The following is a 40622-nucleotide window of genomic DNA, read 5'->3' on the forward strand; positions in this document are numbered from 1 at the left end:
AACTCCAAGTCGTTTGGATATAGCTCGATGACTGCAAACTCGCTTAACCTTGCTTGCAGCTCTCTTTCGTGACCAACTGATCGGCCATTAATTGACCACGCGTGTTGCGCATTTGGATGCGGTAGCTGATCCCAACATCCAGATTCGAACGGATGTCTTTGTTAGCACAGAAGCTACTGACCGCGCTTTGCAGTACTTGCTCGGTCGGTTTGGCATTATTGGCATCCGTGTTGTACACCATCATTAGCTCAACAGTACTGCCTTTGGCGGTAGCACGGAGAATATTCAGTGGGCCAAACTCCAATGGTAACTCGGTCGAGAGTAAGCTGGCGCGGTTACCCGCCAATAGCTCAAGGTTACGCTGTTTTTCTGCTGAGCCAGAGCTGCAACCGACGAGAAGGAGAGTCGAGGCGATAACGCTGCTCAGGACGATTTTTTTCATATCAGAATACTTTTTTGAAAGGTTTAACAATGACGTTGGCATAAACACCCGCGGCGACATAAGGATCGGCATCCGCCCAAGCTTGTGCTTCAACTAAGGAGGCGAACTCCGCGATCACGGTAGAGCCAGTAAAGCCTGCTTGTCCCGGATTTTCGGAATCGATGGCTGGCATAGGGCCTGCTGTGAGCAGACGGCCTTCATATTGCAGTTGTTGTAAACGCTCCAGATGTTTTGGGCGCACGCTCAGACGTTTTTCTAATGAGTTCTCGACATCCTGCGCAAAAATCACATACCACATAACACTTTAATCCTTATCAACTGACCAAAAGCAAAGTCAATACTCTACGCAACTCGCTTGTGAAACACAGCCTATCAAGATGATTTCTGTGATCCATTGCTGAGGCTTATTGCTCTGGGGCGGCCATTTGCATCAATCGCCACATAGTTAAAGGTGGCTTCACACACTTGAAAACGTTCGCCGACCCCCTCTTCTTTGACCGGCTTAACCCACACTTCGAGATTGATCGACATCGATGTGCGGCCAATCTTGGTGCATTCGCCGTAGCAACATACCACGTCACCGACTTTGACAGGTTTTTTAAAAGTGATACTGGAAACAGAAACAGTCACGATGCGTCCACAGGAGATCTCTTTAGCGAGAATACCGCCCGCTAAGTCGAGTTGAGACATGATCCAGCCGCCAAAAATATCGCCATTTGCATTCGTATCGGCAGGCATTGCGAGTGTGCGCAGCAGAAGCTGGCCTTTAGGTGAATTTACGGTTTGATTCATTTGGGGATCCACAGCAAACAAAACAGCGACCGAATACGGTCGCTGTGGATTAGGGGGCGGATTATAACCACAAATTCGTCACTGGATCATCCATTTATGCCCAGCCAATCTCCTTCCTGCTTGAAGTGCCAAATCGTTTGGGTATGCCATCAGGACAATTTATTGGTTCTTCTGTTTGGGTTCATGGGGAAGGTGTTTGTAGATGTAGCCTCCCGTGAGCAGAGTAAACACTAAGGTTGCCGCCAACAGACCAAATACCTTGAAATTGACCCAGACATCAAGCGGTAGGTGGTAGGCAACATAAAGATTGAGTGCAGCGCAGCCGCTGAAAAACATCACCCATGCCCAGTTAATGGTTGACCATACTGCATCCGGCAAGGTGAGCTCTTTACCGAGCATCCCTTTGATCGCAGGTTTACCCATGATCTGGCTGATGGTTAGACCGAGCGCAAAAACCACATACACAATCGTCACTTTCCATTTGATGAAGTTATCGTCATGCAGGGCTAAGGTCATGCCACCAAACAGAGCAACCATCACGAATGTGATGAGCTGCATTTTCTCCACTTTTTTGTACATAGCATAAGTGACAATCACTTGAACTGTCGTGGCGGCGATCAGCGCCCCTGTTGCTACGTAGATGTCATAAAACTTATATAAAGCGAAAAAAATGATCAGTGGAATAAAGTCGAGCAGTTGTTTCATTTTGGGTACGTCCAGTCAAATGAGTGGCGACAGTGTAGCGAAACTCTTTGGCAAGAAAAACTGTTAAGCGATGTTTGGATTCTCTACAGAGGCAAGCGCCGGTCGCTTAAGTCATGCTCAAGGCTGTAATGATTTGAAGTCAGGAGGGAGGCGGAGATAAACAAAGGATGGCTTTCGCCATCCTCATCTGTAACACATGACGAAGATAAGTGCACTTACCTGAGCCATCAGACTAGTTCGAAAAGTCATGTAATTCGTGAAGGTAGCCTTCGCTTCTTAGGGCTTCGAGGGTTGACGCTAATTCATCATCGGACATGGTTAAACAGCTGGATTTACCCGTCATGCCATACAAGGTCTGCTGATAATCAAGCGCAGAGTAATAGCCCATACGATCTTCCAACAATTCACGCATTCCTATGTGAATAAGGTCGTAGCAGTGGTGACGTTGTAATTCCATAATCAAACTCCTTGATTGCTGTTTGGAAAGTGGAGGCGACCCCAACGTTCATTTTTACTCAAACAGTCACTTCTATCCAAAAAGTCACTTCCATTTCCAAAGTCACTTCTATTCAAAAAGTAGCATCTACCTAAAAAAGTAACTACCTAAAAAAGTAACTATCTAAAAAAGTAACCTATACCCCAAAATAGCTAAGCAAAACCGATGCCACAATCATGACATTTCAAGGTTCACTTTTAATGGCAACAAGGCTTGATAGGCCTGCATCACTGGCTCTGGGATAGGTTGCGTGATTTGAAAACCCAGCGCTGGATAATCTCGGATGCGTTCAAAATCGCCCAGCATGGCATTGAGCACAAAATCACTGGTGAGTTCTGAAGTCAAATAGTCAAAAAAACTGCCTGCGGGTGAGCTGACCTGCACACTTTCGACCGATTCTGGCCACTGTTGCATAAATGTCGCATAAGCGCGACGTTCCATATAAGGTTTTTGCACCAATAAGATGCGTTTGGCAGGCCAAGCTTGTTGCACCAATAGCTGATGGCTGAAATGTAGATTTTCACCACTATTGGTCGATTGTGTCTCAAGCAAAATCGCGTGTTCAGGGACACCAGCATCTTTAGCGATTGCGGCAAAAGTCTCCGCCTCACTGTGGTTAAATACCCCTTGAGTAAAACGGCCAAAGCCACCCGAAAACAGTACATAAGGGGCAAGGCCTTGGTGGTAGAGTTTTGCCGCATGTTCTGCCACACGGACATCGTTACTGCCGAGCACCAAAATCAGATCCGCAACGTCGGGTTGTTGGTGCAACTGCAAGTAATCCCAAAGGGTTTCAATCTGTTGATACAAGCGTTTACTCATAACCGTGCACAGCCTCTAAGGTGTGAGAGAAATGAAAACGGTAACCAGCTGCCAATAATTTGTCGCACACAATCCGTTTCTCCTCTTTATCACATAGCGGTGGCAGAGGCAGGTCGCTTGCTACTGCGTCGAGTGCGGCCTGATAAAACTCCGCTTTACTGACCGTGTTGGGGGTTGTGGCGTTGATAATCGAGTAGGGGAGCTGCTCTAGTGAAAAATGAGCGATACCAATCGCGTCATACAGATGCAGCATATTGGCTGGCGCGAGTCGGCTGACTTGTGCCATTTTGCTGACAAAGCGTGATGGGTGGCGTTTAGGCCCTATCAGGCCACTGCAACGCAGAATGGTGTAATCCATACCTGAGGTGATCACATGCTGTTCGGCTTTGAGTAAGATGCGCGCTTTCGCATCAAAAGCGGAATTATCCAGTGCTAATGCCAAAGAGGCGTCTTGTTCATTCATCGCTTTGGCGATATCGGGATACACAGAGGTTGAACTGATCATCACCAGTTTTTGAATATTGGCCTGTTTGGCATGCTGCACCAAGTTTTGCCAATGTTTGGCATAGTGCTCGCCAGCGCCTTGACGAAAACCGGGAGGAAAGCAGCCAATGACGGTATCGCATTGCCGCTCAAGCAAAGCATCGCTTAAGCCATCGGGTTGATCTAATTGGCAAACAAAACTCTCAATACCTTGATCTTCAAGAGTTTTAACAGCCTGTGGGGTAGTGCGTGTCGCATACACAATATGGCCTTGTTGCTTAAGCCATTGTGCCAGTGGCAAACCTAGCCATCCTGCACCTATCACGACAACTCTTTTCATCAGTTCATCCTTTATCTAAGAGCGAATGAGGTGGCTACCGTAACACAGTTGGAATCAAGGGAGAAAGGCAATGAGCGCAGTAAAGCGCTCATTCAAAACAGGATTACGCGTTCAGTACACGCAGTACCCGGTCAGCGTGTTCGGCAATCTCGATGCCTTCATCGGTGAGGTAACCACCATCAGGTTGAGTACATAAGCCTTTGTTATACAGACGAACCACAGCGGCTTGTACCGCTTCAGACGCATCGTGGTGCACTTTGATGCCAGTCGCTGCGCTGCTCAAATCAAATTGCAGCAGTAAATTAAGCTCATCGATGTGTTGTTGAGTGAATTTCATGGCTATTACCTTTTTAAGCTGTTGTTGCGGCAACAATAGGCTGCGCAGCATCAACACGCAATCTTGTGCTCGCAGAACTGTTAGCTTGACCCGATCTGGTGTTTTTTTCAGCGCAAAATGAGGGAAATGTTTTGAACAACAGCACAAAAGTCACTGCGAGAGGAGTGAAGCTCAAGGTGACCACCGAACGCGAGAGTTGAGGTGAATAGACGGAGAAAATCGCGCTGTGACTCCAAGTAGGACGGGTATCTAAACATTTTTCGTGAACATGACAAATAGCCCTTGAACTCAAGGGGAAATAGAGCGATTATCCGCCACCTCTTCTGTTGTGTGTCAAAATGTAACAAGCTCATGGAACATAACCAATTCGATTCTCTTCTCCCACCCCAGATGGCTGAACGTGCCGCCATTACGGGTGAAGGTAAAGCTAAAAAAGCGGCGTACAAATCTTTCCTGTTGGCGATTTCTGCTGGCATCCAAATCGGTATTGCCTTTGTTTTTTATACCGTAGTCACGACTGGTGCTCACGATATGCCTTACGGGGTGACTAAGCTGCTCGGCGGCTTAGCTTTTAGCTTAGGTTTAATCCTAGTCGTCATTACTGGCGGTGAGCTGTTTACCAGTTCAGTGTTGATTTTGGTGGCGAAAGCGAGTGGTAAAATTTCGTGGAAAGAGCTGGTTCGCAACTGGACGGTGGTCTACTTCGGTAACTTATGTGGTTCGATTATCTTAGTGTTTATCATGCTCGCCACCCGTCAGTTTATGGAAGATGGTGGTCAGCTTGGCTTAAATGCGATGGCGATTTCCCAGCACAAATTGCATCACACCTTCTTGCAAGCTTTCGCGCTTGGATTGATGTGTAACATCCTAGTTTGTTTGGCGGTTTGGATGACCTTTAGTGCCCGCTCGTTAACCGATAAAGTGATGGTCTTGATCCTGCCGGTGGCCATGTTTGTCTCTTCCGGTTTTGAGCACTGTATTGCCAATATGTTCCAAGTACCGATGGCGATTGGGATTAAGTATTTTGCGCCAGAGAGTTTTTGGGCAATGACAGGAGCGAATATCGCTCAGTACGCAGATCTCAACTTTGTTAACTTCATCGTCAATAACCTCATTCCAGTGACCTTAGGCAATATTGTTGGTGGCGGTGTGTTTGTTGGCATGTGGTACTGGCTGATCTATCTAAAAGATTAATCCTGACAACCATCAGCGCCTCCCCAATACTCCACAATCCCTGAGTGTTACTCGGGGATTTTTACCTGTTTTTCCTTGCACTCATGGGGTTATCGTCGTGGTGCAATCGCTTTTCGACACCAGTAGCCTTATCCACATTTTCTGTGGATAACTCAGAGCAAACGCCGTGTGTAACCTTATCGAATGGAATTCTGTGAGGAGCGGTGCGCATTTCTTGTGCAATCTGCCTACTTTTGGGGCGCAGCAATGCCAATATTTCCTTCTCACCTGAAACTGTAGCGGTGTTGGCTAGTGTCGTTCACTCCAATCGTTCTCTATCGCCAACCTGCAACTCCAAGTAGTTTGGGTATAGATATTTACGGTTTGTCATTATTTGAATGGTGAAACGAAAAATATGCCTTGGCTAAAATAGGCTGTTTGTTTTTATTTTGTTTTAAATTCACAAAATAAAAACAATATTAATTTGTCATAACCGTTCATAATTTTTCATCTCATTTTTTAATCAGACACAACTCCGTTCTAACTCAAAAAAGTGTTGATTAACAAGGGTTGGGCGATGGTTTTAGATTGAACCCTATTAAATGTATGGTCTAACATTCGCCTTAATTAAATTTGATTTGTCGCCGCTCTGAAAAATAAGAGTGGCGGAAATTTCAGCAAATAAAGTAGGCAAATGTATGAGTGATGTTAATAAAGTCGAAAGCGGTGAAAAACGCTCTCTGGAGTGGAAGTCATTCCTCTTCATCACTGTGGTTCTTTTTCCCATCTTAAGCGTGGCTTTCGTGGGTGGATATGGATTCATTGTGTGGATGCTGCAGATGTTCGTGTTTGGTCCTCCAGGTCTGCACGGCGGTTTCTAACCACCTCCATTTCTACTGTTGAATGACTTAGCTAAGAGAAGAAAGCATGAAATCGTTAATTTTAAAAATGTGGCGCACCATGACGCGTCCCGCGGTACACATTAGCTTGGGGGTATTGACTCTCGGTGGCTTTATCGCTGGGGTAATTTTCTGGGGCGGCTTTAACACTGCTTTGGAAGCGACCAACACGGAAGAGTTCTGTATCAGTTGTCACACCATGCGTGACAACGTGTACCAAGAGCTGCAAACCACAGTGCACTGGAAAAACCACTCTGGCGTACGTGCTACTTGTCCTGATTGCCACGTCCCTCATGAGTGGACGGCGAAAATCGCGCGTAAGATGCAAGCTTCGAAAGAAGTGTTCGCGCAAATTTTTGGTGATTTAGATACACCAGAAAAGTTTGAAGAGCGTCGAATTGAATTGGCAAAACACGAGTGGGATCGCTTCGCAGCCAACAAATCCCTTGAGTGTAAAAACTGTCACAACTATGAATCGATGGATTTTGAGCAAATGTCTGCAACGGCGCGCATCCAAATGAAGCAAGCGGCAGAGCGCGATCAAAGCTGTATCGATTGCCACAAGGGGATTGCCCACAACTTACCGAAAAACATGGAGAGCTCAAGCGGCTTGATTGGTGAGCTAGAAGGGATGGCATCCAACACCAAATACTCCAATGGTGAAACCTTAGTCAGCGTGCGTTTCCTCCCTGTGTATGAAGATGATCAAGCCAAAGTGGAAGCGGGTCTACTCAACCCTGCTTCTGAAGTGAAAGTGCTGACTGAAAAAGGCGACATGATGCAAGTGGAGATCAACGGCTGGCGTAAATCGAAAGGTTTTGGCCGTGTGATCCAAGAAGATTTCGGCATGAACATCGCGGTGGCGTCGCTACTGAAAGAGGCCGCCATGTCGGATGCGATTGTGACCACGGGTGAGCAGAAAGTCGATGACATGACGGGTCTACCTTGGGAGCAAGTCAGCGCGAAAGTGTGGATGAAAAAAGAAGCCATGCTGAACGATATCAACCCAGTTTGGGAAAAAGCGCGTGAAGCTTACAAGACCAACTGTTCTGTCTGTCACACCCAACCGGATGAAGCGCACTTTGATGCCAACACTTGGCCTGGCATGTTCGACGGTATGTTGGCATTCGTCAACTTCGATACCGACAGTGAAGCACTGGTACTCAAGTATCTGCAAAAACACTCTTCAGATTTCGCTGAAGGCCATCACTAAGCAACGTCATACGGAGTCATAACATGGCGATTACACGAAGAAGTTTTCTGAAAGGTGTCGCAACCACCAGTGCGGCGTCGATCATTGGTCCAAGCCTACTGACCTCAGTTTCTGCCCAAGCGGCAGAAACCACGGGAACTTGGAAAGTCTCCGGTTCTCACTGGGGCGCATTCCGCGCCCACATCTACGGCGGTAAGGTTCAAGAGTTGAAAGCGTTGGAGTTGGATACCCACCCAACGGAAATGTTGAACGGCATTCAAGGCATTCTGTACAGCCCATCTCGCGTGCGTTACCCAATGGTGCGCCTCGATTGGTTGAAAAAACACAAATACAGCGCAGAAACCCGTGGTAACAACCGTTTTATCCGTGTGACTTGGGATGAAGCGATGGATCTGTTCTACCGTGAATTAGAACGTGTGCAGAAGCAGTATGGCCCATGGGCACTGCACGCGGGTCAAACCGGTTGGAACCAAACCGGTGCTTTCCACAACTGTACCGCGATGATGCAACGCGCTGTGGGTATGCATGGTAACTACATCACCAAAGTCGGGGATTACTCGACCGGTGCTGGCCAAACCATCATGCCTTACGTACTGGGTTCTACCGAAGTTTACGCGCAAGGTACCTCTTGGAGCGAGATTTTAGACAACTCAGACAACATCATTCTGTGGGCAAACGATCCGGTGAAAAACCTGCAAGTGGGTTGGAACTGTGAAACGCACCAGTCTTTCGGCTATCTTGATCAACTGAAAGAGAAAGTCGCAAAAGGCGAGATCAACGTGGTTTCCGTTGACCCAGTGAAAAACAAAACGCAGCGTTTCTTACAAAACGATCACTTGTACATCAACCCACAAACTGACGTGGCGTTTATGCTGGCGATCGCGCATGTGCTGTATACCGAAAATCTGTACGACAAGAAGTTCATTGAAACTTACTGCTTGGGATTTGAAGAGTTCATCCCTTACGTACTGGGTAAGAGCAAAGATAAGGTTGAGAAAACGCCTGAGTGGGCAGCGACAATCTGTGGCGTGAAACCAGAGGCGATTCGCGATTTCGCCCGTATGCTGGTGAATGGTCGTACTCAGCTGCTGTTCGGTTGGTGTATCCAACGTCAAGAGCACGGTGAGCAGCCGTACTGGATGGGCGCGGTACTGGCGGCGATGATTGGTCAAATCGGTCTGCCGGGTGGTGGTATCTCTTATGGCCACCATTACTCTGGTATCGGCGTACCTTCAACGGGGTTTGCGGGTCCTGGCGGTTTCCCGCGTAACCTAGACCAAGGTGCGAAGCCGAAGTGGGATAACAATGACTTCAACGGTTACAGCCGCACGATTCCGGTTGCTCGCTGGATTGATGCGATTCTCGAACCGGGTAAGAAGATCAACCACAACGGAAATACAGTCACGCTGCCCGGTTTCAAGATGATGGTGATTTCGGGTTGTAACCCTTGGCACCACCATCAAGACCGCAACAAAATGAAGCGTGCGTTCCAGAAACTGGAGACCGTGGTGACGATTGATTTCAGTTGGACGGCAACCTGCCGCTTCTCTGACATCGTACTGCCTGCTTGTACCCAGTGGGAACGTAACGACATCGACTCTTACGGTTCCTACTCCGGTAAAGGCCTGATTGCGATGCATCGTTTGGTTGACCCGCTGTTCCAGTCACGTACTGACTTTGAAATCATGACCGAGTTGACTCGTCGTTTTGGCCGTGAAAAAGAGTACACCCGTGGCATGGATGAGATGGAGTGGGTACGTTCACTGTATGACGAGTGTAAGAAAGCCAACGAAGGCAAGTTTGCTATGCCGGAATTCGATGAGTTCTGGGAAAAAGGCTTCCTTGATTTTGGTACAGGCACACCTTGGGTTCGTCATGCGGATTTCCGCAAAGATCCTGAAATCAATGCATTGGGTACGCCTTCTGGTTTTATCGAAATTACGTCACGTAAGATCGGTCGCTACGGTTATGAACACTGCCAAGAACACCCAATGTGGTTTGAGAAAACCGAACGTTCACACGGGGGGCCGGGCTCTGACAAATATCCGTTCTGGTTGCAATCATGCCACCCAGATAAGCGTCTGCACTCACAAATGTGTGAAGCCGAAGCATTCCGCGCGACTTACGCAGTGCAGGGGCGTGAGCCAGTGTACATCAACCCTGTGGATGCGAAAGCCAAAGGCATTAAAGATGGCGATCTGGTGCGCGTGTTCAACGACCGTGGTCAGCTATTGGCGGGAGCGGTGCTGAGTGACAGCTATCCACGTGGCGTGATCCGCATTGAAGAGGGGGCTTGGTATGGCCCATTGACAGAGAAAGTTGGGGCGATCTGTACTTACGGCGATCCCAATACTCTGACTCTGGATCTGGGAACGTCAGAGCTGGCGCAAGCCACTTCTGCCAATACCTGTATCGTTGATTTTGAGAAATTCCGTGGTGAAGTACCTCCTGTAACCTCATTCGGTGGCCCAATCGAAGTCATCTAGTCATCTCTTTAACGTAAAATGCGCGTTATCCCTCAAGCCAGCGTTCAACGCTGGCTTTTTTCTTCTCTTTTATCCGTAAATCCGCTTAATCTGTCGCCAAATGAACCGTTGGATACGGTTGGAACACACAAAACGTGAACCAATTAACGTCATGCGTAAGCCATTGGTCAGACACTCAGAGCAAAAAGGAGAGAATCAATGAGCCATCTCAGATTAGCGAATGGGCGAGAAATCCTAGTGCAGCAAGCGGATATTGAGCTGGAGATCGCAGGCAATGAGCTTTTTGCTCGGTATATCGGGTTACACAATCGACCTTTTGAGCGCCGTTATCCACTGTTTAGCACTTTACTGGATGTCGAATCGGATGCCCGCTTAGTGGGGGATGGCTTTCAAATGCTGTCGCAAGTCTCAGGGACGCTAAGCCATATCCAAGAAGTTGGACGATGCCCAGATAACAATCTCAGTTACCGCATCTACCCGCATGATGCGCCAAAGCGTTTTTACAATACCTTGATGATAGAGGCCGCTGGCCGCTATCTGTTGTTTGGCTTTACTTCTTGCCAGCGTTTTGCGGGCTTTTTTGAAGTGCACCGTCACCCGCAGCACTGGGTGTTAAGCGCGTTTATTGATGGAGAGGAAACCCGCCCACAAGACTGGATCACCAATCAGTTGGAATCGGTGATTTGCTTAGAAGGCGAATCCATGTCGGAGCTTTACCAAGCCTATGCCGAGGCGATTTCTCGCCACCATCCGCCAAGGCCCCATCTCAAAGATCCCGCACCAATGGGCTGGTGTTCTTGGTACGCCTATTATGCAGAGGTGACCGAGCAAGATATCAAAGAGAATGTCGCGATATTGGCGGAGCGTCACCCAGAATTGGAATGGGTGCTGCTGGATGACGGCTATCAAGCCTTTATGGGCGATTGGCTTACGCCATCCCAAAAATTCCCCAGTGGTATCGAGCAAGTGATTGCCGATATTCGCGCACAAGGTAAAAAGCCCGCTATCTGGCTTGCCCCTTTTATCGCGGAAGCGGATTCTGCGGTCTTTCGTCAGCACCCAGACTGGTTTGTGAAAAATGCCGCAGGTCAGCCACTCAAAGCCGAAGAGATCACTTATGGCGGTTGGCGTTGTACTCCTTGGTATGTGTTGGATTGCTCTCATCCTGACGTGCAAGAGCATTTGACCCAAGTGGTCAAAACCCTGCGTGAAGAGTGGGGCGTTGAACTGTTTAAGCTGGATGCCAACTACTGGGGAACGCTACAAGGCCAGCGTTTTCAATCGGGTGTTACGGGTGTAGAAGCGTATCGAATGGGGATGCAAGCCATCGCGGAAGGCGCAGGCGATGGGTGGCTACTCGGTTGTAATGCGCCGATGTGGCCTTCACTGGGTTTGGTGGATGCAATGCGTGTGTCGGATGATGTAGAGCGCAATGCCGATCGCTTTTGCCAAATTGCGCGTGAAACCTTAATGCGCAGTTGGCAGCACCGGCAACTGTGGCAAATCGATCCGGATTGCTTAACGCTCACCTCGCTGCCCAATCAAAGTGCCGATCGCGCCAGCTACGAATTCCACCGTAATTTGCTGCTTGCCAGCGGTGGTTTGCTATTGTCAGGCGACCCACTGCCGAAATTAACACCGTTTGCAAAACAGAGCCTGAAACGTTTACTCAAACGATTCCAATACAGTCAGAAGGCGGCCAAAATCACTTCCTTGAGCATGCGCCATGCCTTCTTACCGCTGACCGATAAGAATGATCTGCACTGCTTGTTTAACTTCAACGGTAAAGCTCAGGAGTTTACCTTGGTCGCCAATCATCCGGTGCAATGGTATGACTATTGGACAGGAGAGCAATTAAGCAGCGAACCTTCCAAACTGCTCATCGTTAACTTAGAGAAGGGGTTACAAAGCCGCGCCATTTTTACAGTGGGTTAATGGTTATTTGACCAGATTATTGTTTGGCTCGATGGAGAGGTTTTGGGATTGTTGCCATTTTTCAATACTCTGACTCAATTGTGGCAAGAGGTCTTTTTGAGTTTGGTGAACGTAATGATAAAGCTCCTCTTGTAAGAGAGGGTTACTCACCACTTTAAGTTTAGGGTATTGATTTTTTACCTGGAAGAAAACTGGAACGGCCGTGAGCCATATATCGACGCGTGATTTGCTGACCATTTCGGCGGCAGATTGAGCAGAGTTGACCTGATAAACTTGGCTGCCTAAATTCAGCTCTTTGGCATATTGCGTACCATTAAGAATGACAATTTTGAGATCTTTTAATGCATTAAGATCGTCGAAGAATAAGGTTTGATTGGCGGAAATAGCGACAACAGTCATTGAATAAAGCGCGGGCTCGACTTTGATAAGATTGCTGGCATTAGGCAGACCGCCAATTCGTAAATCCAACGCTTGAAAATGTCCCTCATTACTCATCCTGACGGCTCGCTCATCGGGTAGTACGACGAAGGTGGGTGATATACCGATTTGTTGGTATATCGAGGTAAGATCATCCGTTAATTTGACTAATTGATTCTGTTCTGTGAACAGTTCATTTACGTAAGTCTCACCTAAGGCGATCTCATAGGCTTTAACTTGTGAGATGCCGAGTAAGCTAAGTACAAGGATAGAAAAAAGCCTTCCAAACAAGCACATTTCACGCCCAAAACAAAACATACAAGCTCTCCTACCAGACTAGTAGTGAGTATAGTCACTGTTTAGAGTATGAGTATGGCTATCTCATCGTTCAAACAACCAAAAGTAACCGTAGCCCACTATCGCGGCGGGAATTGAGGAATAGAGCGTGGCCATTAACGCGGCTTTCGGTGCTAACGCAATGGCGGGGAATAGCGCATCACCATCGTTCGAAATCGCATTCGACAATTGGGACGAAAACGGAAGCGCGCCCGACAAGTACAGACTGGTGACGAGGATCTGCGGTCCGCAGCCGGGTAAGAGGCCAATCACAATGCCGAGTGCAGGCATCCATACGCCCCAATTCCCCCAATTCCCCCAATTTGCGCCAATTTCAAATCCCGTAAAGTGCAGGGTCAATTCGAAGGCAAGAAAGGCGATGATCACCCACGCACTTACGAAGTTGGTATCTTGCGCGGCTTTTTGCATCGGGTGTGAAGTGCGGATTTTATCGTCTTCACTCACGGTTGATTGATAATCTTCAATTTCTTGCGTGAGCGCCCACAGCAACATGCTGCTAACGGCCAGTAAAGCACCGATCCATTCGATACTCATTTCAGGCAGTGACAACACTTGGTTGATGTCGATTTGAAATGAAGAGGCAAACGCCACTAGGGATGCAGGGAGTAAAAGGTATTTCCAGAATAACCCTTGGAGATTGATCGCTTTAAAAGAGACGGCGCTAGTGGCGGAGCAGCAAGATGTCCGCAGTTTATTGCTCAGTTCAGTGAGCGCAGGACGCATAAAATCATCCCGATGCAGAGCATTGATCACTAGACCAGTGATACAACCCGTTACAACCCCAATCCCAATCACATAAAGCCCAGTCACTGGTTGGCTGGCGAGCAGCAAGAAAGCGGCATCGCCCATCGTGGCCGTTAATACCGCGACCAAAGCTCCAAAACCCACTTTGCCGCTGACAAATTGCGTAGTGACAACAATCGCCCCTCCGCAACCTGGCAAAGCACCCAGTAGAGCGGCAATCACCACTTGTAGGTTTCGCGAGCGGTGATAAGCGCTGACTAAAGCGTGTGCACCATCCAGCCAGCGAGACACCCAATGATAAATCGCTAAAGTAAAGGCCACATAAGTTGACACTGCCCAGAATGAATCCGCTAAGGTTTCGACTGTCACTGCGCGAGTATTCTCACTGACAAGCAAAGCAAAGAGAGCGATAGGCAGCAGCAGTCGCTTGTATCTGAGGTTAAACAGAGAGACAAGGACGCGATGATTTGCCATGTTTGGCCATTTTAAAGAGTTCATAGAATACCGCGCGCAATGAATGAGAATTATTATCGATAATATAGTTGAGAACTATTCGCAATTTCAAGCGAGTTGTTGGCAGAAAAAGGTTTTTTTGATTTAGCACCATGAAGAAATTATGAAATTGAGTAGAGTGCACCCTTTGTTTACGCCCGTTTGATGGCAAAGAGAAAATAGGTAACAGAATGATTTTAGTCGTTGGTCATAAAAACCCAGACAGTGACAGTATTTGTAGCGCATTAGTGGCGGCTGAGCTTTTAAAAGCGCGTGGCTTAAAAGCGAAGGCGGTACGCCAAGGTGAAATCAACCGTGAAACGCAACATATTCTGAATGTGGCAGGCGTTGAGCAACCAGAATTACGTACCAGTGTGTCGGGCGAACAAGTGTGGTTAGTGGATTACACCGATTTAGCGCAAGCACCGGATGATCTCAATCAAGCCGAAATTCTTGGGATTGTCGATCACCATCGTCTTGGTGATGTGATGACAGTGAATCCACTGGAAGCGTGGATTTGGCCTGTCGGTTGTACCAGCACTATTTTGTTCAATCTGTTCAAAATGGAAAATGCAGAAATCACACGCCCACTCGCGTTACTGATGATCTCTGCCATTTTGTCTGACACGGTTGGCTTTGCCTCACCAACCTGCACGCAAAAAGATCGTGATGCGGTGGCTGAGTTAGCGGTATTAGCGGGCATTACCGATCTGGAAGGCTTTATCAAAGCGCTACTGATTGCGAAAACTGACATTGAAGGTTTAAGTGCGGCGCAGCTGGTCGAAAAAGATCTTAAAGCTTACCCATTCAATGGCCGTGAGTTGGTGGTAGGTCAGGTTGAACTGGCTACGCTAGAGCAAGTCGTGGATATGATTGATGCCTTGGAGGCAGATCTGCAACGTCGTTGTGATGAGGAATCATTGGCTCTTGCAGCACTGATGCTGACCGACATCACTACCGCGCAAACTCGTCTGCTGTTTAAAGGAGAATGGTCAGACAAACTGGCTAAGCATGCAAAAGACGGCGTACTGATGATGGAAAATACCCTAAGCCGTAAGAAGCAAGGTTGGCCTTGGCTACAAACAGAGTTAGTGTGATTTCATACGCTGGTCTTCTTCCTACTTGAAGCAGTGGCCTTCGTTCTCCTCAATCACATAGTCTGTCTAGGCTCATAGGGATGAACTCACTTGCTGCCTGCAACGCCAAGTCGTTTGGGTATAGTTTCATCTATTCGAATTCCCACCCGTGTTATCGATGCCGGGTGGGAATGTCTAGCATTCATTTATGCTCGTCCTATACCTACACTCTTATCCCTTACCGTTTATCTAAAATTTCAATTATTTGACTTACATGTCAGTAGGTGGTTGCGTATCACCATTAATAATATTAATGCCAATTAAATTAACAAAAACACCTTGATGATAAATTTGTACTGAATGTATTGTTAATGATTTTGTCATTTTAATTTCAACGGTTAATGTTTTAGCCTTATAGATTTTTAATTGACAATTATTTAATTTAAACTTATTTCACATTGCTTTAATTAAATTTCTTTGTTTTCAAATCGATTTATTGATTATTTTGTTTTTATTGATGTGGTTTAATTATAGCGCTTTCATGTGTTAATAATCAGTGCTAGTCTATTTTTAAATATTTTCTAATTAACAAACTTGTTATTTAACTATTGTCTTAAAGACTCAATCTATCCCTATGCGTCAATGGAATGATATTTTAACTTAATGAATTTGGATGTGGGATTCTAATTAAAATATAAATAGGAATTTTCTTACTTATGAAAAAAAAGAAATCGCTTAGGCATAGCTTGATTTTTTCAGCCATGCTTCCAGTGTTGAGTATTTTACCTAATATAGCTTATGGTGCTTTGCCAGTAAGGTATTCTGCGCAAAATGTCTATTATTCTGATACTGAAAAATACGCTTGCCAAGTCTCGGTAGATACAGAGTTTCAACAAGATTATAAGATAGCCAAAGGCACCATAATCAACGTTGAAGTGATGCGATACAACGGGCAGATAAGGGGGAAAAGTCCCTACCGCTCCAAAGAGGTCTATTTTGGTGTGCTCGACGATCAGGCGGGGATACTATCATTCAAACGTGATGCAATGACCACAGGGGATAATGACCCTGATGCCCAATGTATTGTTACCAATGTGGCGTTTCCCGGTCATGTACGTAGTGAATTAGTACAACAAAGTTACGATTTGCAGTCTGGCGTTGCACTCTATGAGCAGCAAGCTGTGAAGGCTGGGCCAATTTCCAACCTGTTAATGTTGACCGATCTTCTCAGCGTGCCGTTTCTGATTAGCTTGCAGCAAGATTTGAGTGCTGACTTTGTTGATTTGCTTCCTATCTCGATTGGTGAAGAGGATTATCGACTCAAAAACACCAGTAACGTTGTAAATTATGCAATCTTTGTCAAAGAGGTTTTAGCGGGAAAAACCGGCGTAAAGGGAGCATACAATAACGGCTTGTCACGCAATTTCCTTGAAGAAAAAACCAAGGAAAATATTGAGCGATTTTTGCAAACGAGTTTGATTGAGCCTGCGATAAGGCATGGGCTTGTATCGGAAAATATTGATAGGTCACGTTTGGCAGCCTTACTGCGTCTACATATTTTGGCGGAGTTAGAGCAAGACTCGCATTTTGAATACGGTAGTGAACAGCAAATCCAAGCATCACTAGCGTTCCAATATTCCCCCAATATTACGTCAAGTATGCAATTGCTCAATAATGCAGAGTTTCTCAATGAACACTTGATACGAGAGTGGTCAAATATCGAAGATAACTATGATCAAATGTCAGAGGATTCACTCGATATCGGCTTCCCAAAGATTTATTCCAAGTCAAATTTTGGAGGGGAAGCCATTTCTGTTCGAAAATTCAAAGATCACGGTATGTATATTGGTCATGCCCTGGATGCTACGTTCAGTGATTATTACGATAATATGCTAGAGCCGTTATCTGCATACATACCTAAAGATTGGAGTCTTGGAATATCGGACTATTACTCATTTGCAGGGGAGATTCAAAATAAGAAAGTGATTGACGGGCCATTCAAGGGGAATCTACCCATGTTTTGGAATAGTGATTTTTCATTTAAGCCGTTATCGGTTGTAGCAATTCCTCCTTGGGATTTTGTTCCTCCACGTGAAAGTTTGGATCATGAGCTGAATATTCATCCGACCGATGCGTACTTACATATGCAAATTACGATGCGTTATCCTGATTTGGATGGGGTAGAGCTAGCACTGGCGGTATTTTCTTCAAACAACCCTGAGGTGAGTATTGATATTGAAGCGGGTACGATCAATAACCGAGGTGTCGAAGGGGGCTTCTTAGGTAAAAACTTCGTACAAATTGCGGCGACTGTTTATCAAAAAGAAGCGGATAATTTAGAAGATTGGGAGATGCTCAGCGTGAAAGCCGCCCTTGATGCCGTCGGTATCGACACGGTTTACACTTATGGATCGCCCAATAACATTAAATCCAGCTTACTGCATCGCTTGTCGTTAAAATTGACCGAAAAAGCTTTAGAAGCTTACATCGGCAGCGGTTTGGAGCCAGCGCTGTTTGATGAATTGCAAGAGGTTGGTTTGACCCAACTGGATGTGAAACAAGCGTTTCGTGATTTAGTCTATTCAACTTTTACTGATTCAAACTTGCCGCTTAAATTCGCTGGCAATATGAGTGACGAGCAACGAAAAGATGCGGTCGTGGATTCTTTATTGTCATGGCATAGCACCTATCAAGATCTTCAATCAGAAATCGTAGTCGTTGATGTACAGATGTCTGATTGTTCTGATGAGTATACTGAGTGTCAGCCAGGGGCTGTTGAGTATATACATATGTATCCATTAACGGATGAAATGTATACAAAATCAAGGCTTTATGGTTATGGGATTGGTCATCATGCAGTGAATGAATTATGGAAACCTTATTTGATTCATGGTCGATTGAGTCTACTTCCAGGTTATGGTTACGATGTAGATGCTAGTTGGATTCAGAAAGATAACCAAGCATTAGGTAGCCTTACTAATACAGTGCAAAATGAATGGCATAAAAACCATAATCGTTTATCGAAAAAGCTCGGTTCATTTTTAGGCGCAGTTATTGAGTCTAAAGCAAAATTGACAGGTAAATCAGAATTTACTCTAGGAAAATCAAAACAGGGTGCTGCTCGACTACATCACGGAATAAAACTGTATAAAGCACAACAGACGGTTGGTGGAAATGGGCTTGCCACAAGCGTAACTGATGCAGAGGCCAAGGCATACATCTTAACCAGTACCAATTTAGGTTATACCGTGCGCTTGCCAAGCTCTATTGCTGGTCTATTTGATATCGATAGTATTTCGTTTAGAGATCAGGATTTGGATTACAATGATTTAAGTGATGAATCCCCTCTTTTTTCTGAATTGAATCCAAGCGTTGCCCCTAAATGTACTTGGGAGAATATGGAGTCAATGTATTTTTGGTATAACTACTGTAAATCCCAGTATACGCAAGCAAGCATGAGCTATGGTTTGGATCAGGATTTGATCGCGAGTGTTATATCTAAACATATGATAGATAATCGAGATCAGTTAAAAACTACCACAACAGCATGGGATTATGCGAAAGGTGTTATGCAGGCGATTGTTCCGGTTTGGGCTACCGTGGAAGATTTTCAAAAAGGAAATTACGGTATGGGGTCGCTTGGTCTTATCTCTGATGTTGGCTTTTTCTTACCAATCGGTAAGGCGGCTTTTACAACCGGAAAAATGACCGGGAAGGTTATTTCAAAGTCATTACCGAGAAGATATAAGGTTAATTCTGCCATTAACGTCATTGAGATCGGCAGTAATAAACGTGTGGTGGGTGAGGTGTTTGATGTTGATCTGAAAGTGGCACGAAAGCAGGCTAAAGACGCGTGGTTAAGCTTACCCAAAACCATCTTTGATCAAATGAACGTGCTGCCTGTTACGGATATTGTGAAAGGTGCCAAATCCGCTTCGCTCAAAATCAAACAGCGAGTACAGAAGATTAAGCGCAAAAATACCGATCCTTATGCCCCGAAAGTCTATCAGTCTCGCGATTTTCGTATCTCATCCAAAGATCGCCCAGATTTTGATCCAGATAAAGTCGTGGGTATTCCAAGCACGGACCGCAAAGTAATCGCGAACATTGCCGACGAAGAAAACCTGGTAATTGGTATTCGATTTGTTGACCCGAATAACCGCAGTTTGTTGGAATCGGGGCTGTACAGCAGTAAGAGCTTACTGATTAAATCCAAAAGTTCGGATTGGGGACCACACGCTGGTTTTATTCCTGTGGATCAAAAATACGCGAAAGCATCCGCTCGAGCGCAGGTGGATCGCTTTAATCAATACTCAGACAATGCGATCAATAGTGGTGCCGCTGTGCCCGTACATTTGAGTATTGATGATAAGCGCTTAAAAGAGTTGCAAAGTGGTGATAATCCATTAATCCCAGAACTGGAATATAGCTCTGAGACTGGTATGTACTATGGGGTTTCCAATGGTGTCGAGCTTCACTACCGTAAAGATGAACAGGGATTGTGGAGGGTGTATGTGGTTGAGAATGGCAATACTATCGCTCCAACACCTTTGATGGTGATGGGCAATCCCACCAGTCGAAAACCGATGACGGCCGACTATGACTTGTTTAGTGTGATGACGCATATTTCGGATTACGGCGCTCCCGATATGTTCAAAATGCCGGAGCCGTGGGCGGATTGGAAAAAGTCCATCAAGGATCCTGAAAAATTAGCTCCAAAGATCAAGGAGTTGTTTGAAAACGAAGATTTGTACAACAAGGTAAATAATATGCACCTTGGGATTATTTCAGACCGAGTTATCGGCCTAAAAGACAAAATTAATGGTCGCTTAGGCAGAAGCAATGGCATGGAGTTAGTGCACCACGGTGCGGATGATGCCAACCCCGGCGCAGTGATTAATGATAACTTCCCGGCCACCTATTTTGTGCCTAAACAATATCTGAATGATGATGCTTTTGGACCCGGTCAGGGTGGATTGCGCGACTTCTTCCAAGTCGATGAGAATGGCGCCATTATTTTGCAAAATGTCGATGACTTTGCGAATTTCCATCAGTTGATGACCAATGTGCACTTTACTGGTCCGCTCAACACCAAATGGTCAGAAAACTATGCCCAATTAGCACGGAAAAATCGGTTATCCCACGCTTATTTGAATGCTCGCGAACAAGTGGATCAGCTGTTATTTGGCAATATTGATGCAGCAAAAATTGAGTTTTATCGTCCGAAACCGTTTGATGAAGCCTTGCCGAAAGGAAAAATTCCCGCGCAAAAAATTGAAATGTATCGAGTAAGAGATCAAATCACTAATATTCAGATAGCCACTAACGGGCTACATAAAGCCACCATTAAAACTTATTTTGGTGGACAATGGATAAGTCGTTTCATCCGTGTTGTGCGAGTAGGCCATTACTACTATCACGTGGTGACGGTGGAGGGTGAGAGATACCTAAGAACACCTGCTGGCGATCAATTGCTACGTATCGAGCAGGATGCTGATGGAGAATGGATTGCGCCAGATCTGCCTCTCGATTAAAACTAACTTCTGATTTAACGAAGCGCCCATGATTGGGCGCTTATTTTTACTGCCTTTTATGTTTATCGACCCTTAAAGCATGGTGTTGCCATGGATATTTTTCTTGTGCAATGGGGCAAATCCCTCGAAAATTGCGTACATAACCACATCCTGATAGGAAAAAAACATGTCCAATCCATTAACCGCAGAGCAAATGGCGCTCATCAACCAATATGACCAAGAGCAACGATTCAACTACTGCCTGAAAGAGATTGTGGCTAACCAGCAAGTGTGGATTTTAAAAGATGAACACGGCTGCGTAATGCTTAATACGGAAGAGGAAGAGTGTGTTCCGGTATGGCCGCATCGTGAATTTGCGCAAGCGTGGGCAACCGGCGAGTGGGCTGAGTGTGAGCCAGAATCGATTGGCTTGAACAAATGGTTTAGTCGCTGGACACAAGGTTTAGAGCAAGACGATTTATCCGTAGTGGTTTTTCCTAACGACAATGAAGAAGGGGTGATTTTGTTCCCTGATGAGTTTGACTTTGAACTGAAAAAGCTTGCTAACCGTCGCTAAGTTATTGTCGGCCATTTTTTGCTGGTGAAACTGAAACTAGCGCAACCATTCATACAGCGGTGAAGAACGCGCTTCTTGCACCGCATTCTCCAATACACCTTGCTGCTCGTACTGTTTGAGCTTTGCTTTGAGCAAACTTTGCAGTTGCGGTTGCCTCATGCCACTGCTTAATTCAGGTTCGTAGAGCAGCTTGAGTAAAATCACATCCAATGGGGACAGCAAATCTTCCGGCGTTTTATCGTTAAAGATCGAAGGGTAGGCGAGCTCTGAATCATTGGGTAATCCCATCACCTGAGTGATCTCCTCGACAATACACGCCAGCAGTTTGCCATGGTCACGAGCTTGATCGACCGGAATCACGACTGAAGCCGCAACAATCTCAGAGGCCGAATTGGTGGAATAATTGGCCTGACAGATTGCACCATGCATGGTTTGGGTGGCGGATTTACCCGCCAACTCTTCTAAGGCTTGTTGCCACTTTGATTGTTGGGTGAACACCCAAATCACGTTGGCCTCAGTACGGTTTGTCACCACCTGAATCGAGTGCCCAGTCACTTGGGCGAGGTGTTGTACATGATCGCGTGCTAATTGCTCATGCAGGGCTTTATCAGGCACTTGGTGATCAAAATAGATGCGTAGAGACTCACGCCATTTACTGAGTGGTTTTTCACCTGCGGAGTACTCGTTACGCAGTGCAACGTTGAGAAAAGCCCGTTCAATAAAGGCGGGATCGCGCCAATTCTGTTGACCAAAGGTACAGTGGCTAATAAGGGTGAGAAGCCCGAGCGCAATCCCTCTTTTCATCACTCAATACTTAAAGGTGGGAGCCTTGGTAAAGTGGCTCTCAATCATACGTTGGGTGATGGGATGCTGAGGATCCGCCAACACTTCGTGAGTTTCCCCCGCTTCGACCACGTCTCCTTCATGCATGACGATGATTTTGTCAGTGATGTGCTTGATCACTCCGATATGCTGGGATACATACACAAAGGAGACGCCCATCTCTTCTTGCAGTTCCAAAAACAGATTGAGGATTTGCGAGCGCATCGCCATATCCAGACCGTTCAACGCCTCATCGGCAATAATGATGGAAGGCTGTAAGATGAGCGCACGAGCCAAGCAGACACGCTGTTTTTGTCCAGTCGCCAGCATCTGCGGATAGAAGTAAGCATGCTCTGGCAGTAAACCGACACGTTGCAACGTATCTTTTACGCGGCGCATTCGCGCTTCTGGTGTCATGCTGGTATTTCGTTTCAGCGGCCCTTCCAGAATCGTCCCAATCTGTAAACGTGGATTAAGCGAGGTATTCGGGTCTTGGAAAATCATCCGGATCAATTTACAGCGCGTCGAGTAGTCTTTATGCTCTAACAACTCCCCGTTGACGCGGATCTCGCCACCGGTCGGTGCAACCATCCCCGCTAACATGCGAGCGAGAGTGGATTTTCCTGAGCCATTTTGACCAATAAAACCAATGGTTTGTCCTGCTTCAAGAGTAAAGCTGACCGGCTTTACCGCATGTTGGATCTGTTTGCGTAAAAAGCCTGAGCGAGTGACAAAGTCTTTGTGCAGATTGGTGACTTCTAACAGCGCACTCATTGTGGCGACTCCATGTTGAGCGGGAAATGGCAAGAAAATTTATGGTTTTTTACCCAGCGTGAATGAGGGACTTCAACACACTGACGCTGAGCGTAAGGGCAACGTGGCCCTAAGCGGCAGCCAATCGGTAAGTGTTGCAGTGGCGGAATTGAGCCGGGGAGAGATTGTAATTTCTGTTTGTGCGGGATCCAGTCACTAAAATCTGGCATGGCTTTCAGCAGCGCTGCGGTGTAGGGGTGCTTTGGCTCTGCCACAATTTTTGCAGTTTCCGCCGATTCCACCGATTGCCCGCAATACATAACCGTAATGCGATCCGCCCACTGAGTAATGGTGGTTAAGTCATGGCCGATGAGCAGAATCGAGGTGTTATTGACCTGATTCATGCGACTCAGCAAACGCAAAATTTGCGATTGAGTGATTGGGTCCACGTCGTTGGTGGGTTCATCTGCGATCAGCAATTTCGGTTTGGCGGCAATGGCCATCGCAATCATCACTTTCTGACACTCGCCATCCGTCAGCTCATAAGGGTAGCTGGACATGATGTCTTTGTGATCTTTGATGCCGACTTTGTGCAGCAAAGCAATCGCCTGCTTTTTCCGCCATGTGAAACGTTCCCACCAGCGTCCTTCGAAGGTGCGAAATGGGATGGACTCAATCAGTTGTCGTCCAACCTCTTCAGATGGATCAAGACAGGTGGAAGGCTCTTGGAAAATCATTGCCACATCGCGTGCGATCACGCGTCGGCGTTCACGCGGGGTGAGCTGCAACAAATCAATATTGCCAAGACGCATACGGTCAGCCGTGACGCGCCAGTTTTCTTTACAGATACCAACAATCGCTTTCGCAACCAAGCTCTTACCTGAGCCTGATTCACCCACTAAGCCACGAATTTCCCCTTCATTCATGGTCAAGCTCATACGATCAACCGCTTTCACAAGACCTTGTGGAGTATCAATCTCAATCGTCAAGTGACGAATATCAAGTAACGGCATTATTCGACTCCCGCATTGAGGGCTTGGCGTGCACCATCGCCGACCAAGTTAATCACTACCACCGTAAACATAATGGCTAAGCCGGGGAGAGTCACTGTCCAAGGGGCAATATAGATGAGCTCGACTGAATCACCGAGCATCGCTCCCCACTCTGTACTGGGTGATTGCGCACCAAGCCCTAAAAATCCGAGCGCGGTGATATCCAGAATCGCAATCGAGAGTGCCATGGTAATTTCCGCTACGATAATGGGCAGAATATTAGGGAAAATGGAATGCCAGAGCAGATAAAATTCATTTGCACCATCTAGACGGGCAGCCATGACATAATCTTTTTCCACTTCATTGTGTACTGCAACATACACGGAGCGAATAAAGCGCGGGATCAGTGCCAGACCAATCGCCAGTAAAATGTTGAACTCACCGGCGCCCAAAAAGGCCACAAAAATGATCGCCAATAGCAGTGAGGGGATAGACATCACCGTATCGAGAATATGGTTTAAGGTACTAGAAAGCAGTCCTTTGGTCATGCCAGCCAGTGCACCAATGGTTCCACCGACTAAGGTTGCAATCAGTGTAATCAGGACGGCAGCACCTATGCTAAACAGCGAACCATCAATCAGGCGAGACAAGATATCTCGCCCCAGATCATCGGTGCCAAGGAAATAATCAACGGTACCTTCGGGCTCCCAAGAAGGGGGCAGGAGCAATACGCTGGAGTGCATTTGCGGATCATAAGGTGCAATCCAAGGCGACAAAATGGTCACCAATGCAATAAACAGCAAAGACCACAAGCCAAACATGGCGAGATTATTCGCGCGAAAGCTTCGCCAGAAACGCTCAAACTGGGTTGGAATATGTTCTTCTTGATAAATACTATCGCTTAACATACCACTCTTTCCTTACCAAGGGGTTAGCTGCTGCGCCAATCAAATCAGAGAGGATATTGGCCGTTAAGACCAGAGTACCGACAACGATAACGCCTGCTTGAATCGACATGAAATCACGGTTGGCCAATGCATCCAATAACCAACGGCCGATACCCGGCCAGTTAAAGATCGATTCGGTAATAATGGCTAAGGTCAGCATGCTGGAAAGTTGAACGCCAAATTTCGGGATCATCGGCGGAATCGCATTGCGTAAAACGTGCTGAGTGACGATTTGATAGTTAGAAAAGCCTCTAATTTTGGCGGCACGGATGTAGTTTTGGTTCATTACTTCGGCAACCGAAGCGCGCATTTGGCCGATGACTTGCGTGGTCGGCGCCAGCGCCAGCACTAAGCAGGGCAGCGTTAAATGCTCTATCACACTTTGCAGCGCTTGGCTTCGGTATGGGGATTGAGACAAAAAGGCATCAATCAGGGCAAAGCCGGTAACGTGATCAATTTGATACAGCAAGTCATAGCGTCCCGCCACAGGAAATACCGGGAAATGCAGTGAAAACGCCATGATCATCATCAGCGCCAGCCAGAAAATAGGGGCAGAATATCCCGACATTGAAATGAACGAGATAATGGTGTCTAGCCATTTTCCTTGTCGCATTCCCGCCAGCGTTCCGATAGGAATTCCCACGAGCAAAGAGAGGATAAACGCGATGGTACACAGCTCAATGGTGGCCGGAAATACCACCAGTAACTCATGGATAATCGGTACCCCATTTTTATTGAGGCCAAAGTTGAATTCCATCAGTTGCACCAAATAGCTTGACCATCCTTGCCAAAAGCCGATCAGCGTCCAAGGCGAGTGCGGGTCAAATCTGGCTAAGCTGTAGCCGACCATGGTCAAGATAAGCAAGGTGATGATAAATAAATTAAATTTACGGACCGTATAGACGAACATTACTCGGCCACCCTCTCGACAGTATTAAACGGTTGGACATTAAATGGACTAATGCGAATGCCCGTTAATGATTTGCTATAAGCGGTAAACTGTATGCCGTGGGCGAGAGGAATCACCGGAAACTCCTGATTGAGGATGTTTTGCGCCTGATGATACAGATTGAGGCGATAGCGCGGTTTATTGGCTTCCAGTGCCAAGTCCAACAGAAAATCAAAATCACTGTCGCACCACATGGAGACGTTGAGACCTGCACGGTTGGAATCACAAGAGAGTAAAGGGCGTAAGAAGTTATCCGGGTCACCCGTATCTCCCGTCCAGCCACTTAAGTACAGGTCAATATTGTTGCGTATACTCAGCTCTTGGCGCTCTGAGCGATCTTCACTGATGAGGCGTAATGTCACCCCAATGTCGGCGAGATTCGCTTGGATCAGCTCTGCCGTTTTGCGCGGGCTAGGATTGTACGCTTTCGGCTCTACAGGCACTGACATGGTCAGCTCCAGACCCGTTGCAAATCCAGCCTCACGCAGCAAAGCTTGCGCGTAGTTGCGATCGTAGCGAATCTGCGCCGTATCTTGCTGATAGGCCCAAGAGGTGGGGGGCAAGATGGTAAAAGCAATGCTTCCGGTGCCGTAATAGACAGAATCTAAGATATTTTGTCGATTAATCGCGAAATTGAGTGCTTTACGCACGCGATTGTCATTTAACGCAGGATGTTGAGTGTTCACCGCGATAAAGGCCACATTCATCGCAGGTGTGGTTTGCAGCACAATATCTGGGTTCTTTTCAATCGCAGGCAGTTGGCTGGAAATCGGTGCATTGAGCACATCACATTCATTGCGCAGCAATTTGGCCAGCATGCCAGTCCCACGTTGTGAAATATCAAACACCACTTGCTCGACTTTTGCCGCACCTTCCCAATATTGGGGATGACGCTTCAAACGAATTAAATCGCGCGGATGGTATTCGGCAAGGTAAAAAGGCCCAGTACCCAGTGGAAGGTTATCCAGCTTCTCTTTTTCATCATCAATGATGAGCTGATTGGCGTATTCCAATGACAGAATCACCGCGTGGCTGGTGGCAATGTTGGATAAAAAACTGTTATCAGGCCGGCTAAGGACAAACTTTACGGTTAAGTCATCGAGCGCGCTGACATCAACCAATAGATTCTGAAAATCAATGCCTTTAAACCAAGGATATTGAGTTTGGCCTACTTTGTGGTAAGGATTGGTCGGATCAATAATGCGTCGAAAACTGAACACGACGTCATCGGCATTGAGGGGACGTGTCGGGCTAAACCAAGGAGTGGTTTGAAACGCGACATCGGGACGCAGCTTAAACACATACTCAAGTCCGGTGCTATTGACGGTCCAGCTACTGGCTAAACTGGCAACGGGTAAGTGTGTTTCGGGGTCTATCGTCAGCAAGGTGTTGTAGATCTGCGGACCGAGTGCATCAGAGGTGATATCGTTATCCGCCAACTGCGGATTAAAGGTGCTCGGTGCACTTTCACCACAGTAGACAAAGCCGCTACTGCGGATCTTGCTGTGGTCGATGTTTTCTCCGCAGCCTGCCAGCAGAGTCATGCTGCACAGCCCTAGCGTAAATCGTAATAATGCATTCATAGTGATCTGAGTCAGTCACGAGGCGTTGGCCAGAGTCTGGCAAGCCTCAAAATCCCGCTAATTTACCATTGTTTTTCAAACGAAACCAAGTGAAAAGGCGCATTTACCGCATATCACTCAACGTGAGGCGAGGCGTTTTCACTGTTCATTTGTGGGTACTTTCTCATCATGCCTCGAAATTGATGATAGCTGAGTCCCAGCAACTGCGCGGCGTGCTTTTGATTAAATTTCGCTTGCGTGAGTGCCGCTTGTAACAACTCAATATCACACTGTTGCTGCCATGCCTTGTAGTCAAGAGGCAAATGGAAGTTGCTACGAGTGGTAGTATGGCGAACGTCAAACTGCTCAGAAACATCGGTGACAATGTCACTGGATTGGAACGGGTTAAAGACTAACTGATCAATTGGTTGACTATTCAGTCCATGTTGATACACCGCGCGCTCCACCACGTTTTTCAGCTCACGCACATTGCCCGGCCAAGAGTAGGCTTGCAGTTGATGTAATGCATTGGGGCTAAAGCCAACAAAGAGTGGCACTTGTAGTTCACGGCACATGCGAATAGCAAAATGTTCGGCAAGCAGCCCAATATCTTCTGGCCGATGGCGAAGTGCGGGCAAATGAATCACGTCAAACGCCAGTCGGTCCAGTAAGTCTGCGCGAAATGTGCCTTGCTGAGCCATTTGCGGTAAATTCGCGTTGGTTGCACATACCAAGCGCACATTCGCGTTTAATACTTGGTTACCACCAACACGTTCATATTGGCCGTATTCGATCACGCGTAGCAGTTTTTCTTGCACTGAGAGTGGTGCAGTGGCCAATTCATCCAAAAACAGCGTACCGCCTTCGGCACGTTCAAAACGTCCTTGATGGCGTCCTTTGGCTCCAGTAAACGATCCTGATTCATGGCCAAACAGCTCTGAATCGATCAGCCCTTCACTGAGCGTTGAGCAGTTTAGCGACACCAGCGGTTGTTCCCAACGTTTTGATAAATAGTGCAAGCGCTGGGCGATCAACTCTTTACCCGTTCCGCGCTCGCCAATGACCAGCACAGGACGATCGATCGGCGCTAAACGTGAGACTTTGTCTAACACCGCTAAAAACGCAGGTGACTCTCCGAGCAAGCTCTGTTGCATCCTCTATTTCCTCAAAGTGGTGAAATTGACCAACTGTTGGTGAATTTCATCATAGCATGCTGAGTGAAAAAGTCGGTATATTTGTAATTGTTTGAAAAATATGGATTTAAAAGTTGGCACGTAATTTGGATTTATCTTTGCAACCAACGCACAGCATGGGGCTGCAGCGGTAATCTCAGTGTTTGGCACTGAAGGATAGGAGAAACGTCATGGGTATTTTTTCTCGTTTTGCAGACATCGTAAATTCCAACATCAGCGCGCTACTGGATAAAGCAGAAGATCCAGAAAAAATGATCCGCCTGATTATTCAGGAGATGGAAGATACGTTAGTGGAAGTGCGTACCAATTCAGCCAAAGCAATGGCAGATAAAAAAGAGCTGGCGCGTAAAGTGGAGTCGATTGAACAGCAGTTAGAGGATTGGCAGAACAAAGCGACGCTGGCGCTGACTAAACAACGTGAAGATTTGGCGCGCGCGGCACTGATCGAGAAGCAGAAACTGCAACATGTACTGAAAGGCTTGCACACAGAGCAGACGCTTGTCGAAGAAACCATTGAAAAGCTGACGGGTGAAATTGGTAAGCTCGAAACCAAAATCACTGAAACCCGTGCGAAACAGCAAGCGTTAGCGATTCGTAGCCAAGCGGCAAGTCATCGTCGCGATGTGCAGCGTCATTTGCACGCGGGTCGTACCGAAGAAGCGATGGCAAAGTTTGAGCAGTTCTCGCGTAAAGTCGATGAGCTGGAAGCAGAAGCCGATCTTTATGCACAATCAGGCCAAGCGCGCTCTTTAGAGCAAGAATTTGCTGAGCTACAAGCACAAGATGAGATTGAAAAAGAGCTCAACAAGCTTAAAGCTCAGATGAAATCAGACCAATAATTGGGAGTAGACTATGTCCTCATTTTTTATCGCTGTGCCATTGATCGTTTTTTGTATCTTTGTTGCACCGCTGTGGCTGATCCTCCACTACCGGAGTAAACGCAAAACCGGGGATGGTCTATCGGATGAGGAGCTGCAACTTCTGCGCACTCTGTCGGATAAGGCAAATCGCTTGCAAGAGCGCGTGGAAACCTTAGAGCGGATCTTGGACGATGAAACCCCAAACTGGAGAAATCGCTATGAGTAAACGCGAGCTGTACCGCGACCCATATAACGGCAAAATAGCGGGGGTTTGTGCAGGGTTAGCGAATTACTTCGGCCTAGAGGTTTGGCTGGTGCGAATTTTAGTGATCACCGCAGCCTTGCTGGGTGGGACGTTTTTAGTGCTGGTCGCTTATGTGGCCATGGCTCTGATGCTGGAGAAGCTACCGAAGCAGTACCGCGAAGATATTCGTAGTCAGCAAGCGCATACGCTGAAAAGCAAACCTTGGGCACAAGGGCAAGCACCAAAAGAGCTGTTGCACACGCTAGATCGCGATCTCAGCCAAGTCGAGAGTCGAATTCGTGGTGTGGAGGCGTATGTCACCTCCGAAGCGTTTAAGGTCAACCGCGAGTTTCGCAAACTCTAGTCACCAGCGCCAATTACAAATCGTAGTGAATAGATAGGCGCGAGTTATTATTGAGCGGTATGAAATGCCGCTCTCACTTTCGCTAATATTTGGTTAAAAATCGATGGCGCGAGTGGAGTTAACGCACTGATTCACCTATGTTTGAGCTATGTCTAAGCATAGGTAATTGGTATGAACAAAACCCTTTTGGCCTTTTCTATCTGCTCCACTTTGCTGGTGGGGTGTGGAAAAGAGCTTCCTCCCGTGCCTGAGCCCGATTCGCGGCCAGCTAAATTGACGACTGTGTCCGTAGGTAACAACACCTTTTCTCGCCAATTTCCAGCCACTACGGCGGCTGGCGATCGCGCGGTGCTCGCTTTCCGTGTACCCGGACAACTACAAACCATTGATGTTTTAGCCGGACAAGAGGTGAAGAAAGGTGAGGTACTTGCCAGACTCAACCCTGACGAATATGCGTTGTTAGAACAGCAAGCCAACGCCAATTTTCAATTAGCCGATGTGCAATTTCAGCGGGCACAGCGATTACGCCAAGACAAAGTCGTGTCCGAGCAGGATTTCGACCAAGCTCAAGCCAATCACAATTCCGCGAAAGCCACCTGGGAACAAGCCAAAGCTAATCTGCGTTATACCCAATTGATCGCCCCTTATGATGGCACCATTTCGCTGATCCCGGCAGAGCAGTATGAGTATGTCGCAGCCAAGCAAGGGGTGATGAATATTCAAACCAATCAACTGCTCAAAGTGCAGTTTCTTCTTCCCGACCATTTGCTTAATCGCTTTTCTCGCGATGGTGTAGAAGCGCATATGGTGTTTGACTCGTTCCCTAACCGCCAATATCCGCTGCAATTTCAAGAGATAGATACCGAGGCCGATTCCAAAACCCGCTCCTATAAAGTGACTATGGTGATGGAAAGACCCAATGATGTCGGCATTTTGCCGGGTATGGCGGGGCGTGTAAGCCTCATGGCTCCGAGTGGTAGCGCGACGGTGATCCCCACTTCTGCATTGTTTGCAGAGCAAGGAGGAAAATACGTATGGCGAGTCGATGAAGCAGGTCTGGTCAGTAAAGCAGCGGTCACTTTGAATGAACAACGCCAAGTGCTTACAGGTTTAAATGATGGTGACCGGATCATTATTTCCGGTGTCAGTGGCGTGACCGAGGGCATAAAAGTGCGTGAATGGGTCAAGGAGCGAGGACTGTAAGATGAAAATAATTCGTTACACCGCTTGGTTGGCTCACTTACTGTTGATCGCAGGATGCAGTGAACCCACGAAGCTTGAACGCGATACGCTACCGCGAGTAAAGGTGGCGCAGGCAGGTGAAAAAGTCAGTGATAAGCTCTTTTTTCCGGCGGTGGCCAATGCGGCTGAACGTTCTCATTTGAGTTTTCGAGTGGCAGGTGAAATCAGTAAGTTCCATGTCAAAGAGGGCGCTCGCGTTAAGCAGGGCGACATCTTGGCTGAAATTGAGCCGACCGATTACCGTTTGGCTGTCGATAATGCTCAAGCACGATTTTCCGTGATTGATAGTCAATATCGGCGTTCACAACCACTGGTCGAAAAAGGCTTATTAGCCAAATCACAGTTTGACGAAATTGCTGCGCAGCGCCAAATCGCTCGTGCTGAGCTTGAGTTGGCGAAACTTCGTCTCTCCTTCACCCAATTACGTGCACCGATGGATGGGATCATCTCGCGTATCAGCGCCGAGCAGTTTGAAAGTGTTCAGGTTGGTCAACAAATCGTCAATATTCACAATATCGATAGTGTTGAAGTCTTGATTCAACTGCCTGATCGCCTGTATGCGACCCAGCCGACGTCCAGCGAGTTGGCGAAGATAGAAACCGTGGTGCGTGTCCCAAGTGGTCAAGTTTACCCCGCACGTATCAAAGAGTTCACCACTGAGCCAGACCCTGCCACGGGGACATTTACTGTCACACTTTCTCTGCCCATGCCAGAGCAAGAACTGATCTTGGATGGCATGGCTGTTGAAGTGAGTGCCAAAGGGCAACATGTTGGGCTAAACCCACTCAACACCATCAGTGTTCCGATTGAGGCGATTTTTAATGCCGACGGTGATGAGTTAGACAAAACCGCTCAATATGTTTGGTTGCTCAACAACGACAACACGGTGAGCAAACGTCAGGTGCGGTTAGCGAAAGCGTCACGCAACCATGTTCAAGTCAGTGAAGGAATTAACGCGGGAGATCGTTTAGTGGTCGCTGGCGTTGCAAGATTGAGAGATGGAATGAAAGTACAAGTCCTTGAGGAGCGTGGCCATGAGTGAACAGAAGCAGACCCCGCCAGAAAATAATGAGAACCAAGGTGTTGCTGCTTACTTCATCAATAATCGCGTGATCAGTTGGATGGTTTCGCTGATTTTTTTGATTGGAGGGACGGCTGCATTTTTTAATTTAGGACGTTTGGAAGACCCCGCTTTTACGATTAAAGATGCCATGGTGGTGACCTCTTATCCGGGGGCAACGCCTCAGCAAGTGGAAGAGGAAGTGACTTATCCGCTGGAAAAAGCGATTCAGCAATTAACTTATGTCGATGAGGTGAATTCGATTTCGAGCCGTGGTTTATCCCAGATCACGGTAACAATGAAAAACAATTATGGCCCGGATGATTTGCCGCAAATCTGGGATGAGCTGCGGCGTAAAGTGAATGATTTAAAAGGCGCTTTACCGCCGGGGGTGAGTCCGCCTTTGGTGATCGATGATTTTGGTGATGTGTATGGCATCTTGTTGGCGGTCACTGGCGAAGGTTACAGCTACAAAGAGCTACTTGATTATGTGGATTATCTGCGCCGTGAATTGGAGTTAATTGATGGCGTCAGTAAAGTCTCAGTCAGCGGGCAGCAACAAGAGCAGGTTTTCATCGAGATCTCGATGAAACGGATCAGCACGCTGGGGATTTCGCCGCAAACCGTCTTCAATCTGCTCTCGACACAAAACTTAGTCTCGGATGCCGGAGCGATCCGGATCGGCTCTGAGTACATTCGCATTCATCCGACAGGTGAGTTTGACGATGTGGAGAAATTGGGCGACCTGATCCTGAGCGAAAGAGGCGCACAAGGGCTGATTTATCTACGCGATGTGGCCGAAGTTAAACGTGGCTACGTGGAAGTTCCAAGTAACGTTATCACCTTTAACGGCAAGCTCGCGCTTAACGTGGGGGTCTCGTTTGCTCAAGGCGTCAACGTGGTGGAGGTCGGGCAACGTTTCGATCGCCGTTTGGCCGAGCTCAAATATCAACAACCGATCGGGATTGATATTGCCGAAGTGTATAGCCAGCCCAAAGAAGTCGATAAATCGGTCAGTGGTTTTGTGGTGAGCCTTGGACAAGCGGTCGCCATCGTTATCATCGTATTACTGTTCTTTATGGGGCTGCGCTCGGGGCTGTTGATTGGTCTTATCCTGCTTTTGACTGTACTGGGCACCTTCATTTTCATGCAGTATTTCAAAATCGACCTACAGCGTATTTCATTGGGCGCGCTGGTTATCGCTTTAGGGATGTTGGTGGATAATGCGATTGTGGTGGTCGAGGGGATTTTGATTGGCACGCAGAAAGGCCGAACGCGCTTGCAAGCGGCAACGGACATTGTCACCCAAACCAAATGGCCACTGCTCGGGGCGACAGTGATTGCCGTGACTGCCTTTGCACCCATTGGCCTGTCGGAAGATGCAACGGGTGAATACTGTGGAACCTTGTTCACGGTATTGCTTATTTCGCTGATGCTGAGTTGGTTTACGGCCATTTCGCTGACGCCATTTTTTGCCGATCTGTTCTTCCGTGGTCAGAAAGCGCCAGCCAACGGTGAAGAAAGTGATCCCTACCAAGGTTTTATCTTTGTGGTCTATCGCCGATTTCTTGAGTTTTGTATGAAGCGCGCTTGGCTAACGATGGGCGTGTTGGTGCTCGGACTTGCAGCGAGTTTGTATGGCTTTACCAAAGTGAAACAAGCTTTCTTCCCATCATCGACCACCCCTATGTTTATGGTCGATGTTTGGATGCCTGAAGGGACGGACATTCGAGCGACGGATGCCATTTTATTAGAGCTGGAAAAATGGTTGTCGGCTCAAGAAAGTGTCGACAGCGTGACCACTACCGCAGGCAAAGGTCTACAACGCTTCATGCTGACTTACTCACCAGAGAAAAGTTATGCCGCTTACGGTGAGATCACCACACGGGTTACGGACTACCAACAGCTCGCTGCCTTGATGGCGCGTTTTCGGGCGCACTTAGACGCCCGCTATCCTCAGATTAACTACAAGCTGAAACAGATTGAGTTAGGGCCAGGTGGCGGAGCCAAAATTGAAGCGCGCATTGTAGGTTCAGACCCAACGGTACTGCGCAGTATCGCAGCGCAAGTGATGGATGTGATGTACGCTGACCCCGGTGCTTACAACATACGCCACGATTGGCGTGAACGCACCAAAGTGTTGGAGCCGCAGTTTAATGAAAGCCAAGCGCGTCGTTATGGGATCACCAAGGCGGATGTGGATGAGTTTTTAGCCATGTCATTCTCGGGTAAAACCATAGGGGTGTATCGGGATGGCACCACCTTGATGCCGATTGTGGCACGTTTGCCGGAAGAAGAGCGGGTGGACATTCGTAATATCGAAGGCATGAAAATCTGGAGCCCAGCACTGAGTGAATATATTCCATTGCAGCAAGTGACCCTTGGTTACGAAATGCGTTGGGAAGATCCGCTGATTGTGCGTAAAAATCGTAAGCGCATGCTGACGGTGATGGCAGACCCAGATTTGTTAGGCGAAGAAACCGCGGCCACGTTACAACAGCGTTTGCAGCCACAGATTGAAGCCATTCCTTTACCGCCGGGTTATTTCCTTGAATGGGGCGGTGAGTATGAGTCATCCGGTGATGCTAAAGCTTCTTTGTTTAAAACCATGCCATTGGGTTATTTGTTCATGTTCCTTATCACCGTATTCTTATTTAACTCGGTGAAGGAGTCGCTGATCGTTTGGCTGACAGTACCTTTGGCGGTGATCGGGGTGACGACAGGTTTGTTGGCGCTGAATACGCCGTTTGGGTTTATGGCCTTGCTCGGCTTCTTGAGTCTTTCGGGTATGTTACTCAAAAACGGCATTGTGTTACTGGATCAGATCGAAATTGAAATGCACTCTGGCAAAGATCCGTATTTGGCGGTTGTCGATGCGTCTTTGAGCCGTGTTCGCCCCGTCTGTATGGCGGCAGTCACCACCATACTCGGTATGATCCCATTGCTGCCGGATATTTTCTTCCGGCCTATGGCGGTGACCATCATGTTTGGTTTGGGCTTTGCGACCGTACTGACTCTGATTGTCGTGCCGGTACTGTATCGCTTATTCCATCATGTAAAAGTCCCACAATAGCGATAATGTCAGTGAAGGCTGATTAGAGACCTTAAAATACGTGGCTCTTTGGAGCCACGTTGCTCATTGAACGAAGAAGGATAAGCATGATGAATGCGGAACAGGGCGTATGTGCTTGGGCGATGAACCATCCCTTAGAGCGTGAATATCACGATAAAGAGTGGGGCAGAGCTGTGCATGATGATACCAAGCTATTCGAGTTTCTTACCTTGGAAGGGGCGCAAGCGGGATTAAGCTGGCTTACGGTATTGAAAAAGCGCGAAGGGTATCGCCAAGCCTTTTTAGGTTATGATTTACAGCGCCTTGCACAGTGTGATGAAAGCCATGTTGAGCAGATCATTGCCGAGTATGATGTAGTAAAGCATCGCGGCAAAATTGCTTCTGTGTTCTCGAATGCGCGAGCCGCCTTGGCGTTACAACAGGAGTTCGGCTCTTTAGACGCCGCGTTGTGGCAATTTGTCGGTGGTCAACCCAAAATCAACCGCTGGGTAAGCATGTGCGATGTCCCCGCCTCAACGGAAGAATCAAAAGCCATGAGCAGATTTCTGAAAAAGCGTGGCTTTAAGTTTGTGGGCGAAACAATTTGCTATGCCTTTATGCAAGCGTGTGGTTTGGTTGACGACCACTTAGTTGGCTGTCCCAATCACTCTCATGCAGACAAGCTCTGATTTACCAAGAGCTGGTTTGGGAAAATACGGAAAATCAAAGCAAATAGGGGCATGAAGCCCCTATTTTGATCATGGAACGAAAAACTGCTATGCATGCAGGATTTGGTTGTAGCGCGCAAAACCCGCTTCCAGATCGGCGATTAAATCTTCGACATCTTCTAACCCGATATGAACCCGGAGCAGAGTGCCGCAGAAGTGAGGATTCGCGACTGAGCGAAGAGAGGTAAAGGCTTTGGGTTCGTGGGCTAAGATCAAACTTTCAAATCCACCCCAAGAAAAGCCCATGCTGAAGTGTTGCATGCCATCGAGTAGAGCGGTTGTGGCTTCTGGATGCGTCGTTTTCAACACAAAAGAGAACAAGCCATTGCCGCCAGTAAAATCACGTTCAAAAAACTCGTGCCCCGGACAGGTTGCTAACGCAGGGTGGCGAACATGATCGACTTCTGGGCGAGTTTGCAACCACTGGGCAATCTGTAAACTGTTTTGTTCATGCTGGCGTAAACGTACATCGAGGGTGCGCAGTCCACGCATTGCCATGTACACATCGTCAGGTGAGGCATATTGTCCCATCAAATAGCTGTGTTCACGCAGTTGTGCCCAACACTTCTCATTGACGACCGCAGTACCGAGCATCACATCAGAATGACCGACAATGTATTTGGTCGCGGCTTGAATGGAAATATCGACGCCATGTTCGAAAGGTGAGAACAGTACCCCAGCCGCCCAAGTGTTATCCAACATGACAACGATGTCGTGCTCGTGAGCGATGCGAGAGAGTGTCGGAATATCCTGCACTTCCATGGTCAGTGAGCCCGGTGATTCGGTAAACAGAACCTTGGTATTGGGTTGAATCAACTCGCGGATACCTTCGCCAAGCATAGGATCATAATAGGTGGTTGATACACCGAGTTTTTTCAGGACTTTCTCACAAAAGTCACGGGTGGGTTCGTAACAGGTATCGACCATCAAGATATGGTCACCTTGCGCAACAAAAGAGAGAATCGCGTTGGTGATGGCCGCTGCGCCACAGGGGTAGAGCACGCAACCTGCGCCGCCTTCAATCTCAACCATTGCTTCTTGAAAAGCGAAGTGAGTTGTGGTGCCACGACGTCCGTAAAACAGGGTTTTGTTGGCGCGATTGATCGCCGCTTGGTTTTTTTGTGCGACCGTATCAAACACCACAGTAGAAGCGCGTTGTACTGGGGGGTTAACCACGCCAAGTGTCCATTTTTTGTTGCGTCCCGCGGTAACGAGGCGGGTCTTTTTACCTTCTGACATCTGCTGTCCTTGTCTGACTTTACAAAACGTTATTTAAACCATTATTTAAACCATGGTGCCGTGCCGGATGGCAACCCCACTCAGTGAGAAAATCACAGTAATGGGTTAAACAGATAAAATACGCGCTCTAAGAATCGGTTGTACCACGGGCGCTGCTCCCACTCGGCATAAACGACGGAATGAGACTGATCAATGTACTGCTGCTGCAGCCAATGCATCTGTTGAGTAAATTCCAGATCATCCACGGCGAGTGTAAGCTCAAAGTTAAGCCATAAGCTGCGCATATCCAGATTCACCGTCCCTACTAAACAGAACTGCTGGTCAATTACGACAGACTTAGTGTGCAACAAACCTCCATCAAACTCATGGATCTGTACGCCAGCTTCGAGCAATTCGCCGTAAAACGCTCTTGAAGCCCATTGCACCATGAGCGAGTCGTTCTTTTTTGGAATAATAATGTCGACTTTGATGCCACGTTGCGCCGTCATTTTTAATGTGGCCAGCAAATCTGCGCTTGGCACGAAATAAGGTGTAGTGATGCAGACTGAGCGATTGGCTTGGTTGATCGCTAACGTCAGCACTTGAGAAATTAAATTCTCAGGCATACCAGGGCCAGAAGGGACAACTTGGATTGGATGCTGAGGCTGATTCGGTTCGAGGCGGCATTCAGGATTTTTCGGCAACATGCGTGAGCCGGTTTCAAATTCCCAATCCCAGCAATGAATGGCCGAGAGGACATTCACGGTCGGTCCTGTCACTCGAACCATAATATCGATCCACTGGCCCACGCCTGCATTTTGCTTGAAGTAGGCAGGGTCAACCATATTCATGGAGCCGGTGTAGGCGATTTCATCGTCAATCACAATGATTTTGCGATGTTGGCGCAGATCTAGCCGACGCAGGAAGATCCGCCAAGGGCTGACTTCTAACGCTTGTACTACCTCTATCCCGGCATCGCGCATCATTTTTTCCCAAGGGCTACGGAAAAAACGTGGGCTGCCAGCAGAATCGAGCAACAGTTTGACGTTGACACCGCGTTTTGAGGCTTGAATCAAGGCCGAAGCAACGGCATCGGCTAAACCACCAGGATGCCAGATGTAGAACACCATACGAATTTGAAACTGGGCGCGTTCAATATCATCAATGATGGCGTGCAAGATTTCATTTGGAGAGTTGAGTAAAGATAAGGTATTGCCACTGAGTGCGGGTATGCCCATCCGGTTGTTACACAGCTCATCAATTCGTGAGATATGTGCTCCCATCCCTTCTTGTACATGGGCTTGGCAATCATTGAGAGAGCGGAACCAGTGGCCGAAAGGCGTGAACATCTCTTTAGCGCGTTCGGCTCTTTTACGGCCGAGGTTGAGTTCCCCAAACAGGAAATAACAGAGCACCCCCACAAACGGGATGATGTAAATCACCATCAACCAAGCTAAAGAAACGCTGACCGCACGTCTTTTCAAGACAACGCGAATCGTGACACCGGCGACCAAAAGCCAATAGATGCCGATACTGAGCAAAGTGAGGAAGTGATAAACCTTGTCCATGCCTATCCAATAACAAACTGATATTCAAAGGGGATAGTAAAGCGAAAGCATAAGAGAAGGAAGCGAACCGGCCAAATTAATACGATAGTTAGGCTTATCCTGCTTGAAACGGCAAGTCGTCCGAATATGGGTAGGATGTTGTTGTTATTAATTTGTAAAAATGAGTGTAAGACATCAAGCTTTGGATGAAAAACAAACAAACGCACCAGAAATATTACTGGTGAATAGCAAAATAGACTGTTCGGGCTTCCAATTTTATTCTTGAACTGATTTACTTGCCATACTTACAAAGTTAGTGATGATTTTGTCATGTGTAATTTTATTTTTACACCTACAATCATAAGCAAACAAACACAATTTATTGGTAGCAAATATGGCAAGTGGTTCTAGAGGTCAGTTCACCTCTCGATTTGGATTTATTATGGCCGCAGCGGGTTCTGCGGTGGGGCTTGGCAATGTGTGGGGCTTCCCAACTCAAGCTGCCAGTAATGGTGGTGCCGTTTTCCTTTTGGTTTATCTCTGTATGGTCTTTCTTCTCGCTTACCCGATGTTGGTGGCGGAGTTAACCATTGGGCGTTATGGTCAATCTAACCCGATACGTGCATTTCGCTCTGTTTGGCCGCAAGGCAAATGGGGTGCGATTTTGCTTGGTATTATCGGCATGGTCGTGGTGTCACTCATCCTTAGCTTTTACGCCATCGTCGCAGGCTGGCTAGTTGGCTCCCTGTTTGGTAGTGGCTTAACGCTGATTGGTGCCGACAGTGCAAGTCAGTGGCTCACCTCGTTCAGTACTGAGCGAAATCTCATTCTGATGGTGTCATTCATGGTATTGACCATGTTTGTGGTGCGTAACGGTGTCGCTAACGGGATTGAAAAATGGTCTACCCGTTTAATGCCACTGCTATTTGTTTTGTTTGGTTTACTGACGGTGTACATCTTCACTCAAGAGGGTGCACTGGATGGACTCAAAATGTATCTGGTACCAGATTTGAGCCACTTTACGCCTGATGTTGTGGTTAGCGCGATGGGCCAAGCCTTCTTCTCGCTGTCACTGGGTGTGTGTGTGATGACCACTTATGGTTCATACCTCAACAAAGAAGCAAATTTGCCGAAAACCGCAGCGCAAGTGGCTTTGATTGATACGGGTGTCGCCTTCATTGCTGGCTTGATGGTACTGCCTGCTATGTTTGTGGCGAAACACAACGGTGTGGAGATTTTCTCTCCATCCGGTGAGTTACTCAATTCTGATACCTTAGTGTTTACCGTGTTACCTGCGATGTTTGACACCATGGGGGCGGTAGGTGCTGTGATTGGTATTATCTTCTTCCTTTTGATGATCATTGCCGCATTGACTTCTTCCATTTCTATGTTGGAAGTGCCCGTCGCTTGCGCAGTGGAAGAGTTACAGCAGAAACGATCTAGTGCGGTGTTATGGATTGGCGGTTTGGTCACGATCATTTCCGGTGTGATTGTGCTGAATTTTTCCAGCTTGTTTGGTTTAGTGATTAATTTCACCACGGTTTACTCGCAACCGATCATCGCACTTTTGATTACCTTGATTGCGGGTTGGATTTGGAATCGTAACCAGATCCTATCGGAACTGAAACAAGGCTGCCCTGACATTGAAAACAGCCTATTTTGGAAAATCTGGCCTTGGTATGTGCGTCTTGTCTGCCCGGTTCTGATGTTGATGGTATTTTTTGCTTAACCCGTGGCAGCGGCTCACAATTATGTGCTCCGCTGTTCTCTTCTCACTATACCCAAACGAC

Annotated in this window: 35 protein-coding genes; 16 read left to right on the forward strand and 19 right to left on the reverse strand. The window is 47.3% G+C overall.

All coding sequences use genetic code 11. From position 1 onward, the window contains the following. Positions 1–43 precede the first annotated feature (43 nt). The 8 genes from GOU96_RS08400 to GOU96_RS08435 form a co-directional block, all read right to left on the reverse strand. Positions 44–442 (reverse strand): GspS/AspS pilotin family protein, encoded by a 399-nt coding sequence (locus GOU96_RS08400; RefSeq protein WP_000725069.1) that lies wholly within the window; start codon positions 440–442, stop codon positions 44–46. 1 nt (position 443) lies between these two features. Then, entirely contained in the window at positions 444–740 is a 297-nt protein-coding gene (locus GOU96_RS08405) for a YciI family protein (RefSeq protein WP_076008216.1), read from the reverse strand. Positions 741–814: 74 nt separating this feature from the next. After that, positions 815–1234: an acyl-CoA thioester hydrolase YciA gene (gene yciA, locus GOU96_RS08410; RefSeq protein ID WP_001077272.1), complete on the reverse strand. Its 420-nt coding sequence runs from the start codon at positions 1232–1234 to the stop codon at positions 815–817. 159 nt (positions 1235–1393) lie between these two features. Further along, positions 1394–1939, reverse strand: coding sequence for a septation protein A (locus GOU96_RS08415; RefSeq protein WP_000811598.1), 546 nt, complete (start codon positions 1937–1939; stop codon positions 1394–1396). Between the two features lie 232 nt (positions 1940–2171). Further along, the gene (locus GOU96_RS08420) at positions 2172–2396 is read right to left on the reverse strand and encodes a hypothetical protein (RefSeq protein ID WP_000422989.1); all 225 of its coding nucleotides are present in this window, start codon (positions 2394–2396) and stop codon (positions 2172–2174) included. A 213-nt stretch (positions 2397–2609) separates the two neighbouring features. Further along, complete coding sequence (locus tag GOU96_RS08425; RefSeq protein ID WP_000044445.1) at positions 2610–3257, reverse strand: YdcF family protein; 648 nt, start codon at positions 3255–3257, stop codon at positions 2610–2612. Beyond that, complete coding sequence (locus tag GOU96_RS08430) at positions 3250–4080, reverse strand: NAD(P)H-binding protein (protein WP_032478175.1); 831 nt, start codon at positions 4078–4080, stop codon at positions 3250–3252. Before GOU96_RS08430 ends, GOU96_RS08425 begins: the two co-directional genes overlap by 8 nt. A 103-nt stretch (positions 4081–4183) precedes the next feature. Continuing rightward, positions 4184–4417: a TIGR02647 family protein gene (locus tag GOU96_RS08435; RefSeq protein ID WP_000673327.1), complete on the reverse strand. Its 234-nt coding sequence runs from the start codon at positions 4415–4417 to the stop codon at positions 4184–4186. A 351-nt stretch (positions 4418–4768) separates the two neighbouring features. Between GOU96_RS08435 and focA the strand changes: the two genes are divergently transcribed. From focA to GOU96_RS08460, 5 genes are all read left to right on the forward strand, one after another. Further along, complete coding sequence (gene focA, locus GOU96_RS08440; RefSeq protein WP_000400843.1) at positions 4769–5611, forward strand: formate transporter FocA; 843 nt, start codon at positions 4769–4771, stop codon at positions 5609–5611. Between the two features lie 677 nt (positions 5612–6288). Next, positions 6289–6471, forward strand: a complete 183-nt coding sequence (torE, locus tag GOU96_RS08445) for a trimethylamine N-oxide reductase system protein TorE (protein WP_001286267.1) — start codon at positions 6289–6291, stop codon at positions 6469–6471. A gap of 46 nt (positions 6472–6517) precedes the next feature. Beyond that, positions 6518–7702: a pentaheme c-type cytochrome TorC gene (gene torC, locus GOU96_RS08450; protein ID WP_000838524.1), complete on the forward strand. Its 1185-nt coding sequence runs from the start codon at positions 6518–6520 to the stop codon at positions 7700–7702. Between the two features lie 23 nt (positions 7703–7725). Then, positions 7726–10188, forward strand: coding sequence for a trimethylamine-N-oxide reductase TorA (gene torA / locus GOU96_RS08455; protein ID WP_076008219.1), 2463 nt, complete (start codon positions 7726–7728; stop codon positions 10186–10188). A 198-nt stretch (positions 10189–10386) separates the two neighbouring features. Further along, complete coding sequence (locus tag GOU96_RS08460; protein ID WP_175248059.1) at positions 10387–12123, forward strand: glycoside hydrolase family 36 protein; 1737 nt, start codon at positions 10387–10389, stop codon at positions 12121–12123. 3 nt (positions 12124–12126) lie between these two features. On the opposite strand, the gene GOU96_RS08465 is transcribed toward GOU96_RS08460, so the two are convergent. After that, positions 12127–12858: a substrate-binding periplasmic protein gene (locus GOU96_RS08465; RefSeq protein WP_000458607.1), complete on the reverse strand. Its 732-nt coding sequence runs from the start codon at positions 12856–12858 to the stop codon at positions 12127–12129. A 63-nt stretch (positions 12859–12921) separates the two neighbouring features. Next, positions 12922–14139, reverse strand: coding sequence for a putative manganese transporter (locus GOU96_RS08470; protein ID WP_324701953.1), 1218 nt, complete (start codon positions 14137–14139; stop codon positions 12922–12924). A 185-nt stretch (positions 14140–14324) separates the two neighbouring features. Between GOU96_RS08470 and GOU96_RS08475 the strand changes: the two genes are divergently transcribed. From GOU96_RS08475 to GOU96_RS08485, 3 genes are all read left to right on the forward strand, one after another. Beyond that, entirely contained in the window at positions 14325–15230 is a 906-nt protein-coding gene (locus GOU96_RS08475) for a manganese-dependent inorganic pyrophosphatase (protein WP_258454834.1), read from the forward strand. A gap of 695 nt (positions 15231–15925) precedes the next feature. After that, the gene (locus tag GOU96_RS08480) at positions 15926–20743 is read left to right on the forward strand and encodes an anthrax toxin-like adenylyl cyclase domain-containing protein (RefSeq protein WP_267781559.1); all 4818 of its coding nucleotides are present in this window, start codon (positions 15926–15928) and stop codon (positions 20741–20743) included. A gap of 166 nt (positions 20744–20909) precedes the next feature. After that, positions 20910–21299, forward strand: a complete 390-nt coding sequence (locus GOU96_RS08485) for a DUF2750 domain-containing protein (RefSeq protein WP_000070233.1) — start codon at positions 20910–20912, stop codon at positions 21297–21299. A 36-nt stretch (positions 21300–21335) separates the two neighbouring features. Here the strand turns inward: GOU96_RS08485 and GOU96_RS08490 are convergent, their stop codons facing one another. The 7 genes from GOU96_RS08490 to pspF form a co-directional block, all read right to left on the reverse strand. Continuing rightward, complete coding sequence (locus tag GOU96_RS08490; RefSeq protein ID WP_267781561.1) at positions 21336–22106, reverse strand: DUF2927 domain-containing protein; 771 nt, start codon at positions 22104–22106, stop codon at positions 21336–21338. Beyond that, on the reverse strand, positions 22107–22895 hold the full coding sequence (locus tag GOU96_RS08495) for an ATP-binding cassette domain-containing protein (protein ID WP_001275032.1): 789 nt from the start codon (positions 22893–22895) through the stop codon (positions 22107–22109). It abuts the gene before it with no gap. Next, positions 22892–23887, reverse strand: a complete 996-nt coding sequence (locus GOU96_RS08500) for an oligopeptide/dipeptide ABC transporter ATP-binding protein (protein WP_001128845.1) — start codon at positions 23885–23887, stop codon at positions 22892–22894. The genes GOU96_RS08495 and GOU96_RS08500 overlap by 4 nt, the downstream gene beginning before the upstream one ends. Continuing rightward, positions 23887–24774: a putrescine export ABC transporter permease SapC gene (sapC, locus tag GOU96_RS08505; protein WP_000947601.1), complete on the reverse strand. Its 888-nt coding sequence runs from the start codon at positions 24772–24774 to the stop codon at positions 23887–23889. Before sapC ends, GOU96_RS08500 begins: the two co-directional genes overlap by 1 nt. Then, entirely contained in the window at positions 24761–25723 is a 963-nt protein-coding gene (locus GOU96_RS08510; protein WP_000498492.1) for an ABC transporter permease, read from the reverse strand. The genes sapC and GOU96_RS08510 overlap by 14 nt, the downstream gene beginning before the upstream one ends. Then, positions 25723–27306, reverse strand: a complete 1584-nt coding sequence (locus GOU96_RS08515) for an ABC transporter substrate-binding protein (protein WP_000173167.1) — start codon at positions 27304–27306, stop codon at positions 25723–25725. Before GOU96_RS08515 ends, GOU96_RS08510 begins: the two co-directional genes overlap by 1 nt. Before the next feature lie 152 nt (positions 27307–27458). Continuing rightward, positions 27459–28478, reverse strand: a complete 1020-nt coding sequence (gene pspF, locus GOU96_RS08520; protein ID WP_267781563.1) for a phage shock protein operon transcriptional activator — start codon at positions 28476–28478, stop codon at positions 27459–27461. A gap of 209 nt (positions 28479–28687) precedes the next feature. Here pspF and pspA point away from each other — a divergent pair, with 209 nt between their 5' ends. From pspA to GOU96_RS08555, 7 genes are all read left to right on the forward strand, one after another. Beyond that, positions 28688–29356 (forward strand): phage shock protein PspA, encoded by a 669-nt coding sequence (gene pspA, locus GOU96_RS08525; RefSeq protein WP_000511047.1) that lies wholly within the window; start codon positions 28688–28690, stop codon positions 29354–29356. 13 nt (positions 29357–29369) lie between these two features. After that, positions 29370–29603 carry an envelope stress response membrane protein PspB gene (gene pspB / locus GOU96_RS08530; RefSeq protein ID WP_071178384.1) on the forward strand — a complete coding sequence of 78 codons (234 nt, stop codon included), beginning with the start codon at positions 29370–29372 and terminating at the stop codon, positions 29601–29603. Then, a complete protein-coding gene (gene pspC, locus GOU96_RS08535) occupies positions 29596–29985 on the forward strand; it encodes an envelope stress response membrane protein PspC (protein WP_000043976.1) in 390 nt (129 codons plus the stop codon). Before pspB ends, pspC begins: the two co-directional genes overlap by 8 nt. 171 nt (positions 29986–30156) lie before the next feature. Then, entirely contained in the window at positions 30157–31188 is a 1032-nt protein-coding gene (locus tag GOU96_RS08540) for an efflux RND transporter periplasmic adaptor subunit (RefSeq protein ID WP_001044377.1), read from the forward strand. A gap of 1 nt (position 31189) precedes the next feature. Continuing rightward, a complete protein-coding gene (locus GOU96_RS08545) occupies positions 31190–32269 on the forward strand; it encodes an efflux RND transporter periplasmic adaptor subunit (protein WP_181743315.1) in 1080 nt (359 codons plus the stop codon). Then, a complete protein-coding gene (vexK, locus tag GOU96_RS08550) occupies positions 32262–35360 on the forward strand; it encodes an efflux RND transporter permease subunit VexK (RefSeq protein ID WP_267781568.1) in 3099 nt (1032 codons plus the stop codon). Before GOU96_RS08545 ends, vexK begins: the two co-directional genes overlap by 8 nt. A gap of 86 nt (positions 35361–35446) precedes the next feature. Continuing rightward, positions 35447–36028, forward strand: a complete 582-nt coding sequence (locus tag GOU96_RS08555; RefSeq protein ID WP_258503490.1) for a DNA-3-methyladenine glycosylase I — start codon at positions 35447–35449, stop codon at positions 36026–36028. A gap of 87 nt (positions 36029–36115) precedes the next feature. On the opposite strand, the gene GOU96_RS08560 is transcribed toward GOU96_RS08555, so the two are convergent. Further along, positions 36116–37306 (reverse strand): cystathionine beta-lyase, encoded by a 1191-nt coding sequence (locus GOU96_RS08560; protein ID WP_267781571.1) that lies wholly within the window; start codon positions 37304–37306, stop codon positions 36116–36118. Between the two features lie 92 nt (positions 37307–37398). Then, entirely contained in the window at positions 37399–38853 is a 1455-nt protein-coding gene (gene cls, locus GOU96_RS08565; RefSeq protein ID WP_000362108.1) for a cardiolipin synthase, read from the reverse strand. Between the two features lie 373 nt (positions 38854–39226). On the opposite strand from cls, the gene GOU96_RS08570 reads away from it, so the two are divergent. Further along, positions 39227–40561 carry a sodium-dependent transporter gene (locus GOU96_RS08570; RefSeq protein WP_161803575.1) on the forward strand — a complete coding sequence of 445 codons (1335 nt, stop codon included), beginning with the start codon at positions 39227–39229 and terminating at the stop codon, positions 40559–40561. The last annotated feature ends 61 nt before the right edge of the window (positions 40562–40622 follow it).

It is taken from the genome of Vibrio sp. R-1, from assembly GCF_035615595.1.
Lineage (GTDB): Bacteria > Pseudomonadota > Gammaproteobacteria > Enterobacterales > Vibrionaceae > Vibrio > Vibrio cholerae.

What these genes read in the sequence shown, in the direction of transcription:
- GOU96_RS08400 (WP_000725069.1), bottom strand. Translation starts at nt 442, where the DNA reads ATGAAAAAAATCGTCCTGAGCAGCGTTATCGCCTCGACTCTCCTTCTC.
- GOU96_RS08405 (WP_076008216.1), bottom strand. Translation starts at nt 740, where the DNA reads ATGTGGTATGTGATTTTTGCGCAGGATGTCGAGAACTCATTAGAAAAA.
- yciA (WP_001077272.1), bottom strand. Translation starts at nt 1,234, where the DNA reads ATGAATCAAACCGTAAATTCACCTAAAGGCCAGCTTCTGCTGCGCACA.
- GOU96_RS08415 (WP_000811598.1), bottom strand. Translation starts at nt 1,939, where the DNA reads ATGAAACAACTGCTCGACTTTATTCCACTGATCATTTTTTTCGCTTTA.
- GOU96_RS08420 (WP_000422989.1), bottom strand. Translation starts at nt 2,396, where the DNA reads ATGGAATTACAACGTCACCACTGCTACGACCTTATTCACATAGGAATG.
- GOU96_RS08425 (WP_000044445.1), bottom strand. Translation starts at nt 3,257, where the DNA reads ATGAGTAAACGCTTGTATCAACAGATTGAAACCCTTTGGGATTACTTG.
- GOU96_RS08430 (WP_032478175.1), bottom strand. Translation starts at nt 4,080, where the DNA reads ATGAAAAGAGTTGTCGTGATAGGTGCAGGATGGCTAGGTTTGCCACTG.
- GOU96_RS08435 (WP_000673327.1), bottom strand. Translation starts at nt 4,417, where the DNA reads ATGAAATTCACTCAACAACACATCGATGAGCTTAATTTACTGCTGCAA.
- focA (WP_000400843.1), top strand. Translation starts at nt 4,769, where the DNA reads ATGGAACATAACCAATTCGATTCTCTTCTCCCACCCCAGATGGCTGAA.
- torE (WP_001286267.1), top strand. Translation starts at nt 6,289, where the DNA reads ATGAGTGATGTTAATAAAGTCGAAAGCGGTGAAAAACGCTCTCTGGAG.
- torC (WP_000838524.1), top strand. Translation starts at nt 6,518, where the DNA reads ATGAAATCGTTAATTTTAAAAATGTGGCGCACCATGACGCGTCCCGCG.
- torA (WP_076008219.1), top strand. Translation starts at nt 7,726, where the DNA reads ATGGCGATTACACGAAGAAGTTTTCTGAAAGGTGTCGCAACCACCAGT.
- GOU96_RS08460 (WP_175248059.1), top strand. Translation starts at nt 10,387, where the DNA reads ATGAGCCATCTCAGATTAGCGAATGGGCGAGAAATCCTAGTGCAGCAA.
- GOU96_RS08465 (WP_000458607.1), bottom strand. Translation starts at nt 12,858, where the DNA reads ATGTTTTGTTTTGGGCGTGAAATGTGCTTGTTTGGAAGGCTTTTTTCT.
- GOU96_RS08470 (WP_324701953.1), bottom strand. Translation starts at nt 14,139, where the DNA reads ATGAACTCTTTAAAATGGCCAAACATGGCAAATCATCGCGTCCTTGTC.
- GOU96_RS08475 (WP_258454834.1), top strand. Translation starts at nt 14,325, where the DNA reads ATGATTTTAGTCGTTGGTCATAAAAACCCAGACAGTGACAGTATTTGT.
- GOU96_RS08480 (WP_267781559.1), top strand. Translation starts at nt 15,926, where the DNA reads ATGAAAAAAAAGAAATCGCTTAGGCATAGCTTGATTTTTTCAGCCATG.
- GOU96_RS08485 (WP_000070233.1), top strand. Translation starts at nt 20,910, where the DNA reads ATGTCCAATCCATTAACCGCAGAGCAAATGGCGCTCATCAACCAATAT.
- GOU96_RS08495 (WP_001275032.1), bottom strand. Translation starts at nt 22,895, where the DNA reads ATGAGTGCGCTGTTAGAAGTCACCAATCTGCACAAAGACTTTGTCACT.
- GOU96_RS08500 (WP_001128845.1), bottom strand. Translation starts at nt 23,887, where the DNA reads ATGCCGTTACTTGATATTCGTCACTTGACGATTGAGATTGATACTCCA.
- sapC (WP_000947601.1), bottom strand. Translation starts at nt 24,774, where the DNA reads ATGTTAAGCGATAGTATTTATCAAGAAGAACATATTCCAACCCAGTTT.
- GOU96_RS08510 (WP_000498492.1), bottom strand. Translation starts at nt 25,723, where the DNA reads ATGTTCGTCTATACGGTCCGTAAATTTAATTTATTTATCATCACCTTG.
- GOU96_RS08515 (WP_000173167.1), bottom strand. Translation starts at nt 27,306, where the DNA reads ATGACTCTGCTGGCAGGCTGCGGAGAAAACATCGACCACAGCAAGATC.
- pspF (WP_267781563.1), bottom strand. Translation starts at nt 28,478, where the DNA reads ATGCAACAGAGCTTGCTCGGAGAGTCACCTGCGTTTTTAGCGGTGTTA.
- pspA (WP_000511047.1), top strand. Translation starts at nt 28,688, where the DNA reads ATGGGTATTTTTTCTCGTTTTGCAGACATCGTAAATTCCAACATCAGC.
- pspB (WP_071178384.1), top strand. Translation starts at nt 29,370, where the DNA reads ATGTCCTCATTTTTTATCGCTGTGCCATTGATCGTTTTTTGTATCTTT.
- pspC (WP_000043976.1), top strand. Translation starts at nt 29,596, where the DNA reads ATGAGTAAACGCGAGCTGTACCGCGACCCATATAACGGCAAAATAGCG.
- GOU96_RS08540 (WP_001044377.1), top strand. Translation starts at nt 30,157, where the DNA reads ATGAACAAAACCCTTTTGGCCTTTTCTATCTGCTCCACTTTGCTGGTG.
- GOU96_RS08545 (WP_181743315.1), top strand. Translation starts at nt 31,190, where the DNA reads ATGAAAATAATTCGTTACACCGCTTGGTTGGCTCACTTACTGTTGATC.
- vexK (WP_267781568.1), top strand. Translation starts at nt 32,262, where the DNA reads ATGAGTGAACAGAAGCAGACCCCGCCAGAAAATAATGAGAACCAAGGT.
- GOU96_RS08555 (WP_258503490.1), top strand. Translation starts at nt 35,447, where the DNA reads ATGATGAATGCGGAACAGGGCGTATGTGCTTGGGCGATGAACCATCCC.
- GOU96_RS08560 (WP_267781571.1), bottom strand. Translation starts at nt 37,306, where the DNA reads ATGTCAGAAGGTAAAAAGACCCGCCTCGTTACCGCGGGACGCAACAAA.
- cls (WP_000362108.1), bottom strand. Translation starts at nt 38,853, where the DNA reads ATGGACAAGGTTTATCACTTCCTCACTTTGCTCAGTATCGGCATCTAT.
- GOU96_RS08570 (WP_161803575.1), top strand. Translation starts at nt 39,227, where the DNA reads ATGGCAAGTGGTTCTAGAGGTCAGTTCACCTCTCGATTTGGATTTATT.